The 57,671-nt window shown below is 70.0% G+C and carries 41 protein-coding genes (1 of these 41 running past the window's edge); 17 read left to right on the top strand and 24 right to left on the bottom strand.

The window, feature by feature from the left end; translation table 11 throughout:
• The 4 genes from ACFQ4H_RS23875 to ACFQ4H_RS23860 form a co-directional block, all read right to left on the bottom strand.
• Positions 1 to 1,567, bottom strand: the 5' portion of a protein-coding gene (locus ACFQ4H_RS23875; RefSeq protein WP_377574271.1) for an ABC transporter ATP-binding protein. It extends 377 nt beyond the left edge of the window; only the first 1,567 of its 1,944 coding nucleotides appear in the window; it begins with the start codon at positions 1,565 to 1,567; its stop codon lies beyond the left edge, outside the window.
• A 246-nt stretch (positions 1,568 to 1,813) separates the two neighbouring features.
• A complete protein-coding gene (locus ACFQ4H_RS23870) occupies positions 1,814 to 2,578 on the bottom strand; it encodes an enoyl-CoA hydratase/isomerase family protein (RefSeq protein WP_377574238.1) in 765 nt (254 codons plus the stop codon).
• 46 nt (positions 2,579 to 2,624) lie between these two features.
• Positions 2,625 to 2,852, bottom strand: a complete 228-nt coding sequence (locus tag ACFQ4H_RS23865) for a helix-turn-helix domain-containing protein (protein WP_007462679.1) — start codon at positions 2,850 to 2,852, stop codon at positions 2,625 to 2,627.
• A gap of 215 nt (positions 2,853 to 3,067) precedes the next feature.
• Positions 3,068 to 4,672 carry an ABC-F family ATP-binding cassette domain-containing protein gene (locus ACFQ4H_RS23860; protein WP_377574234.1) on the bottom strand — a complete coding sequence of 535 codons (1,605 nt, stop codon included), beginning with the start codon at positions 4,670 to 4,672 and terminating at the stop codon, positions 3,068 to 3,070.
• Between the two features lie 235 nt (positions 4,673 to 4,907).
• On the opposite strand from ACFQ4H_RS23860, the gene ACFQ4H_RS23855 reads away from it, so the two are divergent.
• Positions 4,908 to 6,935: a prolyl oligopeptidase family serine peptidase gene (locus ACFQ4H_RS23855; protein ID WP_377574232.1), complete on the top strand. Its 2,028-nt coding sequence runs from the start codon at positions 4,908 to 4,910 to the stop codon at positions 6,933 to 6,935.
• 87 nt (positions 6,936 to 7,022) lie between these two features.
• Here the strand turns inward: ACFQ4H_RS23855 and ACFQ4H_RS23850 are convergent, their stop codons facing one another.
• The 10 genes from ACFQ4H_RS23850 to ACFQ4H_RS23805 form a co-directional block, all read right to left on the bottom strand.
• Positions 7,023 to 7,721 (bottom strand): acVLRF1 family peptidyl-tRNA hydrolase, encoded by a 699-nt coding sequence (locus ACFQ4H_RS23850; protein WP_377574229.1) that lies wholly within the window; start codon positions 7,719 to 7,721, stop codon positions 7,023 to 7,025.
• A gap of 37 nt (positions 7,722 to 7,758) precedes the next feature.
• The gene (locus ACFQ4H_RS23845) at positions 7,759 to 8,388 is read right to left on the bottom strand and encodes a LysE family transporter (protein WP_377574226.1); all 630 of its coding nucleotides are present in this window, start codon (positions 8,386 to 8,388) and stop codon (positions 7,759 to 7,761) included.
• A gap of 342 nt (positions 8,389 to 8,730) precedes the next feature.
• Positions 8,731 to 9,129, bottom strand: a complete 399-nt coding sequence (locus ACFQ4H_RS23840; protein ID WP_377574223.1) for a metal-sulfur cluster assembly factor — start codon at positions 9,127 to 9,129, stop codon at positions 8,731 to 8,733.
• Entirely contained in the window at positions 9,126 to 9,602 is a 477-nt protein-coding gene (gene sufU / locus ACFQ4H_RS23835) for a Fe-S cluster assembly sulfur transfer protein SufU (protein ID WP_377574220.1), read from the bottom strand. The genes ACFQ4H_RS23840 and sufU overlap by 4 nt, the downstream gene beginning before the upstream one ends.
• Positions 9,602 to 10,906: a cysteine desulfurase gene (locus ACFQ4H_RS23830; protein WP_377574218.1), complete on the bottom strand. Its 1,305-nt coding sequence runs from the start codon at positions 10,904 to 10,906 to the stop codon at positions 9,602 to 9,604. Before ACFQ4H_RS23830 ends, sufU begins: the two co-directional genes overlap by 1 nt.
• 20 nt (positions 10,907 to 10,926) lie before the next feature.
• Complete coding sequence (gene sufC, locus ACFQ4H_RS23825; RefSeq protein WP_377574215.1) at positions 10,927 to 11,700, bottom strand: Fe-S cluster assembly ATPase SufC; 774 nt, start codon at positions 11,698 to 11,700, stop codon at positions 10,927 to 10,929.
• Positions 11,697 to 12,023, bottom strand: coding sequence for a non-heme iron oxygenase ferredoxin subunit (locus ACFQ4H_RS23820; protein ID WP_377574268.1), 327 nt, complete (start codon positions 12,021 to 12,023; stop codon positions 11,697 to 11,699). Before ACFQ4H_RS23820 ends, sufC begins: the two co-directional genes overlap by 4 nt.
• Before the next feature lie 26 nt (positions 12,024 to 12,049).
• Positions 12,050 to 13,195, bottom strand: coding sequence for a Fe-S cluster assembly protein SufD (sufD, locus tag ACFQ4H_RS23815; RefSeq protein WP_377574212.1), 1,146 nt, complete (start codon positions 13,193 to 13,195; stop codon positions 12,050 to 12,052).
• 49 nt (positions 13,196 to 13,244) lie between these two features.
• Positions 13,245 to 14,675 carry a Fe-S cluster assembly protein SufB gene (sufB, locus tag ACFQ4H_RS23810; RefSeq protein WP_377574209.1) on the bottom strand — a complete coding sequence of 477 codons (1,431 nt, stop codon included), beginning with the start codon at positions 14,673 to 14,675 and terminating at the stop codon, positions 13,245 to 13,247.
• Positions 14,672 to 15,439, bottom strand: coding sequence for a helix-turn-helix transcriptional regulator (locus ACFQ4H_RS23805; RefSeq protein ID WP_377574207.1), 768 nt, complete (start codon positions 15,437 to 15,439; stop codon positions 14,672 to 14,674). Before ACFQ4H_RS23805 ends, sufB begins: the two co-directional genes overlap by 4 nt.
• A 117-nt stretch (positions 15,440 to 15,556) precedes the next feature.
• Here ACFQ4H_RS23805 and ACFQ4H_RS23800 point away from each other — a divergent pair, with 117 nt between their 5' ends.
• The gene (locus ACFQ4H_RS23800; RefSeq protein WP_377574205.1) at positions 15,557 to 16,522 is read left to right on the top strand and encodes a COX15/CtaA family protein; all 966 of its coding nucleotides are present in this window, start codon (positions 15,557 to 15,559) and stop codon (positions 16,520 to 16,522) included.
• Between the two features lie 666 nt (positions 16,523 to 17,188).
• Here the strand turns inward: ACFQ4H_RS23800 and ACFQ4H_RS23795 are convergent.
• Both ACFQ4H_RS23795 and ACFQ4H_RS23790 read right to left on the bottom strand, forming a co-directional pair.
• Entirely contained in the window at positions 17,189 to 17,524 is a 336-nt protein-coding gene (locus tag ACFQ4H_RS23795; protein ID WP_377574203.1) for a hypothetical protein, read from the bottom strand.
• Positions 17,525 to 17,780: 256 nt separating this feature from the next.
• Positions 17,781 to 18,743 (bottom strand): heme o synthase, encoded by a 963-nt coding sequence (locus ACFQ4H_RS23790; protein WP_377574200.1) that lies wholly within the window; start codon positions 18,741 to 18,743, stop codon positions 17,781 to 17,783.
• 265 nt (positions 18,744 to 19,008) lie between these two features.
• Here ACFQ4H_RS23790 and tkt point away from each other — a divergent pair, with 265 nt between their 5' ends.
• The 6 genes from tkt (at position 19,009) to pgl (ending at position 27,527) form a co-directional block, all read left to right on the top strand.
• Complete coding sequence (gene tkt / locus ACFQ4H_RS23785; RefSeq protein ID WP_377574197.1) at positions 19,009 to 21,147, top strand: transketolase; 2,139 nt, start codon at positions 19,009 to 19,011, stop codon at positions 21,145 to 21,147.
• Positions 21,148 to 21,159: 12 nt separating this feature from the next.
• Complete coding sequence (tal, locus tag ACFQ4H_RS23780) at positions 21,160 to 22,338, top strand: transaldolase (protein WP_377574194.1); 1,179 nt, start codon at positions 21,160 to 21,162, stop codon at positions 22,336 to 22,338.
• Complete coding sequence (locus tag ACFQ4H_RS23775; RefSeq protein WP_377574192.1) at positions 22,335 to 23,996, top strand: glucose-6-phosphate isomerase; 1,662 nt, start codon at positions 22,335 to 22,337, stop codon at positions 23,994 to 23,996. Before tal ends, ACFQ4H_RS23775 begins: the two co-directional genes overlap by 4 nt.
• Positions 23,997 to 24,007: 11 nt before the next feature.
• Positions 24,008 to 25,543, top strand: a complete 1,536-nt coding sequence (zwf, locus tag ACFQ4H_RS23770) for a glucose-6-phosphate dehydrogenase (protein WP_377574189.1) — start codon at positions 24,008 to 24,010, stop codon at positions 25,541 to 25,543.
• 161 nt (positions 25,544 to 25,704) lie between these two features.
• Positions 25,705 to 26,760: a glucose-6-phosphate dehydrogenase assembly protein OpcA gene (locus ACFQ4H_RS23765; RefSeq protein ID WP_377574188.1), complete on the top strand. Its 1,056-nt coding sequence runs from the start codon at positions 25,705 to 25,707 to the stop codon at positions 26,758 to 26,760.
• Complete coding sequence (gene pgl, locus ACFQ4H_RS23760) at positions 26,757 to 27,527, top strand: 6-phosphogluconolactonase (RefSeq protein ID WP_377574185.1); 771 nt, start codon at positions 26,757 to 26,759, stop codon at positions 27,525 to 27,527. The genes ACFQ4H_RS23765 and pgl overlap by 4 nt, the downstream gene beginning before the upstream one ends.
• 45 nt (positions 27,528 to 27,572) lie before the next feature.
• Here the strand turns inward: pgl and ACFQ4H_RS23755 are convergent, their stop codons facing one another.
• From ACFQ4H_RS23755 to rapZ, 8 genes are all read right to left on the bottom strand, one after another.
• Positions 27,573 to 27,917: an RNA polymerase-binding protein RbpA gene (locus ACFQ4H_RS23755; RefSeq protein ID WP_377574182.1), complete on the bottom strand. Its 345-nt coding sequence runs from the start codon at positions 27,915 to 27,917 to the stop codon at positions 27,573 to 27,575.
• A 134-nt stretch (positions 27,918 to 28,051) separates the two neighbouring features.
• A complete protein-coding gene (secG, locus tag ACFQ4H_RS23750; protein WP_377574179.1) occupies positions 28,052 to 28,312 on the bottom strand; it encodes a preprotein translocase subunit SecG in 261 nt (86 codons plus the stop codon).
• 97 nt (positions 28,313 to 28,409) lie between these two features.
• Complete coding sequence (gene tpiA, locus ACFQ4H_RS23745; protein ID WP_377574177.1) at positions 28,410 to 29,201, bottom strand: triose-phosphate isomerase; 792 nt, start codon at positions 29,199 to 29,201, stop codon at positions 28,410 to 28,412.
• On the bottom strand, positions 29,201 to 30,400 hold the full coding sequence (locus tag ACFQ4H_RS23740) for a phosphoglycerate kinase (RefSeq protein ID WP_377574174.1): 1,200 nt from the start codon (positions 30,398 to 30,400) through the stop codon (positions 29,201 to 29,203). Before ACFQ4H_RS23740 ends, tpiA begins: the two co-directional genes overlap by 1 nt.
• Positions 30,397 to 31,401 (bottom strand): type I glyceraldehyde-3-phosphate dehydrogenase, encoded by a 1,005-nt coding sequence (gene gap, locus ACFQ4H_RS23735; protein WP_377574171.1) that lies wholly within the window; start codon positions 31,399 to 31,401, stop codon positions 30,397 to 30,399. The genes ACFQ4H_RS23740 and gap overlap by 4 nt, the downstream gene beginning before the upstream one ends.
• Before the next feature lie 286 nt (positions 31,402 to 31,687).
• Entirely contained in the window at positions 31,688 to 32,668 is a 981-nt protein-coding gene (gene whiA / locus ACFQ4H_RS23730) for a DNA-binding protein WhiA (protein WP_377574168.1), read from the bottom strand.
• 54 nt (positions 32,669 to 32,722) lie between these two features.
• The gene (locus ACFQ4H_RS23725) at positions 32,723 to 33,700 is read right to left on the bottom strand and encodes a gluconeogenesis factor YvcK family protein (RefSeq protein WP_377574165.1); all 978 of its coding nucleotides are present in this window, start codon (positions 33,698 to 33,700) and stop codon (positions 32,723 to 32,725) included.
• Positions 33,697 to 34,626 (bottom strand): RNase adapter RapZ, encoded by a 930-nt coding sequence (rapZ, locus tag ACFQ4H_RS23720; protein ID WP_377574162.1) that lies wholly within the window; start codon positions 34,624 to 34,626, stop codon positions 33,697 to 33,699. Before rapZ ends, ACFQ4H_RS23725 begins: the two co-directional genes overlap by 4 nt.
• A gap of 207 nt (positions 34,627 to 34,833) precedes the next feature.
• On the opposite strand from rapZ, the gene ACFQ4H_RS23715 reads away from it, so the two are divergent.
• The 9 genes from ACFQ4H_RS23715 to ACFQ4H_RS23675 all read left to right on the top strand — a co-directional run bounded on the left by ACFQ4H_RS23715 (position 34,834) and on the right by ACFQ4H_RS23675 (position 57,485).
• Positions 34,834 to 35,043: an MbtH family protein gene (locus ACFQ4H_RS23715; RefSeq protein ID WP_377574159.1), complete on the top strand. Its 210-nt coding sequence runs from the start codon at positions 34,834 to 34,836 to the stop codon at positions 35,041 to 35,043.
• Between the two features lie 503 nt (positions 35,044 to 35,546).
• Positions 35,547 to 41,645: an amino acid adenylation domain-containing protein gene (locus ACFQ4H_RS23710; protein WP_377574156.1), complete on the top strand. Its 6,099-nt coding sequence runs from the start codon at positions 35,547 to 35,549 to the stop codon at positions 41,643 to 41,645.
• The gene (locus tag ACFQ4H_RS23705; RefSeq protein WP_377574152.1) at positions 41,642 to 44,944 is read left to right on the top strand and encodes an amino acid adenylation domain-containing protein; all 3,303 of its coding nucleotides are present in this window, start codon (positions 41,642 to 41,644) and stop codon (positions 44,942 to 44,944) included. The genes ACFQ4H_RS23710 and ACFQ4H_RS23705 overlap by 4 nt, the downstream gene beginning before the upstream one ends.
• The gene (locus ACFQ4H_RS23700; protein ID WP_377574264.1) at positions 44,944 to 46,317 is read left to right on the top strand and encodes an FAD-dependent oxidoreductase; all 1,374 of its coding nucleotides are present in this window, start codon (positions 44,944 to 44,946) and stop codon (positions 46,315 to 46,317) included. Before ACFQ4H_RS23705 ends, ACFQ4H_RS23700 begins: the two co-directional genes overlap by 1 nt.
• A 5-nt stretch (positions 46,318 to 46,322) precedes the next feature.
• Positions 46,323 to 47,048 (top strand): DUF6875 domain-containing protein, encoded by a 726-nt coding sequence (locus ACFQ4H_RS23695; RefSeq protein WP_377574149.1) that lies wholly within the window; start codon positions 46,323 to 46,325, stop codon positions 47,046 to 47,048.
• The gene (locus tag ACFQ4H_RS23690) at positions 47,045 to 50,368 is read left to right on the top strand and encodes an amino acid adenylation domain-containing protein (protein ID WP_377574146.1); all 3,324 of its coding nucleotides are present in this window, start codon (positions 47,045 to 47,047) and stop codon (positions 50,366 to 50,368) included. Before ACFQ4H_RS23695 ends, ACFQ4H_RS23690 begins: the two co-directional genes overlap by 4 nt.
• A 72-nt stretch (positions 50,369 to 50,440) precedes the next feature.
• Positions 50,441 to 54,958 carry a non-ribosomal peptide synthetase gene (locus tag ACFQ4H_RS23685; RefSeq protein ID WP_377574262.1) on the top strand — a complete coding sequence of 1,506 codons (4,518 nt, stop codon included), beginning with the start codon at positions 50,441 to 50,443 and terminating at the stop codon, positions 54,956 to 54,958.
• Positions 54,951 to 56,384 (top strand): MFS transporter, encoded by a 1,434-nt coding sequence (locus tag ACFQ4H_RS23680; protein ID WP_377574143.1) that lies wholly within the window; start codon positions 54,951 to 54,953, stop codon positions 56,382 to 56,384. Before ACFQ4H_RS23685 ends, ACFQ4H_RS23680 begins: the two co-directional genes overlap by 8 nt.
• A 48-nt stretch (positions 56,385 to 56,432) precedes the next feature.
• Positions 56,433 to 57,485: a methyltransferase gene (locus tag ACFQ4H_RS23675; RefSeq protein ID WP_377574140.1), complete on the top strand. Its 1,053-nt coding sequence runs from the start codon at positions 56,433 to 56,435 to the stop codon at positions 57,483 to 57,485.
• Positions 57,486 to 57,671 lie beyond the last annotated feature (186 nt).

The following is a 57,671-nucleotide window of genomic DNA, read 5'->3' as shown; positions in this document are numbered from 1 at the left end:
CGCCACCCGAGAAGCGGTAGCCGCGCTCCCCGACCATCGTGTCGAGACCGTCGGGCAGTGCCCGGACCAGGTCCTCGACCTGCGCCCCGCGCAGTGCCGCCCACAACTCGTCGTCGGTGGCGTCCGGCTTGGCGTAGCGGAGGTTGTCGGCGATGGTCTCGTGGAACAGGTGCGAGTCCTGGGTCACCACGCCGATCTCGTCACGTAGCGACTCCAGCGTCGCGTCCCGTACGTCGACCCCGCCGACGCGTACCTCCCCCTCGGTCACGTCGTAGACCCGCGACAGCAGCATCGACGTGGTCGACTTGCCGGCGCCGGACGGCCCGACCAGGGCGACCATCTGCCCGGGCTCGACGGTGAAGGACACCCCGCGCAGCACCGGGTCGGAGACGGTACGGTCCAGCGTCGCGACGTCCTCCAGGGAGGCCAGCGACACCTCGTCGGCGGTCGGGTAGCGGAACTGCACGTCGCGGAACTCCAGTCGGCCGCTGCCCCGGGGGATGGCCACCGCATCCGACTTCTCCGCGATCGAGGGAGCAAGGTCGAGCACCTCGAAGACCCGGTCGAAGGAGACCAGGGCGCTCATCACGTCGACCCGGACGTTGGACAACGCGGTGAGCGGACCGTAGAGCCGGGTGAGCAGCAGGGCGAGGGTGACCACCGTGCCGGCACTGACCGTGTCGTTGACCGCCAGCCAGCCACCGAGCCCGTAGGTGAGTGCCTGGGCCAGCGACGCCACCAGCATCATCGCCACGAAGAAGGTACGCGAGTACATCGCGGACTGGATGCCGATGTCCCGGACCCGTTCGGCCCGCCCGGCGAACCGTCGCGCCTCGACCTCGGGTCGGCCGAAGAGCTTCACCAGCAGCGCGCCGGAGACCCCGAAGCGTTCGGTCATCGTGGCGTTCATCTTGGCGTCGAGGTCGTACGACTCACGGGTGATCGCCGCCAGCCGCCGCCCGACCCGCCGGGCCGGAATGATGAAGATCGGCAGCAGGACCAGTGACAGCGCGGTGATCTGCCAGGACAGGGTGAACATGACGGCGGCGGTGAGCACCAGTTGGATGACGTTGCTGACCACACCGGAGAGCGTCGAGGTGAAGGCCCGCTGTGCCCCCATCACGTCGTTGTTGAGCCGGCTGACCAGCGCACCGGTCTGGGTACGGGTGAAGAACTGCAACGGCATCCGCTGCACGTGGTCGTAGACCCGGGTGCGCAGGTCGAGGATGATGCCCTCGCCGATCCGGGCCGAGTACCAACGTTGGGCCAGGGACAGCAGGGCGTCGACGACGGCGAGACCGGCGATGAACAGCGCCAGCCGTACGACGATGCTGCCGGCCTCCGGGCCGCCCCCGCTGATGGCGTTGATGACGTCTCCGGCCAGCACCGGGGTGGCGACGCCGATGACGGCGGCCAGCACCACGGTGATCAGGAAGACGACGATGTCGCGCCGATAGGGGCGGGCGAACGCGACGATGCGCCGACTGGTGCCCCGGGTCAACCGGTGCGCCGTGACCTCGTCCTGGCTGCGCATCGAACGCAGCATGCTCCAGCCACTACCGCCCATCGGGTGGGACACCCGTCACCTCCATGTCGTTGTCTCCGCCGAGTCGGGAAGCGGATCACGGGTCTGCGACCCGCCGGCCCAGTCTTCCCGACGACTACGACAACCTGACAGGTAACCGGTTTGTTCCCGACCGGTCCTTACTATCCGAGTATCCGGCGCACACTGACGGCCGACGCGGACCAGCGTCCCCGTACCACCGTCGCCCGGAGGCCGGACCCGGCGGACCGACCGGTGCGAACCGGTGAACTACTCGCCGCGACCGGCGAGATCCCGCAGGCGACGGGTCTGCGCCTCCCGCTCCGCCCGCTGCTGCTCTGCCGGGGACCGGCCAGCGGCACCCGCCAGCAGCACCTTGATCTCGACGACCGCATCCCGGTTGCCGGCCAGGATCGCCGCGGTCAGGTCGTTCACCGCGACATCCAGGTCGTCCGGCGGTACGACCACGGTCGCCAGGCCGAGCCGCTGTGCCTCGGCCGCGTCCAGCCGCCGTCCGGTAACGCAGATCTCCAACGCCCGGGCATAGCCGACCAGGTCGACCAGTCGCTTGGTGCCCGCCAGGTCCGGTACCAGGCCGAGCGTCACCTCGGCCATCGACAGTTTCGCGTCGTCGGCCAGCACCCGCAGGTCGCAGGCCAGCGCCAACTGGAACCCGGCCCCGATCGCGTGGCCGCGTACGGCTGCGATGGAGACGATGTCCGGTCGGTGCAGCCAGGTGAAGGCGGCCTGGAACTCGGCGATGCGCTCGGCGCACTCGTCGGGCGGGAGTGCGGTCAGCCCGGCGAACGAGTCCTCACCCGTCCCACCGGCAACCGACAGGTCCAGCCCGGCCGAGAACGACCGGCCCGCCCCGCGTACCACGACAACCCGCACGCTGCCGGGCAGGTCACGGGAGAACGTACGCAGTGCCCGCCACATGGCAGGGGTCTGCGCATTGAGCACGTCGGGCCGGCACAACGTGACAATCGCTACCGGCCCGTCGCATTCCAGCCGAACCTCGTCGTCTGCGGTCACGGTGTGTACCGTAAACGATCGAGGACGGACCAGGTTGATGTGCGGGTCACGCCTTCTTGCGACGGCGAGCGCCGCCGCGCTGGCGCAGCTGTACGCCGGACTCAGTGAGCACCCGGTGGATGAACCCGTAGGAACGGCCGGTCGAGGCCGCCAGGGCGCGAATGCTCTCGCCGGAGGTGTACCGCTTGACCAGGTCCTTGGCGAGCGTCTGGCGCTCGGCTCCGACGATCCGGCGACCCTTCTCAGTGCTGGTGGCTGTGCCGGTGGCTGCCATGTTGATTCCTCACGTCCCAGACTGTGCGGTTCGATACGGTCCCACCTATTAGACCGCCTCGAACGATCATGCGCTAGATATCAACTCTTCGCCAACCGACACGCACAACAGTGTCAGTTTCCCGATAACGTGATTGCGCAAATAGTTGAGGAGTGTCCGGGTCTTTGGAATCCCCGGAGCTGGTCGCACCTGCTCTGGTACGGCGAGACGACCACTCAGGCCAGCTCGACCAACTCCAACAGGTCGTCACTCCAGGCATCCTCGTCACCATCGGGCAGCAGGATCGCCCGGTCCGGCTTGAGTGCCATGACCGCGCCCGGATCATGGGTGACCAGCACGATCGCCCCGGGATAACGGGCGATCGCGTCGAGGACCTGTTCGCGGCTGACCGGGTCCAGGTTGTTCGTGGGCTCATCGAGCAACAGCACATTCGCGCCGGAACAGACCAGCGTGGCCAGCGCCAACCGGGTCTTTTCCCCGCCGGAGAGCACACCGGCCGGCTTGTCGACGTCGTCGCCGGAAAAGAGAAACGCTCCCAAAATCTTACGAAGATCAGTGTCCGACTGTTCAAATGCCGCACTACGCATGTGGTCGAGCACACTGCGGTCCACGTCGAGCGTTTCGTGTTCCTGGGCGTAGTAGCCCAGCCGAAGCCCGTGTCCGGGGTGGACCTCGCCGGTGTCCGACGGCAACAACCCGCCGAGAATTCGCAGCAGCGTGGTCTTTCCGGCACCGTTGAGCCCGAGGATGGCCACCCGCGATCCCCGGTCGACGGCGACGTTCACGTCGGTGAAGATCTCCAGCGAGCCGTACGACTTGGACAGCCCGGTCGCGGTGAGCGGGGTCTTGCCGCAGGGTGCCGGACTGGGGAAGCGCACCTTGGCCACGCGGTCGGCGACCCGTACCTCCTCCAACCCGGAGAGCAGCCGCTCGGCCCGACGCGCCATGTTCTGCGCCGCGACCGTCTTGGTCGCCTTGGCCCGCATCTTGTCCGCCTGCGCCATCAGCGCGCCGGCCTTCTTCTCCGCGTTGGCCCGTTCCCGGCGACGCCGCCGCTCGTCGGTCTCCCGCTGTTCGAGGTACGCCTTCCAGCCGAGGTTGTAGCCGTCCACCACGGAACGGGTGGCGTCGAGGAACCACACCTTGTTGACGACCGCCTCCAGCAGGCTCGCGTCGTGACTGATCACGATCAGGCCGCCCTTGTGTCCGCTGAGGAAGCCACGCAACCAGGTGATCGAGTCGGCGTCGAGGTGGTTGGTCGGCTCGTCCAGCAGCAGGATGCCGCCGCCGTTCTCACCGGCGTCCCGGAACAGGATCCGGGCCAGCTCGACCCGGCGACGCTGACCGCCGGAGAGCGTGCCGATGGTCTGGGCCAGCACCCGGTCGGGCAGCCCCAGGTTGGCGCAGATCCGGGCCGCCTCCGCCTCGGCGGCGTACCCACCGAGGGCGGCGAACTGGTCCTCGAGCGCACCGTACCGGCGGACCAGGCGCTCGTCCCCACCATCGGCGAGCCGATGCTCGAGTTCCTTCATCTGGGCCATGAGCGTGTCCAGACCACGGGCGGAGAGCACCCGGTCGCGGGCGGTGACTTCGAGGTCGCCCGTACGTGGGTCCTGGGGGAGGTAGCCCACCGCGCCCCGGCGGTCGATCTGACCGGCGTAGGGCTGCCCCTCGCCGGCCAGCACCTTGAGTGTCGTGGTCTTGCCCGCACCGTTACGGCCGACCAGGCCGATCCGGTCGCCGGGTTGGACCCGCAGGGTGGTGTCCGAGAGCAGGATCCGGGCGCCGGCGCGCAGTTCCAGGCCGGTGGCAGTGATCATATCGAGGGACTCGCTTCCGGGATCGAAGGCTGATTCAGGGCACGCGGATCCGCCGACGGGGTTTCACCTGCCGTCGGCACGGGGCGGTTCAGCCTTCGCAAAGCAGCACGGGTCCGAGTGTACCCGCCGCCGTACGATCGCCTCCGCCGGTTTCCCAAGCAAGATCGTTAAATCATGAGTCGGCATCATGACCGGTACCGCGATCATGCGGCAACTGGTTGGCAGAGTTGCCGACATGACCGAAACAACCAGTCATGTCGACCGATTCCTCTGGTTGGAGGACCTCGGCGGTGAACGGCCTGCGGCCTGGGTCCGGGAACAGAACGCCCAAACCATCACAACGCTGACCGGCAACGCATCATTCCCCGGGTTGCGGACCGAGCTCCGGCAGGTCCTCGACGCCGACGATCGGATACCACTGCCCCACTTCCGTGGCGAACACCTCTACGACTTCTGGCAGGACGAGGCACACCCCCGGGGCGTATGGCGGCGTACGACGCTGGAGCAGTACCGCCGGCCGAAGCCGGACTGGCAGGTGCTCCTCGACGTCGACGCGCTGGCCGCCGAGGAGGCGGAGAACTGGGTCTGGAAGGGCCCGACCGTCCTGCGGCCAGGCTATCGGCGCTGCCTGGTCAGTCTCTCCCGGGGCGGCTCCGACGCGATCGTGGTACGGGAGTTCGACCTACAGGACCGGGTCTTCGTCGAGGACGGCTTCCACCTGCCCGAGGCCAAGAGCAGCGTCGGTTGGATCGACCTCGACCACATCTATGTGGCCACCGACTTCGGGCCGGGGACGCTGACCGACTCCGGCTATCCCCGGATCGTCAAACAGTGGCGCCGTGGGACACCACTGGCGGAGGCGGTCACGGTCTACCAGGGGCACCACGAGGACATCGGCGTCGGCGCCCTGCGCGACCCGACCGCCGGCTTCGAGCGTGACCTGGTGATCCGTGGGTTGGACTTCTACCGCAACGAGACTTACCTTCGCACCGAAGGCGGTGACCTGATCCGCATCGAGGTGCCGGACGACGCGCAGATCGACATCCACCGCGAATGGCTGCTCATCCGGCTGCGCTCGGCGTGGACCGTCGGCCCGACGACCTACCCGGCCGGAGCCGCCCTGATCACCCGGTTCGACGAGTTCCTGGCCGGCGGACGGGAGCTGACCGTGCTCTTCGAACCCGACCCGGGCACCGCGCTGAACCACCACTACTGGACCCGTAACCACCTGGTCCTCGCCATGCTGTCGGACGTACGCAGCCGACTCGAGGTGCTCACCCCGACGGAGACGGGGTGGCACCGTAGCCCGCTGGCCGGAGGCTCGGAGTTCGACCACACCGAGATCATCTCCACCAATCCCGACCACACCGACGAGTACCTGCTGTCCTGCGGCGGCTTCATCCGTCCCACCACGCTGCACTACGGCCGGATCGGCGACGGGTTCGAGCCCGTCAAGCAGGAGCCGGAACTGTTCGCCACGACCGGGCTGTCGGTCCGGCAGTTCTTCGCCACCTCGGCGGACGGCACGCAGGTGCCGTACTTCGTCGTGGGACCGTCGGACGGTTCCGCCGGGCCGACCCTGCTCAGCGGATACGGCGGTTTCGAACTGTCGAGGACCCCCAGCTACAACGGGGTCATCGGCCGTGGCTGGCTGGCCCGGGGCGGTACGTACGTGGTGGCCAACATCCGGGGCGGGGGTGAGTACGGCCCGGCGTGGCACCGCTGCGCGATCCGGGAGAACCGGCCCCGGGCGTACGAGGACTTCGCGGCGGTCGCCGCCGACCTGGTGCAGCGGGGCATCACCGTACCGTCCCGGCTCGGGATCGAGGGCGGCAGCAACGGCGGACTGCTGATGGGGGTGATGCTGACCCGCTACCCGCACCTGTTCGGGGCGGTGGTCGCGCGGGTCCCGCTGCTGGACATGCGGCGCTATCACAAGCTGCTGGCCGGTGCGTCCTGGATGGCGGAGTACGGCGACCCGGACGACGAGGCGGACTGGGCCTACCTGCGCGAGTATTCGCCGTACCACAACGTCAGCGAGACCACGACATACCCGCCGGCACTGTTCGTCACCTCCACCCGGGACGACCGCGTGCATCCCGGGCATGCCCGGAAGATGGTGGCCCGACTACGCGAGGCGGGACACGACGTGTCCTACTACGAGAACGTCGAGGGCGGGCACGGAGCAGCGTCCGACAATGCCCAGCTGGCCTTCATGTGGGCGCTGATCCTGGAGTTCCTCTGGCCCCGGCTGCGTGGCTAGTCACGACACCGGCGAGCCCGGCAGCGGACGGCTTGGCGTTGGCCGACCGACGCTGAGCTGTCGCGGCCGGGCAGCGGCGGGCCCGACTCAGAGCGGGCTCTCCCCCGGGCCGGGAGCAGCAGCGGCGACATCCGGCCCGGGCAGCGGGTCACGCACCAGGATCCGGACCGCTCGGGCAGCACCGATGGCGTCGACCAGGACCGCGTGCCGGGGCTCGGGCACGTCCAGCAACCGGTCCGACCGGAGCGCGGCCAGCGCGGCCAGCCGCCGGTCGGCGAGGATCGTGTCGATCGCCCGGCGGTCCCCGCCGGGCACCAGCGCGGCCAGCGTGTCGACCGCTGGCAACAGCAGTCGGACGGCCAACTCCCCCGCGTCGGCCATCGCCGCCCTGGCCTGGTTGTCCCGTCGGCGGGCGAACCGCTGCTGGGACCAGCCGCCCGCCGCAGTCCGTCCCTGCACGTATCGGGTGTCCACCTTGGATACCACCAGGCGTTCGCCGTCGGCGATCCCCACCGCCACCGCCCCCTTGCGGGCCAGCAGCAGGCCCAGCCGACGGGGAGCCGTTACGGCGGCGAGAAAGCCGTCCAGCTCCGTCGCGGCCGGCACGCCCGGCGGGGCGTGCAGTTCGGCGCGGGCACCGTCGGGGGCGTCCAGCAGGACACCGTACGGCTGAATGGTGGTCCGGGACGGGCCGTGCCGGGCGGTGAAACCGTCGATCCACCGGGCCAGACGGGCCGGGGCGACCTCGACCCACCGGCCACCGCCGGCGGCGGGTCTGCTGCGCATGCCCGCAACGGTACGCCACGGGCCGAGCGGTCGGACGTCACCGGGGCAGCAGCATGCCGACCACCAACGCCACGATCAGCACGCTCGACCCGAGTGCGGTGAACAGTTGGCCACGAGCGCCGGTCAGCAGCCGCCCGACGAGTGAACCGCCGGTGGCCACCAGCAGTTGCCAGCTCGCGGAGGCGACGAGGGCGGCTACGGCGAAGACCATCGCCTCGACGAAGGTCATCCCGTCGGCCGTCTGCCGGCCGAGGACAAGCGCCGCGAAGTAGACCACCGTCATCGGGTTGAGCATCGTCAACGCCAGCAGTCCGGCGTACGCCCGGCCCGGGGTGGCCAGCCCCCGACCGCTCCGGGCGGCCGGTGCGGGGTTGCCGTACCGCCGGATCGCGGCGACCGCGGTGTGCCCGGCCAGCGCGACGAGGATCGCCGCCGCGACCCACCGCAGCGGCCCCGCGACCGGCTCGATCAGACCGGCCAGCGCAGCCCCGCCCAGTACCGCGACGACGGCGTAGATACCGTCAGCGGTCGCCACACCCATCGCCGCGGCGACGCCCACCCGCAGTGAGGTACGGGCCGCCAGCCCCATGACGAGGATCGCGATGGCACCGACGGGCACGGCGACGCCGTAGCCGGCCAACAGCCCGGCCAGCAGAGCGTCGATCATGTACGTGGCGTGGGGGTCGACGCCGCCGGTCGGCCGGCCTGCTGTCGCCCGGCGACGGTGGCCGGGACAACCAGGACGGCGGACTGCGACGTCGACTTGATCACGGGTTCATCGTGGGCACCCGGAGCCCGCTGGGCAACCGATATACCGAGGCCGTCACGACACCGGCATCGACCATGCCGCCACGGACGCCGGAACGTGTCCGGTCCTTCCGGGACCCACCCGGCACGATCGGCACCGACTCAACACAATCAGGACCCATCCCGGCACGATCGGGACCGACTCAACACGATCGGGACCCGGCACCGATGACAGCCGGTGCCGGGTCCCGATCGACGACGGTCAGACGTTGAAGCCGAGCGCCCGGAGCTGGTCGCGCCCCTCGTCGGTGATCTTGTCCGGGCCCCATGGCGGCAGCCACACCCAGTTGATCCGCATGTCGCTCACCAGCCCGCCACCGGGACCGGTGGTCAGCGCCTGGCGGGCCTGGTCCTCGATGACGTCGGTCAACGGGCAGGCTGCCGAGGTCAGCGTCATGTCCAGGGTCGCGACGTTGTCGTCGTCCACGTGCACCCCGTAGACCAGACCGAGGTCGACGACGTTGATGCCCAACTCGGGGTCGACGACGTCCTTCATCGCCTCTTCGATGTCGGCGATGGCAGCCTTGGTGGTGGCCGTCCCGGGGCCCGACTCGGCCGGAGCTACCGGCTCTGCCACGGCTGCGGTCTCTTCGGAACTCATGGTGTCTTCACCTCCGGGCTCACGCCCACCCCGGCGCGTGCCGCAGCGTCCTTGAACGCCATCCACGGCAGCAACGCACACTTCACGCGGGCTGGGTAACGGGCGACGCCGGCAAACGCCACCCCGTCCCCCAGCACATCCTCGTCCGGGGTCACCTGACCCCGGCCGGACAACAGCTCGACGAATGCCTGGTGCACCGCAGACGCCTCGTCCGCTCCCCGGCCCTGGAGCAGTTCGTGCAGCACGCTGGCCGATGCCTGGCTGATCGAGCAGCCCGCGCCGTCGTACGAGATGTCAGCCAGCACGCCGTCAGCCGTGGCGACCCGTACGGTCACCTCGTCACCGCAGGTCGGATTGACATGGTGCGCCTCGGCGACCCGGTACGCGTCACCGGCGGGCTCCCGCAGTCCGCGCCCGTGCGGATTCTTGTAGTGGTCCAGGATGATCTCCTGGTAGAGCTGGTCGATCTGCATCAGCCGAACACCTTCCGCGCCTGTTCAAGGCTACGCACCAGCGCGTCGATCTCACCCGTGGTGGTGTACAGGTAGAACGAGGCGCGGGTCGTCGCCGGTACGCCGTAGCGCACGCAGACCGGCCGGGCACAGTGGTGGCCGACCCGCACCTGCACACCCTCGGCGTCGAGGATCTGGCCCACGTCGTGCGGGTGGACCCCGTCGAGCGCGAACGAGATCGTGCCGCCCCGACCGATCGGTACGACCGGACCGAAGATCCGCAACCCGGGGACCGTGGCCAGAGCATCCAACGCGTAGGCCGTGATCTCCTTCTCGTGCCACTGCACGGCCCGCATCCCGATCCCGGTCAGGTAGTCGACGGCCGCACCGAGCCCGACCGCCTCGGCGATCGGCGGGGTACCCGCCTCGAACCGGGCCGGCGGCGGCGCGAAGGTCGACCCCTGCATCGTCACGGTCTCGATCATCGAACCACCGCCGAGCACCGGCGGCATGGCCGCCAGCAGCTCGGTCCGCCCCCAGAGCACGCCGATCCCGGTCGGCCCGCACATCTTGTGTCCGGTGAAGGCGATGAAGTCGGCGTCCAGGTCCACCACGTCGACCGGCTGGTGGGGCACCGACTGCGAGCAGTCGAGCATCAGCAGCGCGCCGACCTGGCGGACCCGCTCGGTGATCCGCGCGGTGGCGTTGATGGTGCCGAGGATATTGGACATGTGCACGATCGAGACGATCTTCGTCCGCTCGGTGACCAGTTCCTCGAGGTTCGACTCGTCGAGTCGACCCCCCTCGGTCACGCTGAACCAGCGCAGCGTGGCGCCGGTGCGCTGGCACAGCAACTGCCAGGGCACGATGTTCGAGTGGTGCTCCATCTCGGAGATGACCACCTCGTCGCCCGGCCCCAGCCGGAACCGCGGGTCTGCGGCCGGGTCGAGGGAGGCGTTGGAGAAGGCGTACGCCACCAGGTTGATCGCCTCGGTGGAGTTCTTGGTAAACACCACCTCGTCCGGGCTGGACGCGTTGATGAAGGCGGCCACCTTCGCCCGCGCGCCCTCGTACGCCTCGGTCGCCTCGGTGCCCAGCGTGTGCACCGAGCGGGAGACGTTGCCGTTGTGCCGCTCGTTGTGTTCCCGCACGGCGTCGATCACCTGCCGCGGCTTCTGCGAGGTGTTGGCGCTGTCCAGGTAGACCATCGGATGCCCGTTGATCATCCGGTCCAGGATCGGGAAGTCGGCGCGCACCTTCGCGACGTCGTACCGGGGCACGTCGTCGTACTGCGGCATCCCCTGCGGGATTGCGATGATGCTCATCTCCGGCGGCACCCTTCTACTCAGGCTCGCGCCGCACCGGCTCCGGCCACGTACCGCTCGTAGCCCTCGGCCTCCAACTTGTCGGCCAACTCCGGCCCGCCCTGCTCGACGATCCGCCCGGCCACGAAGACGTGTACGAAGTCGGGCTTGATGTAGCGCAGGATCCGGGTGTAGTGGGTGATCAGCAGCAGGCCGGTCTGCCCGGTTTCGCCGACCCGGTTGACCCCTTCGCTGACCACCCGCAGGGCGTCGACGTCCAGGCCGGAATCGGTCTCGTCGAGGATCGCAATCTTCGGCTTGAGCAGTTCGAGCTGCACGATCTCGTGCCGCTTCTTCTCACCGCCGGAGAAGCCCTCGTTGACGTTGCGCTGGGCGAACGCCGGGTCCATCTGCAGCCGCTCCATCGCGCCGCGCAGCTCACCGGCCCAGGTCCGCAGCTTCGGTGCCTCACCGTCGATCGCGGTCTTCGCGGTACGCAGGAAGTTGGCCACCGAGACACCCGGCACCTCGACCGGGTACTGCATCGCCAGGAAGAGCCCGGCGCGGGCCCGCTCGTCCACGGACATGGCCAGCACGTCCTCGCCGTCGAGGGTCACCGAACCACCGGTGATCTCGTACTTCGGGTGGCCGGCGATCGAGTAGGCCAGCGTCGACTTGCCCGACCCGTTGGGGCCCATGATGGCGTGGGTCTCGCCCGCCCGTACGGTCAGGTCGACCCCGGCCAGGATCGGCTTCAGCTCGCCGTCGGGCAGCTTGACCGACACCTGCAGGTCACGGATCTCCAGAACACTCACGGGGTAACTCCATTACTTGGCGTAAGGCTGAGATAGATGTCGCCGTCGCGGATCTCGACGGGGTAGACAGGGACGGGTTCGGTGGCGGGCAGCCCGGTCGGCTCACCGGTACGCAGGTCGAAGCGGGAGCCGTGCAGCCAGCACTCGAGCGTGCAACCGTCGACCTCGCCCTCGGAGAGCGCGACGGCGGCATGCGAACACTGGTCGTAGATCGCGTAGACGCTGCCGTCCTCGGCATGCACCACCGCGATCTGGGTGCCTTCGACGTCGGCGCTGATCACGCTGCCCTTGGGCACGTCCTCGACCGAGCAGATCCGGATCATCGGGGAAGCCGCACCGAGGTCGCTCATCAGGCACCGGCCTTGGACAGCCGGGCCTCGATGGTCTCGCCGAGCCGGTCACGCAGTTCCTCGACCGGGATCTTGTTGACCAACTCGGCGAAGAAGCCCCGGACCACCAGCTTGCGGGCCTCGGCCTCCGGGATACCCCGGGCCATCAGGTAGAACAGCTGCTCGTCGTCGAACCGGCCGGTCGCGCTGGCGTGGCCGGCCCCGGCCACCTCACCGGTCTCGATCTCCAGGTTCGGTACGGAGTCCGCCCGGGCCCCGTCGCTGAGCAACAGGTTCCGGTTGATCTCGTACGTGTCGGTGCCGGTCGCGGCGGCCCGGATCAACACGTCACCCACCCAGACGGTGTGCGCGCTGTCGCCCTGCAACGCCCCCCGGTAGCCGACGTAGCTGCGGCAGTCGGGAACGGTGTGGTCGACGAGTTGCCGGTGCTCCAGGTGCTGCCCGGCGTCGGCGAAGTAGAGCCCGTAGAGCTCGGCCTCGCCGCCCCGACCGGTGTAGTCGACGCTGGTGAACTGGCGTACCAGGTCGCCACCGAGGGTGACCTGCACGTGCGTGACCTTGGCGTCCCGGCCGAGCCGGATCCGCAGGTGCTGGGCCTGGACCGCATCCGACGCCCAGTCCGCGACGGTGACCAGGGTCAGCTTCGCCCCTTCGGCCACCTCGACCTCGACGTTGTCGGCCAGCGTGACCGATCCGGTCTGCTCCAGCACCAGGGTCACCTCGGCGAACCGGCCCACCTCCACGAAGGTGTGCCCGAACGAGGCACCATCGGCACCGAGCCCGACCAGCCGGATCGTCACCGGCTCGGCCGGCCGGGTCTCCGGCGCGACCGCGATGACGACCGCCTCGCCCGCCTCACCGTGGGCCAGTGCGCTGATCCGGTCGAACGGGGTCAGCACGCTGCCGATCCGCGGGTCGCCCTCGTGCACCCCGCTGAACGTGACGCCGTCCGGCAGCGCGTCGAACTCGTAGCGCAGCTTGCCGGCGGTCGCGACGAACTTGCCGTCGGCCAGCCCACGCAGCCGTTTCAGCGGGGTGAAACGCCAGTCCTCCTCCAGCCCGGTGAGAGCCGGGAAGTCGGCGACATCGTACGAGCGCAGCACCTCTGACTTGGTCGTGGGCGGCGCGAAAGCCTGCGTAGTCATCTCATCCTTGCGTTCGTCTCGCGGACTCTCCGAGCGGGTACGGGCGGCGTCAGCCGACCGCGCCCTCCATCTGGAGCTCGATCAGGCGGTTGAGCTCCAGGGCGTACTCCATCGGCAGTTCCTTGGCGATCGGCTCGATGAAGCCACGCACGATCATCGCCATCGCCTCGTCCTCGCTCAGGCCCCGGCTCATCAGGTAGAAGAGCTGGTCCTCGCTGACCTTGGAGACGGTCGCCTCGTGCCCCATCGCCACGTCGTCCTCGCGGATGTCGACGTACGGGTAGGTGTCCGAGCGGGAGATGGTGTCGACCAGCAGCGCGTCGCACTTGACCGTGCTCTTGCTGTGGTGCGAGCCCTCCAGCACCTGCACCAGACCCCGGTACGACGTACGCCCACCACCCCGGGCGATCGACTTGGACACGATGGTCGAGGAGGTGTGCGGCGCGGCGTGCACCATCTTGGCGCCGGCGTCCTGGTGCTGTCCCTCACCGGCCATGGCCACCGAGAGCACCTCGCCCTTGGCGTGCTCACCGGTCATGTAGACGGCGGGGTACTTCATGGTCACCTTGGAGCCGATGTTGCCGTCGACCCACTCCATGGTGGCGCCCTCGTGGCAGACGGCGCGCTTGGTGACCAGGTTGTAGACGTTGTTCGACCAGTTCTGGATGGTCGTGTAGCGGCACCGGGCGTTCTTCTTGACGATGATCTCGACGACCGCGCTGTGCAGCGAGTCGGAGGAGTAGATCGGAGCGGTGCAACCCTCGACGTAGTGCACGTACGCACCCTCGTCGACGATGATCAGGGTCCGCTCGAACTGGCCCATGTTCTCGGTGTTGATCCGGAAGTAGGCCTGTAGCGGGATCTCCACGTGCACGCCCTTCGGCACGTAGATGAACGAGCCGCCGGACCACACCGAGGTGTTCAGCGCGGCGAACTTGTTGTCGCCGACCGGGATCACCGTGCCGAAGTACTCCTTGAAGAGGTCCTCGTGCTCCTTGAGCGCGGTGTCGGTGTCGAGGAAGACGACGCCCTGCTCCTCGAGGTCCTCACGGATCTTGTGGTAGACGACCTCGGACTCGTACTGCGCCGCGACACCGGCGACCAGCCGCTGCTTCTCCGCCTCGGGGATGCCCAGCTTGTCGTAGGTCCGCTTGATGTCCTCGGGCAGGTCCTCCCAGCTGGCGGCCTGCTTCTCGGTGGACCGGACGAAGTACTTGATGTTGTCGAAGTCGATCCCGGTGAGGTCCGCGCCCCAGGCCGGCATCGGCTTACGCCCGAAGAGCCGCAGCCCCTTCAGGCGCAGGTCGAGCATCCAGGCCGGCTCGCTCTTCTTGGCGGAGATGTCCCGCACTACGGCCTCGTTCAGACCGCGCTGGGCCGCCGCACCGGCCACGTCGGAATCGGCCCAGCCGTATTCGTAGCGGCCCAGAGCGGCGAGCTGCTCCTCCTGGGACATGGGCGGGACGATCTGCTCGGTCATCTATCTGTCCTCACAGTGGTGACTGTCTTACCGGTCTGAGCACGCCCGGATTGAGCTGGAATGTGCGTGGTGCACACCCCGTCGCCGTGCGCGATGGTGGCCAGGCGCTGCACATGGGTGCCGATCAGGCGGGAGATGACCTCGGTCTCGGCCTCGCACAGCTGGGGAAACTCGGCGGCCACCTGCGCCACCGGGCAATGGTGCTGGCACAGTTGGCCACCCGAGGCGATCGTGGACGCGTTGGCAGCGTAGCCCTCGGCGGTCAGGGTGGCGGCGAGTGCCTCCGCCCGGGCCAGGGGCTCGTCGGCTGCGTCGGCCAGGGCGGCCTGGCAGCGCGCCTCCAGTGCCGCCACCTGCTCGGCGGCGAAGGCCGCCACGGCCTGCGCACCCCCCTGCTGGGCGATCCAGCGCAGGGCGGCGGTAGCCAGGCCGTCGTAGGTGTGGGTGCCACAGCGTCCCCGCGCCGCGTCGGTGAGCAGGAAGACCCTGGCGGGTCGTCCCCGCGTACGACGACCGCGCACCGACTGCTCACGGGAGATCACGTCTCCGTCGGCCAGCATCGCGTCAAGGTGCCGACGGATCGCGGCCGAGCTGAGGCCCAGCTCCGCGCCGAGCTGTGCGGCCGTGGCCGCGCCGTGCTCCAGCAGCAGTTGGGTCACCCGGTCGCGGGTGCGAAGATCGGCCCCGGTGGCAGCGGGTACGGCGGCACCGACGGCCTGGTCGGCCGCCGACTCACGCTCGGAGAGCACCGCCGGGTTTTTCACAACGCCAACGTTACGTATTTGGGTGGGCACCCGCAAATCCATCCCCTGGTGATCCACACCACCGGGGGACGGACTCCACCCGCAGTGACAAAAACTACAACGCGTAGGATTCGCGACGTGAATCAATTCGGCGAGATTCTAGGCAGGCCACGCCTGCTGAGCCGCCTCGCACTGGCCTCGATCATCGCCAACGTCGGTATCGTCGTCACCGGCGGCGCCGTACGACTCACCGGGTCAGGGCTGGGCTGCCCCACGTGGCCCCGCTGCACCGAGGACTCCTACGTCACCACGCCCGAAATGGGCATCTATGGGGTGATTGAGTTCGGCAACCGGCTGTTGACCTTCGCAGTCGGGCTGATCGCGCTCCTCGGGGTGCTCTCCGCGCTGGCCCAGCGCCCCCGGCGCAAGTCACTCGTTCATCTCTCGATCGCCGTGTTCCTGGGCATCCCGGCGCAGGCCGTCATCGGCGGGTTCACCGTGCTCAGCAACCTCAACCCCTGGGTGGTCGGGCTGCACTTCCTCGCCTCGATAGCGGTCATCGCCGCGGGTTACGCCTTCTGGCGCGAGACGACCGACACCGGCACCGCGGCCCCGCCGGCCGTGCCCGCCCCGCTGCGTACGCTGGCCTGGCTCACCACCGTGGTCAGCGCGGCCGTGCTGGTGGTCGGCACCTGGGTCACCGGAAGCGGGCCACACGCCGGCGACCAGAACGCCAAACGCATCGACATCGACCCCGAGTCGCTCTCGCAGGCACACGTCGACCTGGTCTTCCTGCTGCTCGGCCTCTCGATAGCGCTGTGGTTCGCGTTCCGTGCGGTCGGTGCCGAGCGGGCGGCGCGGGCCGCCCTGGTGCTGATCGCAGTCGAGCTCGGCCAGGGCCTCATCGGCTTCGTCCAGTACTTCACCCACCTGCCCGGCATCCTGGTGGGCCTGCACATGTTCGGCTCCTGCCTGGTCTGGCTGGCCACCCTCGCGGTGCTCTGGGCCGCCGCGATCCGCCGGCCAGCGGCCGCCGCTTCCCCGGCCCCGACCGCCACCTCGCCCGCCGACTCCGATCAGCAAACCCCACTGGCCGTACGCTGACCCGAACCCCTCGGCCAGACCTCGGCCCGTGACTTCCGTGTTGGAGTCACGGGCCGAGTGCCGTCCGGCCCGGTCCGTGGACGCGCTGGTGAACCCTGCGTTCTCGTGCAGCGTTCGTTTACGGCCGGCTCTCTCGTCGCCTGTCGAGCTGGTAGCGCCAACGACTCGCCCGGTGGTGGCGCACCAACTGCTGACACCCCGAAGGGCTGAGCGGTCTCCGAAATACCGAACGGGTCGCCGAAGGCTAAGCAGCTCCGAACACTGAACGGGTCTCCGATGGGCTGGGCGGTCTCCGACCGCACGGGGCGACGGTCCTCCCGCCTCGTTTGCGGGGTGACGATCAGCCCGCCTCGTTTGCGGGCTGACGATCAGCCCGCCCCGTCTGCGCCAGCAGCTCGACAGGCTCCTCGGCCACTGTCCGGATACGGCACCCCGTCCCGGTGCCGGTCGCGAAATGGGTGCGCCGCCCGCCCAATGGTGGTGGAAAAAGAGTGGCGGGAGGAGAGGATCCCCAGGCCGCCCAGATCACCGGCTCGGCGGCTGCTCCCAGGTCCATCAACGGAGCCAGCAACAACCGTTCGTCGTCATCCAGCTCAGGCAGCGCGGCACAGGTGACCAGCGCGATGCTGGCCGGTCACACAGCACCGCCTGGCTGTCGGACGGCATTCAGCGGGCCAGCGTCCGCCGGGCCATCGAGCGCCACAGGTCGTTGCTCGGGCGCATCTGATCCATCAGCTCGCGCTCCCACTCGTTCTCCACGTCCACCCCTGCTCGGACGCAGGCCAGCCGTGCCACGTCGGTGCCCTCTGCGAACTGGTCCGCCCAGGCGCCGTCCCCTCCCACCAGGACGATCCGGGCACCCCGCTTGCCGACGTACTCGATGACCGCCTTTGCGCCGCCGTGCCCGGCGGCGAATGCCCGAATGCCGGCAACCAGGCCGCTCGGAGACTGGGTCACGACGGCCTGATCGGCCGTCAGCGTCGTATCGGAACCATCTGCCATAGCGCGAAGCGTAAGCAGAGCTCCGTTCGCGTGCGTCCCAGCTCCCGATTATTTGTGACGCCTATTACCTCGTCACTGCCCAGGTCAGGGCGGGAATTTTGGGTGGTTTATCCCGCTTTATCCCGATATAGCAGCCCGGCGAAGCGGGGCAAAGGCCTTCTGGGGGCAACTAAATCGGCTCATGGTGAAATATTTGTTGTTTTTATGACAAAGCAGACAAACAAGACATTTCACCGCGAACAATTGCGAAATATACTCAGATCAACGCATCGAGTGCAACTGCTGCAAACAGGATGGTGAGGTAGGTCGTCGACCAGTGGAACAGGCGCATCGGTTTGATCGCCTCTCCCCGACTGGATCGACGCGCCAACCGGTGGGCCTCCAGCAGGAAGACCGCCCCCACCACCACTGCGGTGATCCCGTAGATCGGGCTCATCCCCAGCGGCCACACGACCAGTGACGACAGCACAGTCAACCAGGTGTAGACGAGGATCTCCAGGTTGACCCGCCGGACCGAGGCCACCACGGGCAGCATCGGGATCCCGGCGCGGGCGTAGTCGACCTTGTACTTGATCGCCAGGGCGTAGAAGTGCGGCAACTGCCAGAAGAAGACCACCGCGAACAGTGCCCACGCCGCCGGCGGCAGCGACCCGGTGACCGCGGCCCAACCGATCAGCACCGGCGCCGCCCCACAGATGCCACCCCAGAAGGTGTTCTGTGCGGTGGTGCGCTTGAGCCACAACGTGTAGACGAGGTCGTAGTAGGCGATCGACGCAACGGTCAGGACGGTGGCCAACCAGTTGGTGAAGGTCGCCATCAGCGTCACCGACACCGCCGCCAGCACCAGCCCGAAGATCAGCGCGTTACGCGGAGCCACCACATGGGTCGGCAACGGCCGCCGCTTGGTCCGCCGCATCAACAGGTCGATGTCCCGGTCGATGTAGCAGTTCAGCGCACTGGCCCCGCCGGCGGCCAACGCGCCACCGACCAGCACGACGAGCGTCAGCCACAGCGACGGCAGCCCCTGCGCAGCCAGCATCATCGCCGGCACGGTCGTGACCAGCAGCAACTCCACGATCCGGGGCTTGGTGAGCGAAACATAGGCCCGGATCACCGCCCCGGCACCGCCGCTCTGTCGACCCCGGGTGCCGACTGCCACCTCGGTGGCGTTCGGGGCACTAGGGCCGGTGGCGACAGGAGGCTCGGTGATCATGCTCACGAACTGCCAACCTTCCAGCGTCGGCGCGGGAGTTTCGGATCAGCGGCGACCGGTCCCGATCTGCACGCCGACCGACAGCCTACGCGGCGACATTTGCGCTGCCCGGGCGACCCGTCAACGGTGCCCGTCATCACACGTCCACGCCGATCCGGTCGCTCTTCGCAACGCTGCCTAGACGGCATACACGATCCGCGGGCGTACGTTTAGGGACGATCGCTAGGGTCAACAGTGAGGGTTCCGCCCACTGCCAAGGAGCACAGAGAACGTGGCTGCCAACAGTCCCACGCAAGACCCATTGAACTGGTCCGATCTCGACCGCCGCGCCGTAGACACCGCCCGTGTCCTGGCCATCGACGCCGTGGAGAAGTCCGGCAACGGTCACCCCGGTACGGCGATGAGCCTGGCACCCGCCGCCTACCTGCTGTTCAACAAGGTCATGCGGCACGACCCGTCCGCCCCTGACTGGACCGGCCGGGACCGGTTCGTGCTCTCCGCCGGCCACACCAGTCTCACCCTCTACGTCCAGCTCTTCCTCGCCGGCTACGGACTCGGCATCGAGGACCTACGGTCGCTGCGCCAGTGGGGTTCGCTGACCCCGGGCCACCCCGAGCACGGACACACGGCCGGTGTGGAGACCACCACCGGGCCACTGGGCCAGGGTGTGGGCAACGCCGTCGGCATGGCGATGGCCGCCCGTCGTGAGCGGGGACTGCTCGACCCGGACGCCAAGCCCGGCACCTCCGTCTTCGACCACCACATCTGGTGCATCGCCTCGGACGGGGACATCGAGGAGGGCATCAGCCACGAGGCCAGTTCGCTGGCCGGACACCAGAAGCTCGGCAACCTGACCCTCATCTACGACGACAACGAGATCTCCATCGAGGACGACACCCGCATCGCCAAGAGCGAGGACGTGGCCGCCCGCTACGCCGCGTACGGGTGGCACGTACAGACCGTCGACTGGCGGGCCGGTGACCCGGACGACGGGCACTACAAGGAGGACCTACAGGCGCTGTACGCCGCGCTGATGGCCGCGAAGGCCGAGACCGAGCGGCCCTCGTTCATTGCCCTGCGTACCATCATCGGCTGGCCCGCCCCGACGAAGCAGAACACCGGAAAGATCCACGGCTCCGCGCTCGGTGCCGACGAGGTGGCCGCCACCAAGGAACTGCTCGGCTTCGACCCCGCGCAGCACTTCGCGGTGGACGACGAGGTGCTGGCCCACGCCCGCGAGGTGCTCCAGCGGGGCCGGCAGGCACGCGCGGAATGGGATCAGGCGTACCAGGCCTGGGCGCTGGCCTTCCCGGAGCGCAAGGCGCTGCACGACCGGCTGGCCGCTCGTGCGCTGCCGGCGGGCTGGACCGAGGCGCTGCCGACCTGGCCGGCGGACGCCAAGCCGATCGCCACCCGGGCCGCCTCCGGCAAGGTGCTCAACGCCCTCGCCCCGGTGCTGCCCGAACTGTGGGGCGGCTCGGCCGACCTGGCCGAGAGCAACAACACGACCATGGAGGGCGAGCCCTCGTTCGTGCCCAGTGAGTACGCCACCAAGGCGTTCCCCGGCCACGAGTACGGTCGCACGCTGCACTTCGGCATCCGCGAGCACGCCATGGGCGCGATCCTCAACGGCATCGCCCTGCACGGCGGCACCCGGCCGTACGGCGGCACCTTCCTGGTCTTCAGCGACTACATGCGTCCGGCGGTCCGGCTGGCCGCGCTGATGAAGCTCCCGGTGACCTACGTCTGGACGCACGACTCGATCGGCCTCGGCGAGGACGGCCCGACCCACCAGCCGGTCGAGCACCTGACCTCGCTGCGGGCCATCCCCGGCCTGGACGTGGTACGCCCGGCCGACGCCAACGAGACCGCCATCGCCTGGCGGGAGACGCTGCTGCACACCGACCGGCCCACCGCGCTGGCCCTGACCCGACAGAACCTGCCGGTGCTGGACCGGGGCACGCTGGCCCCGGCCGACGGTACGGCCAAGGGTGGCTACGTGCTGGCCGAGGCCTCCGACGCCCAGCCGCAGGTGATCCTCATCGGCACCGGCTCCGAGGTGCAGCTCTGCCTCACCGCCCGGGAGCGGCTGGAGGCCGAGGGCACGCCCACCCGGGTGGTCTCGATGCCCTGCCAGGAGTGGTTCCGGGCGCAGGACGAGGCGTACCGCGAGTCGGTGCTGCCACGTGGCGTACGGGCCCGGGTCAGCGTCGAGGCCGGGATCGCGATGTCCTGGCGGGACCTGGTCGGTGACTGCGGCGAGAGCGTGAGCCTGGAGCACTACGGTGCCAGCGCGCCGTACAGCGTCCTCTACGAGCAGTTCGGATTCACTCCCGACCGGGTCGTGGCCGCCGCCCACGCGTCGCTCACCCGGGTCGGTCAGATCACCGGCACCACCACCGGCAACTGAGGGAGCGAGGGAATGACTGACAGGTTGGGTGAGCTGACCGCCGCGGGTGTCGCGGTCTGGCTCGATGATCTTTCCCGGGTACGGCTCAGCTCCGGCGGGCTCGACCAGCTACGTCGCGAGAAGCACATGGTCGGGGTGACCACCAACCCGACCATCTTCGCGAAGGCGCTCAGCGACGCTGACGAGTACAACTGGCAACTGCGCGACCTGGCCCGACGCGGCGTGACCGTCGAGGAGGCGGTCCGGATGCTCACCACGTACGACGTGCGCTGGGCATGCGACGTGATGCGTCCCGCGTACGACAACTCCGGCGGTGTCGACGGTCGGGTCTCGATCGAGGTGGACCCCCGGCTGGCGTACGAGACCGAGCAGACCGTGGCCGAGGCCAAGGCCCTGTGGTGGCTGGTCGACCGGCCCAATCTCTACATCAAGATTCCGGCGACCGAGGCCGGGCTGCCGGCCATCACCGCGACGCTGGCCGAGGGGATCAGCGTCAACGTGACCTTGATCTTCGGGCTGGACCGCTACACGCAGGTGATGGAGGCGTTCCTGGCCGGGCTGGAGCAGGCCCGGGCCAACGGGCACGACCTCAGCCGGATCGGGTCGGTGGCGTCGTTCTTCGTCTCCCGGGTCGACACCGAGGTCGACGCCCGGCTGGAGAAGATCGGTACGACCGAGGCCAGGGCGCTGCGGGGCAAGGCGGCGATCGCCAACGCCCGGCTGGCCTACGAGCGCTACTCCGAGGTGTTCTCCTCGGACCGGTGGCAGGCGCTGGCCGACGCCGGCGCCCACCCGCAACGCCCACTGTGGGCGTCGACCTCGACCAAGAACCCCGACTACCGGGACGTGGTCTACGTCGAGGAACTGGTCGCGCCGGGCACCGTCAACACCATGCCGGAGCCGGTCATCCACGCGTACGCCGAGCACGGCGAGACCCGGGGTGACACCGTCAGCGGCAACTACGACGACGCCCGTAAGGTCCTGGCCGACCTGATCGCCCAGGGCATCGACTTCGACGATGTGATCAATACCCTGGAGCGGGAGGGCGTGGAGAAGTTCGCCACCAGCTGGCAGGAACTGCTCGTTGGCGTCCGCAAGTCCCTCGAAGCGGCAACGCACGGTGAAAACAGGCCCAACACGGCCGCCCAGGAGTCGGCTCGGGCTGCACAAGCGGCGGGAGGAAACGCGTGAGCAGGGCAACGAGCGACCTGTTGGACGGCCCGGTCGAGGCATCGGCCGGGTTGGCCGTGTACGGCGCGGAGGCGGTGGACCGCTCCGCCGCGGCCTCCACCCGGGCGGCCCTGGTGGCCGACAACGCGCCCGGGCGGCTGGCGGACAAGGACCCGACCCTGTGGGGGCCGGACGCGCAGGAGGAGGCGAAGATCCGGCTCGGCTGGGTAGACACCTTCCGGCGCAGCCGGGAACTGCTCCCCCAACTCGCCGAACTGAAGGCCGAGTTGGGTGACCTCGACCATGTGGTGCTGGCCGGGATGGGGGGCTCCTCGCTGGCCCCCGAGGTCATCGCATGCACCATGGGCCGGCCGCTTACCGTGCTCGACACCACCGACCCCGGTCAGGTCCGGGCCGCGATCACCGACCGGCTCGACCGTACCGTCGTGGTGGTCGCCAGCAAGTCCGGCTCCACAGTGGAGACCGACAGCCACCGGCGCGCCTACTGGCAGGCGTTCCTCGACGCCGGTCTGACCGAGGCGGAGGCGGGGCGGCGGTTCGTCATCGTCACCGACCCTGGCTCCCCCCTGGCGGCGACCGCCGCCGACATGGGAGCGTTCGTGGTGCTGGCCGACCCGGAGGTGGGCGGCAGGTACTCCGCGCTGACCGCGTTCGGCCTGGTTCCGGCGGCCCTGGCCGGTGTGGACGTGGCCGCTCTCCTCGACGAGGCCGAGGCCCTGGCGGAGTCGCTGCCCCGGGACGGGGACAACCCCGCACTGGCGCTCGGCGCGGCGCTCGGTGCCGCAGCCACCACCGGCCGGGACAAGGTGGCGCTGGTCTCCGACGGCAGCGGCATCGAGGGCCTCGGGGACTGGATCGAGCAGCTGATCGCCGAATCGACCGGCAAGAACGGCATCGGCATCCTGCCGGTGGTGGTCGAAGGGCCGGACAGCCCCGGGGCGACCGGCGAGGACGTGTTGACCGTGACCTACGGCGGTGCGCTGGCGGCCGGGGCGGTTCCCGGCGGTGGGGTGAACCCGGACCTGGCCGTCAACGGCCCGCTGGGCGCGCACTTCCTCGCCTGGGAGTACGCCACGGCCATCTCCGGCGTCGTACTCGGCATCGACCCGTTCGACCAGCCCAACGTCACGGAGTCGAAGGAGAACACCAACCGGCTGCTGGGATCGGGCCTGCCGGTCGAGGCACCGGCGTTCACCGAGGACGGCATCGAGGTGCACGCCCCCGCCGGCGCACCGGGTGACCTGGCCGGCGTGCTGCGCTGGCTGGTCGACGGACTCGGCGACGACGGCTACCTTGCGGTCATGGCCTATCTGGATCGGTTCGCCGACTCAGCGGCGGCGAAGGTCCGTCCGCTGCTGGCTTCGGCCGGCGGTCGACCGGTCACCTTCGGTTGGGGACCGCGCTTCCTGCACTCCACCGGCCAGTACCACAAGGGCGGTCCGCAGGTCGGCTCATACCTGCAGATCACCGGCGCGGTCAGCGACGACCTGCCGGTGCCGGGCAAGGCGTACACGTTCGGGGAGTTGCAGGCGGCGCAGGCGGCCGGTGACCGGCAGGCCCTGGCCGAACGGCTGCGCCCGGTGGTACGGCTGCACCTGACCGACCGGGCGGCCGGGCTGGCCCAACTGCTCGACACGATCCGCAACCTGCGGCCCTGACAACGAGCGCGATGAGTGAGCGAGGAGACAGCGTGAACCCGCTGCGCGACCCGCAGGATCGGCGGCTGCCGCGCATTCCCGAACCATGTGCCCTGGTGATCTTCGGGGTGACCGGTGACCTGGCCCGCAAGAAGCTACTGCCGGCCGTGTACGACCTGGCCAACCGAGGCCTGCTCCCACCGGGGTTCGTGGTGCTCGGTTTTGCCCGCCGGGACTGGGGGGACGGCGACTTCGAGTCGCTGGCCTACGAGGCAGCCCGTAAGAACGCCCGTACCCCGTGGCGGGAGGAGGTCTGGGCCCGGCTGGCCGGCAACATCAAGTTCGTCGGCGGTTCGTTCGACGACGACGAGGCCTTCGACCAGCTGGCCTCCATGCTCGACGAGTTGCGCGCAACCCACGGCATCGCCGGAAACGCCGCCTTCTACTTCTCCATCCCCCCGGCGGCGTTTCCGGTGGTGCTCAAACAACTCGCCCGTACGGGCATGGCGGACAACGCCAAATCCGGCGGGTGGCGTCGGGTGGTGGTGGAGAAGCCGTTCGGTTTCGACCTGCCGTCGGCGAAGGCCCTCAACGAACTGGTCGACGACGTGTTCACCCGCGACGACGTCTTCCGGATCGACCACTATCTGGGCAAGGAAACCGTCCAGAACATCATGGCCCTGCGGTTCGCCAACAACCTGTTCGAGCCGCTGTGGAACACCAAGTACGTCGACTCGGTACAGATCACCATGGCCGAGGACGTGGGCATCGGCTCCCGGGCCGGCTTCTACGACTCGGCCGGTGCGGCACGCGACGTACTCCAGAACCACCTGCTGCAACTGCTGGCCCTGGTGGCGATGGAGGAGCCGACCAGCTTCGACGCCACCGAAATCCGGACCGAGAAGCTGAAGGTGCTGCGGGCCATCACCATTCCCCGGGACGTGGCCACCGGCACCGTACGCGGGCAGTACCTGCCCGGGTGGGTGGCCGGGGAGCGGGCCGTCGGCTACCTGGAGGAGCAGGGTGTGCCGCCCGACTCGACCACCGAGACGTACGTCGCGGTCCGGCTCGGCATCCAGAACCGGCGCTGGGCCGGGGTGCCGTTCTACATCCGCGCCGGTAAGCGGCTCCCGCGTCGGGTCACCGAGGTTGCCGTCATGTTCAAGCGGGCCCCGCATCTGCCGTTCAACCAGGCCGATGTGGAGATGCTCGGAAACAACCAGCTCGTCATCCGGGTCCAGCCCGACGAGGGCGTGGTCCTGAAGTTCGGCTCCAAGGTGCCGGGCACCGCCATGGAGGTCCGCGACATCGCCATGGACTTCCAGTACGGCGAGGCCTTCACCGAGGCGAGCCCGGAGGCGTACGAGCGGCTCGTGCTGGACGTGCTCATCGGTGACCGGACGCTGTTCCCCGACGCGGCCGAGGTCGAGCAGAGCTGGCAGGTGATCGACCCGCTCGAGGCGGCGTGGCAGGACACGACGCCCGACCCGTACCGGGCGGGCGAGTGGGGTCCCCGGTCGGCCGACGAGATGCTGGCCCGCGAGGGGCGGGCATGGCGGCGCGCGTGAGCGAGCGAACCAGCAGGCTCAGCAAACACTCACGGTGCCGCCGAGCACAGCGAGGTGCACCGTGAGCGAGCGAAGCGAGCGAACCAGCAGGCTCAGCAAACACTCACGGTGCCGCCGAGCACAGCGAGGTGCACCGTGAGCGAGCGAACCAGGAGGGTCCGTTGATCGGGCTGTGGGACACCACCGGCAACGAGGTGGTCAAGGCGCTGGCCGCCGAGCGACGGAGCGCCGGTGGGGTGGCCAGCGGAATGGCCCTCACGCTCATCGTGGTGGCCGACGAGAAGCACGTCCGGGAGGCCGAGGCCGCGGCGACCATAGCCGCTGCGGCCCACCCGTGCCGGCTGCTGGTCGTCGTACGCTCCGATGTGGAGCGGGACCGCGACCGGCTGGACGCCGAGATCGTGGTCGGCGGCCGGCTCGGCCCCTGCGAGGCGGTGGTGATGCGGATGTACGGCCGGCTCGCCCTGCATGCCGAGTCGGTGGTCATGCCGCTACTCGTACCCGACGTGCCCGTGGTGACCTGGTGGCACGGCGAACCGCCGGACGAGATCGCCACCGACTTCCTCGGGGTCGTCGCCGACCGGCGGATCACCGACGCCGCACAGGCGGCCAACCCGATCGAGGCACTGCGGCTGCGGGCCGCCGACTACGCACCGGGCGACACGGATCTCTCCTGGACCCGGATCACCCTCTGGCGCACCCTGGTCGCCGGCGCATTCGACACCGTGCAGGCACAGATCACCGAGGCCACCCTGGTCGCACCCAGGTCGGATCCGACGGCGGCGTTGATGTCCGGCTGGCTGACCGCCCGACTCGGGATCCGGCCGGTCTGGCAGGAGGCCGACCAGTTCCAACGGATGCGGTCGGTGGAACTGCGCTCCGCCGACGGGGACCAGCTGGTGTTGACCCGGGAGGACAGCACAGCCATCTTCCAGCGCACCGGGCAGAACGATCGGCAACTTCCGCTGGTTCGCCGGCCGCTCGGGGAGGAGTTGGCCGAGGAACTGCGACGTCTCGACGCTGACCAGATCTACGCGGAGGCACTGGCCGCCATGGCCGACACCCCCGGCCTCCAGCACCGCCCGGATCGTCGGGTGCACATCTGGAAGGATCCGGCGACCGCACACCGGGCGGAGGCGGGCATCAGCACACACGCCACGACGAACAAGTCGGGCGCCGGCACCTCGTACAACCTGTCCAGGGGCGGTGGCGCATGAGCGAGACGAGTGTGGTCGTACACGCCGATCCCGGTGTGCTCGCCCAGGCGGTCGCCGCCCGGCTGATCGTCCGGTTGATCGACGCCCAGGCCGAACGTGGGCATGCGGGGGTCGTACTGACCGGGGGACGGGTCGCCTCGGCCGTGTACCGCGCCATCGGGGAGCTGCCGGCCCGGGATGCGGTCGACTGGTCCCGGGTCGACGTGTGGTGGGGTGACGAGCGGTTCCTGCCGGCTGGTCACCCCGATCGAAACGAGACCCAGGCCCGTGAGGCGCTGCTCGACGTACTGCCGCTGGACCCGGCCCGGGTGCATCCGATGCCGGCGGCCGACGGTCCGGACGGCAACGACCCGGAGGCGGCGGCGGCCCAGTACGCCGCCACCCTGGCCACCGCGGCCCGGCCCGGTACGGCCGCACTCCCCCACTTCGACGTGCTACTGCTCGGGGTGGGCGAGGACGGGCATGTCGCATCCGTCTTCCCGGAGCACCCGGTGGCCTACGAGACCCGCCCGGTGAGCGCGGTGCGGGGCAGCCCGAAACCGCCGCCGATCCGGATCACGCTGACCCTGCCGGCGGTCAACACGGCCGACGAGGTCTGGCTCGTGGCGGCCGGGGCCGACAAGTCCAGGGCGGTGGGGATGGCGCTGGCCGGCGCCGGGCCGGTGCAGTTGCCGGCCGCCGGGGTCAGCGGCGTGGGCCGTACGCTCTGGTTGCTGGACCGGGCGGCGGCGGTCGACGTCAAGCCGACCTTCCGTAGCCTGCGCTGACTCCCGGCGGCTACGACGACGACAGGTCGACGCCGAGGCGGACGCTCACTGCCCGCCTCGGCGTTGCCGTAACGCGGCCAACGCCTCGGCGAGGATCGCCTCTCCGTCGGCGTCGCTGCGCCGCTCCTTCAGGTAGTCCAGGTGGGACTTGTAGGGCGTGCTGCGGGCCGGGACGGGCGGGTTGTCCGGGTCCAGGCCGGCTGGCTCGCCGCAGCGCGGACAGTCCCAGTTCTCCGGTGGCTGCGCCTCGGCCGCCAGCAGGATCTCGAGTTTGTGTCGCCTGGCGCACCAGTAGGTGACCGGACGACGGGGCGCTGGTTCACTCTTCTCCGGGAGCCGCGGTGGACCGGAGCCCACTCGACTGCCCCGGATGGCGCTGCCGTTCGACACGGCTGCTCGCTCCTGTCGTCGACTCGGATACCGCCATCGGCGATGGCGGAACGACACGGCGCAGCCCCGGAAACGACTGCGCGCGGCCCGCAGTAACGGGCCGCGCGCAGATTGTACGCCTTGTGGAGTGTTTGTCAGACCCCGCTGGCGGTCGCCAGCTTGAGCCAGAGACCCAGCCCGACAATGCAGGCAAACCAGACGATACCCACCAGAACGGTGTAGCGGTCCAGGTTCTTCTCCGCCACCGACGAACCGGCGAGGCTGGAGCTGACCCCACCGCCGAACATGCTCGACAAGCCGCCGCCCTTACCGCGATGCAGCAGGATCAGCATGGTGAGCAGCACGCTCGTGATGATCAGCAACACGACCAGCGTGTAAGCGAACCAGATCGGCATAGTAGGGGTCAGTCCTCTCGTCACGATCCTCGCCCGGCTGTCGACCGGACGCATCGGCACCGACCGGCGGGCGGGGCCCGTCAAGAATAGCGAGCACTCAGCGCGCGATGTGCTCCGGGAACCGACAGATTTGCACGAACTCCTCGGCGTCCAGGCTCGCCCCGCCGATCAGCGCACCGTCGACGTCCGGCTTGGCCATGATGCCGGCGATGTTCGCCGCCTTCACCGAGCCGCCGTACAGGATCCGGACCCGCTCCGCGGTGCCCTGGCCGTACGTCTCGACGAGCCGCTGGCGGAGCGCGCCACAGACCTCCTGCGCGTCCTCCGGCGTGGCCGTCTTCCCGGTGCCGATCGCCCAGACCGGCTCGTAGGCGACCACGACCTTCTCGACCTGCTCCGGGGTGAGCCCCTTCAGCGCGGCGTCGAGCTGGTCACAGCAGTGCGCCACGTGACCGAGCTGTTCACGCACCTCGAGCCCCTCCCCGACGCAGAGGATCGGGCTGAGGTCGTTGGCCAGCGCCGCCGCTACCTTGGCGTTGACCAGCGCGTCGTCCTCGTAGTAGTAGGCCCGACGCTCGGAGTGGCCGACCACGACGTACTGGCAGCCGAGCTTGGCCAGCATCGGACCGGAGATCTCCCCGGTGTAGGCCCCGCTCTGGTACGGCGACAGGTTCTGCGCGCCGTACCCGATCAGCAGCTTCTCCCCGTCGACCAGCGTCTGCACGCTACGCAGGTCCGTGAACGGCGGTAGTACGACCGCCTCCACGTCGGTGAGCTGCTGGTCGTTGAGGCTGAACGCCAGCTTCTGGACCAGCGCGATGGCTTCCAGGTGGTTGAGGTTCATCTTCCAGTTGCCGGCCATCAGCGGCCGACGCACGGGGGCAGCCATCACTTCTCCAGAGCGGCGATGCCGGGGAGGGTCTTGCCCTCCAGGTATTCCAGCGAGGCTCCCCCGCCGGTCGAGATGTGCCCGAACGACGACTCGTCCAGGCCCAGGGCGCGTACGGCTGCGGCGGAGTCCCCGCCACCGACCACGGTGAACCCGTCAACGGCGGTGATCGCCTCGGCCACCCCCCGGGTGCCGGCCGCGAACGCCGCCATCTCGAACACACCCATCGGGCCGTTCCAGAAGACCGTACGCGCTCCGGCGATCACCTCGGCGAAGGCCACCACACTGCGCGGCCCGATGTCCAGGCCGAGCCGGGTCTGCGGGATGTTGTCGGCGGGGACCACCTCATGCGCGGCGTCCGGCGCGAAGGCGGTGGCCGCCACCACGTCGACCGGCAGCAGGATCCGCCCGTCGGCCCGGGCCAGCAGGTCCCGGCAGGTGCCGATCATCTCGTCCTCGAGCAGCGAGGTGCCGACCTCGTGGCCCTGCGCCTTGAGGAAGGTGAAGCACATCCCGCCGCCGATCAGCAGCCGGTCGACCTTCGGCAGGAGCGCCTCGATCACCGCCAGCTTGTCGGAGACCTTCGAACCGCCGAGCACCACGACATACGGCCGCTCCGGCTCACCGGTCAGCTTGGACAGCACCTCGACCTCGCGGAGCACCAGCCGCCCCGCGAAGTGCGGCAACCGCGCCGGCACGTCGTAGACGCTGGCGTGCTTGCGGTGCACCGCGCCGAAGGCATCGTCCACGTACGCCTGCGCGAAGGCCGCCAACTGGTCGGCGAAGGCCTCCCGCTCGGCAGCGTCCTTGCTGGTCTCCCCCGGGTTGAACCGGAGGTTCTCCAGCAGGGCGACCTGCCCGGCGGCCAGCCCGTCGACCACGGCGCGGGCCGACTCACCGACGGTGTCCGAGGCGAACGAGACCGACGCGTCGATCAGCTCGCCGAGCCGGGCGGCGACCGGCGCGAGGGTGTACTTGGGGTCGGGCGCGCCCTTCGGGCGGCCGAGGTGGGAGACGACGATGACCGCCGCACCCGCCTCACGCAGTGCGGTCAACGTGGGCAGGACCGCGCGGATCCGCCCGTCGTCGGTGATTGCTCCGGACCCCTTGTCGATGGGCACGTTCAGGTCGGCGCGCACCAGCACGCGCCGACCTGAAACTCCCTCGGCAAGGAGGTCGTCGAGGGTGCGGATGCTCACAGCGAGCTGCCGACCAGCTTGACGAGGTCGACGAGGCGGTTCGAGTAGCCCCACTCGTTGTCGTACCAGCCGACGACCTTGACCTGGTTGCCGAGCACCTTGGTCAGCGGTGCGTCGAAGATGCAGGACGCCGGGTCAGTGACGATGTCGGCGGAGACGATCGGGTCCTCGTTGTAGGTCAGGATGCCCTTCAGCGGCCCCTCGGCGGCAGCCTTCATCGCGGCGTTGACCTCGTCCACGGTGGTCTCCCGGCCGAGTTCGACGGTCAGGTCGGTTGCCGAGCCGGTCGGGATCGGCACCCGCAGCGCGTAGCCGTCGAGCTTGCCCTTGAGGCCCGGCAGCACCAGACCGATCGCCTTGGCGGCACCGGTCGAGGTCGGCACGATGTTCAGCGCGGCAGCCCGGGCGCGACGCAGGTCCTTGTGCGGCGCGTCCTGCAGGTTCTGGTCCTGGGTGTAGGCGTGGATCGTGGTCATCAGACCACGCTCGACACCGAACGTGTCCTGCAGGACCTTCGCCATCGGCGCGAGGCAGTTGGTGGTGCAGGAGGCGTTCGAGATGATGGTGTGCTTCGCGGGGTCGTACTCCTCGTGGTTGACGCCCATCACGACCGTGACGTCCTCGTTCTTGGCGGGCGCCGAGATGATGACCTTCTTCGCGCCGGCGTCGACGTGTGCCTTCGCCTTGGTCGCGTCGGTGAAGAAACCGGTCGACTCGATGACCACGTCCACGCCCAGGTCGCCCCAGGGCAGCTTGGCCGGGTCCTTCTCGGCGTACGCCTTGATGGTCCTACCACCCACGGTGATCTCGTCGGCGGTCGCCTTGACCTCCTCCGGCAGCCGGCCCAGGATGCTGTCGTACTTGACGAGGTGGGCGAGGGTCGCGTTGTCGGTCAGGTCGTTGACGCCGACCACCTCGACGTCAGCGCCGGACGCCAGTACTGCCCGGAAGAAGTTACGGCCGATCCGGCCGAAGCCGTTGATGCCAACCCGGATGGTCACAGGTCCCATCTCCTCGCGTTTTCTGGTCCGTCGGCGTAAGCCGCTGGCCGACGGAAGTGGGTGCGTCGACCGTTGGAGCCGGCCGATGCCAATTCATCTCGGCCACCCCGCTGCGGTCCGGAGACCTGACCGCCCGAGGCGGTGAGTGCGGCGAGGAGGCCTGTTGCCGGCCCCGTCGCCGTACGCCTGCGACCCTATCGGAGCGAACGACGCCGCGCTGCGTCGGGGCGTAATCCCGTTGGTCGGATTCACCCGTCCGGCACCGACACCGGCAGCGATCCCCTGGTCAGACCGCCAGCATGTCCGGGGTGACCGCCGCTTCCGTGTCCGGGATCCCCAGGTCACGGGCCCGCTTGTCGGCCAGGGCCAGCAGCCGCCGGATCCGTCCGGCGATGGCGTCCTTGGTCAACGGTGGGTCAGCCAGCGCACCCAACTCCTCGAGTGACGCCTGCCGGTGCTTGAGTCGTAGCTGTCCGGCCGAGGTGAGGTGGTTGGGCGCGTCCTCGGCGAGGATCTCCAGTGCCCGGGTGACCCGGGCGGCGGCGGCCACCGCGGCCCGGGCCGAACGCCGCAGGTTGGCATCGTCGAAGTTGGCCAGTCGGTTGGCGGTCGCCCGTACCTCCCGGCGCACCCGCCGTTCCTCCCAGGCCAGCACACTGGAGTGTGCGCCGATCCGGGTGAGCAGGGCGGCGATCGCGTCACCGTCCTTCACGACCACCCGGTCGACCCCGCGTACCTCACGGAACTTCGCCGTGATGCCGGTCCGCCGGGCCGCGCCGACCAGCGCCAGCGCCGACTCCGGCCCGGGGCAGGTGATCTCCAGGGCGCAGGACCGACCCGGTTCGGTCAACGAACCATGTGCCATGAACGCGCCCCGCCAGGCCGCCACCGCGCAGCAGACGTTCGCCGCGACGACATGGGGTGGCAAGCCCCGCACCGGTCGACCCCGTACGTCGAGCAGCCCGGTCTGGCGGGCCAGCGCCTCGCCGTCCTTGACCACCCGCACGATGTAGTGGCTGCCCTTGCGCAGCCCGCCCGGGGCCAGCACATGGATCTCGCTCGGGTAGCCGTACACCTCGGCGATCTCCCGGCGTAGCCGGCGGGCGACCGCCCCGGTGTCCAACTCCGCCTCCACCACGACCCGTCCGGAGACGATGTGCAGGCCGCCGGAGAACCGCAGCAGGGCGGCCATCTCCGCCCGGCGGCAGCAGGGCTTGGGCACGTCAACCCGGCTCAGCTCGTCCTTGACCGCAGCCGTCATCGCCATTCTGTCGTCACCTCACGGGCCGGTTCCGGCATGCTGCCGGTATTTCGTACGTGCTTAACGATTGGCGCCCAGGACGGGCACCAGGGCGGCCCCCAGGGCGACAGGATCATGCCGGGGGGTGCCGTCCAGAACGGCCACCGGGGCGAGTACCAGACGAGCACCCAGCGATTCTGCCGCACGCTCGACTGGTTCGGGTTCACCGACCGCTTTCCCATCCCCCAATACCAGATCAATCTTCAGCTCGGGCAAATACCACCGCAACGCCGCAAGGTGGTCGGCGACCGACAGACCGAGGGTCTCCTTCTCCGCGGCAAGGTTCAGCGTGACCAGCCGCCGAGCCGGGCTGGACACGATCGCCTCCGCGAGTTCAGGCACCAGTAGATGCGGAATGACGCTGGTGTACCAACTCCCCGGACCGAAGATCAGCCAGTCAGCCTCGCCGACCGCCGTCACCGCTTCCGGACACGCCGACGGGTCGACCGGCACCAACCGTAACGATTCGACCTGCCCACTCGTTACGGCCACCTGGTGCTGACCTCGAACGACCCGTACCTCGTCCGGGCGGTCCGGCAGGACACCGCGTACCCGGGCCTCGATCCCGACCGGTTCGCAGGACATCGGCAGGACCCGGCCGACCGCGCCGAGCATGGCGGCGGCATGGTCGAGTGCGGCCACCGGGTCGCCCAGCAGCTCCATCAGTCCGCACAACAGCAGGTTGCCGACGGCATGCCCGGCCAGGGAGTCGGCCCCCGCCCCGCCGGGGCGACCGGCGGAGAACCGGTGCTGCAGGAGGTTGGCGCTCAGCCTCGTCGCCGGGTGGTCGCCGGCCAGTGCCACCAGCGCCTGCCGCAGGTCACCCGGGGGCAGCGCGTCCCGTTCGGCCCGCAGTCGCCCACTCGATCCACCGTCGTCACCGACGGTCACCACGGCGGTGATGTCCAGGTCGAGCTCCGGCGCACAGTGCCGCAACGCCCGCAGCGACGCGGAGAGTCCGTGTCCGCCGCCGAAGGCGACCACCTTTGTCCTCGTCATTCGCGTCCCAGGTCACGGTGCTGAGCGTTGGCTGAGAGCCGCACCTGGCGCAGCCGGGCGGCGAGTTCCTCCGCGATCGCCACGCTGCGGTGTTTCCCTCCGGTGCAGCCGACCGCGACGGTCAGGTAGCGCTTACCCTCCCGTTCGAAACCGGGCGCCGTGGCATTTATCAGACGGGCGTACGTCTCCACGAACGTCACCGCGCCATGCTGACCGAGCACGTACCGGCTGACCTCCTCCTCGCGGCCGGTGTGCTCGCGCAACTCGGGCACCCAGTACGGATTTGGCAGAAATCTAGCATCAAGCACGAAATCCGCATCGGGTGGTAGGCCGTACTTGAACCCGAAGGACAGCACGGTCACCTTGATCCGACGCGCGTCCTCGCCGCCGAACAACTCCTCCACCCGGCTACGCAGCTGGTTGACGTTGAGGTGGCTGGTATCGATGATCACATCCGCCTGCTCGCGGGCCTCCTCGAGCAGGCCCCGCTCCACCGCGATGCCGTCAGCCAGTCGACCGTCCCCCTGTAGGGGGTGCGAGCGCCGGACGCTCTCGAACCGGCGGATCAGGACCTCGTCGTCGGCATCCACGAAGACCACGCGGGGCTGGAAGCCGCGCTCCTTCAGCGCCCGGATCGCTCCGGCGAGATCGGTGGAGAACGCCCGACTCCGTACGTCGAGCACCATCGCGGTGTTCCGGGCCGCACCCCCGGCCTGGAAGGCCAACTCGGCCATGTCGAGCATGAGTGCCTGCGGCAGGTTGTCCACCACGTAGAAGTTGACGTTCTCCAGGGCACGTGCCACGGTGCTGCGGCCTCCGCCGGAGACCCCGGTGACCACGACGAGGGTCGTGTCCGACCGGGCCGGCTCCTCCGCCGGCGACGGTTCGCTCCGTACCGCTCCGTGCCCGACGTGCGCCTCGCTCACGCTGTCACCCCGCCCCGGTCGACCGTCACCGAGATGGAACCGCTGAGCCTGGTGCCTCGATCGCCCGGTTTGCTCACCTGGTCCCCCAAAAATGCTCGTATCCACGACCGTCGCGTCCATCATTGACCACTCCACGCACACCAGATCGATGTGTATAGTCGGCACCCACCGTCGCAGGCAGCTGAGCCGCATGTGGAGTGTGCCCCTGTGGAAGACGCCGAGGACCAGCGTCACTTTCGCGTAGTTATCAATGATGAAGACCAGTATTCTATCTGGCCAGTCGACTCCGACCTGCCACCGGGTTGGCGGCCGGACGGAGTAGTGGGCGACCGGGCAACCTGCCTGGCCCACATCGACGAGGTTTGGACAGATCTACGGCCACGCAGCCTCCGCGATTCACTGGCTGCCCAGAGCTGACCGAGAAACAGAGAAACGGGCGTCTCGATTGTTCGAGACGCCCGTTTTGCCATGTCCACCGATAAATGGACAACGCCATGCGGAAAAGGGACACCCGGCATCAAGATTCTCGATAGAATAACCAGGCGGAGCCGCTCAATCTGACAAAGCAGTATTTGACCGTTTTTAGGGCTCCCCAAGCGTCCAACATCCAGAAAGTATGCGGCTAACGCAGGACACGGCCGATCAACGCCAGATAGGTGCCGCTTTGTCGTAGCTAAGGCGGTCAAATCGGATCGTATCGCGTAATCCAGTCCGCTCCTGTCGAAGAGCCAGCGACGACTGTTGACACGTGCCGAATGGCTCTCGTATTTTTTTGGGCACCCCCGTGCCCCCTTTTTCAAAATCCGTTCGCCGCACACCTGAGCGTCCGTTCGTCGCGCACCTGAGCGTCGTACGCCCAACACGCAAGGTGTATTTGCGGCGGCTTTCGTGCTGCACGTCGCCGAGGAGGAAAACTAACCGTGTGGTTGACGAGCAGTGGTGTTTCCTCGATTGACGCCGACCAAGCCGTCGTCGAGCCAGAGCAACCGGTCATCGACACCTACGATGCGCTGGCCGTACAGCAAGGCCTCCTTTTCCATAACCGCTACGAACCCGGGTCCGGCGTCGATATCCTGCAGGTCGTTATCGACTGGCCGGAGCCGCTGGACGTCGATGCCCTGTCGGCTGCCTGGCAGAACGCCGGCCGCCGGCACCCGGTGCTGCGTACCGCGTTCACCTGGCAGCACGGCGACACGACCCAGCGGGTCCTGCCTGAGGTGACCATCCCGGTGCACCGGCACGACTGGTCGGACGACGATGCAGACCAGCTGGCCGAGCGGCTGGACGGGTTCGTGACCGCCGACCGCGCACGCGAGTTCGATCCGTCGTCGGCACCCATGGTGCGGGTCAACGTCATCGAGCACGCGCCCGACCGGCACACCCTCGTGGTCACCCTCCACCATGCGGTGGTCGACGGGCGGGCCATGCACCTGCTGCTCAACGAGGTCTTCGACGACTACCGTGCGATCCGGCTGGGTGTCCCGTACACCCCACCCGAGCGACGCTCGTTCCGGGACTTCGTGGTCTGGTCGGGTCAGCGACCGCTGGCCGACGACCGGCGGTTCTGGCAGCGCCGGCTGACCGGACTCACCCTGCCCACCCCGCTCCCGCTGCGTCCCGCCACCGACCTGGCACCCCGTCGGCCGGACTCGGTCCGGGAGATCGACTTCACCCTCGGCCCGACCGAGAACGCCGCGCTGACCGCTGCCGCCCAGGCTGCCGGCGTACCGGTCAGCACACTGGTGAACGCCGCCTGGTCGGTCCTGCTGCACCGCTACAGCGGAGAACGTGACGTCGTGTTCGGCGCCACCCACAGCTGCCGCCAGGCAACCATCGAACGGGCTGACACGATCGTCGGCATCGTGATCAACACGGTGCCCATGCGGATCACCGTCGACCCTGGACGGACCGTACGGGACTGGCTGGTGGACGTACGGGCGCAGAGCCTGGCGGTGCGCGACCACCAACTCGCGCCGCTGCCCGCCATCGGGCAGTGGACCGACCCACCATCCACCGGTCCGCTCTTCGAGAGCCTGCTGGTGTACGAGCACCGCGACCTGCAGGCCGCACTCGCCGCCACGGTCGACGACTGGGCCGACCGCGCCACCCGGGTACTCCGACACCCCGGCGCACCGGTGACCCTCTGCGTGTACGGCGAACCGACCCTGCACGTGCTGCTCTACCACGACCGGCGTCGACTTCCCGACGAGGCCGCTGATCGTCTGCTGCGCCACCTGATCACCTGCCTGACCGGGATGGCGGCCGGGCTGGACGCACCGGTCTCCGCCCTGCCGCTGCTGGACGCCGGCGAGATCGGACAGCTCACCGGTGAATGGGCCGGGCAGCACCACTCTCCCTATCCGTCCGACGCCACCATCCCCGAACTCTTCGCCGCCCAGGTCCGACGACGCCCGGACGCCGTGGCGGTCACCGGGCCCGACGGGACACTGACCTACGCGCAACTCGACGCCCGCTCCAACCAACTCGCCCACCTGCTCGTCGGACGTGGGGTCCGACCGGACAGCCCGGTCGCGGTCGCCCTGCCCCGGTCGACCCGGCTGGTGACCGCCCTGCTGGCCGTACTCAAGGCGGGCGCGGCCTACCTACCGCTCGATCCGGCCGCGCCACCGGCCCGGATCCGGGAACTGCTGGCGGCCAGCGGCGACCCGCTGGCCATCACCGACGACGGAGCCGGAGCCGAGCTGCCGCACGGGCACCCGACCGTGCAGCTCGACCGGATCGAGCTGGGTGGGCTGCCGGACACCGCGCCGGAGCTGACCGTACGGCCGGGGAACCTGGCCTACCTCAGTCACACCTCCGGATCGACCGGCGCCCCGAAGGGGGTCGCCGTACCGCACCGGGCCGTGGTCCGCCTGATCCACGAGCCCGGCTACCTGCGCCTCGGTCCCGACGAGACGGTCCTGCACCTCGCGCCGGTCGCATTCGACGCCTCCACGCTGGAACTCTGGGGCAGCCTGCTCAACGGTGCCCGGCTGGTCGTGGCCCCACCCGGCCCGCTCGGCCCGGCCGAGATCGCCAAGCTGCTCCGGGCCGAGCAGGTGAGCGTGCTCTGGCTGACCGCCGGTCTGTTCCATCAGATCGTCGAGCAGGATCCCGACTGCCTGGCCGGAGTCTCCCAACTGCTGGCCGGCGGCGACGTACTCGACCCCGGCGCGGTGCGAACGGCGCTACGGGTCCGCCCGGGCCAGCCGGTGATCAACGGGTACGGGCCGACGGAGAACACCACCTTCACCTGCTGCCACCGGATGACCGATCCGGACGGGGTCACCGACCCGGTGCCGATCGGACGGCCGGTTCCGCGCAGCACGGTGTACCTCCTCGACGCACAACTGCGCCCGGTGCCGGTGGGTGTCCCCGGTGAGCTGTACACCGGCGGTGACGGCCTCGCCCGGGGCTATCTCAACCAGCCGGGACTGACCGCGGACCGGTTCCTGCCCGACCCGTTCGCCCCCACCCCGGGCAGCCGGATGTACCGCACCGGTGACCGGGCCCGCTGGCGGGACGACGGAACCCTGGAGTTCCTCGGCCGGATCGACCGACAGGTCAAGATCCGGGGATTCCGGGTCGAGCCGGCCGAGGTCGAGGCGCTGCTGCGTACCCACCCGCAGGTCGGTGAGGTGGCCGTCGTCGTCGACGGTGACGGTGAGCACAGGCGGCTGCTGGCCTACGTGACCCCGGCCGCCCCGGCCGGTGACACAGCCACCGCGGCAGGTGAAACAGCCGCCGCGGCAGGTGAAACAGCCGCCCCGACAGGTGACCCGGCCACCCCGGCAGCGAATCCGGCACTCGATCAGGCCGCGCTCGAGGCCCATGCGGCCGACCACCTGCCGCCGTATCTGCGCCCGGCCGCGTACGTCGTGCTGCCGGAGCTTCCACTGAACCGCAACGGCAAGGTCGACCGGGCGGCGCTGCCGACACCGGCACCGCCGACACCGGTCACCTCGGCGGTCGCGCCACTGGACGGCCCCACCCAGCATCAACTGGCGGCGATGTGGAGTGGGCTGCTCAACGTCACCGTGAACAGCGCGGACGCCGACTTCTTCGCCCTCGGCGGCAACTCCCTGCTGGCCACCCGCCTGGCCTTCCTGGCCGCCGAGCGGTTCGGGATCGAACTGCCCATCCGGACCATGTACGACGTGCACCAACTGGCCGGGCTGGCCGCCGAGATCGACCGCCGCCGGCAGACGGCGACGGTCCCCGCCACCCGGATCACCGCCCGCGACCGCTCCGCCTACCGGCAGAACGGCCCGGCCGGTGCCGCCGGCCAGGCTGCCCCGGGGCCGAGCACCGACACCGAGCCGACCCACCTCGTCCGGCCCCTACCCGGGCCCTGGGCGATGTGGCGCTGGATCGGCCTGCGGGGCGCCGGGTTCCCGGTCGAACCACTGACCCAACTGGGTGACGCCGACCATCTGGTGGCCACGGACGCCGTACTGGTTAGCGAGGACCGGTTGGTCGCGGCCCGCCGGGAGCTGCTCGACCGGCTGTACGAGGCGCGCCGGGCCGGACCTGCGGAGCAACGGTCCCGGTGGAACCGGGCCGACCGTCAGGTACGGCAGGGCGGGCTGCCCGACGCGTTCCCGGAGCCCGTCGACGCGGCCCTGGGCAAGGCGCTGGCCAAGGCCCGTGACGAACTCGCCGCCGCGCTCGACCAGCTCCGCGCCGACCGGGCCACCTTCGCCGGCTCCCAGGAGCGGGCCACCATCCGACGGTCGACCGCCCTGCGGGCCGCCGCCGCCAACCCGCTGTTCCGGGAGGCCGTCACCTGGCAGAACCGGCACGCCCTGCGGACCGGTGTCGACGCGCTGCTGGCCCACGATCCGGCGAACACCGCCGGACGGGGCTCGAAACATCGCCAACACGAGGCGCTGGTCGCAAGCTACCTACAGCGCTACTGCGCCAAGAACGACACGATCGGCTTCTTCGGTCCGGTCGGCTGGGCCACGGTCGGCGAGCAGGACGTTCCACTGTCGATCCGACACGGAGCCACGCCGCTGGCCACCCGTACCGTCTATTTCGAGAGCTGGGCGATGGTCGGGCTGGCCGAGGCGCTGGCCCGGCAGGACCCACGGCTACGTCCCTGGCTGGTCCCCCGCCGGCTGCCCTTCCTCTCCGTCATCGACGACCAACTGTTGCTCCCGCTGTCGCCGCCCACCACGCTGCCCCGGGCCGTGGCCAGGCTGCTGACCGCCTGCGACGGCACCCGGCCGGCCGGCGAGATCGCAGCCGAGCTGGTGGCCGACCCGACGGTCGAGGTGACGTCCGCCGAAGAGGTCTACCGGATGCTGGCGGAGCTGCGGGACGCCCGGCGGGTCAGCTGGTCGCTGGAGATCCCCAAGGAGGACCTCTTCCCCGAACGGGCGCTGCGCGACCGGCTCGCCACCATCACCGATCCCGCCGTCAGTGGCCCAGCCCTGGCCGCCCTCGACAAGCTGGAGCAGGCCCGGGACGCGGTCGCCGCGGCAGCCGGCGACGCCGATCGGCTCGGTGCTGCACTGGCGAACCTGGAACAGACCTTCACCGAGCTGACCGGCGAGGCCCCGACCCGGCGGGCCGGTCAGGTCTACGCCGGTCGGACCCTGGTCTACGAGGACTGCCGCTCCAGCACCGAGGTCAGTCTCTCCCGCGAGTTGACCGCCACGCTCTGGCCAGCCCTGAACCTGCTGCTGGACAGCGCCCGCTGGTTCACCTTCGCCGGGGCTGCCCTGTTCCGTCGGGCCTGCGTCGAACGCTACAAGGAACTGGTCGAACGGACCGGCCAGACCTCGGTGCCGTTCACCGACTTCTGGCTCTGGGCCAACGACCTGCTCTTCGACCTACCCGAGAAGATGATCGCCCCGGTGGTACGCGGGCTGCGGGACCGCTGGGCCAGCATCCTGCCGGAGCTGGCCGGTCAACGGCGGGTCCAGGTGGACTCGGCGTCCATCGCCAGCCGGGCGGCCACCGCGTTCGCCGCCCCACGCCCGGGCTGGATGGGTGCCTACCAGCACAGTCCGGACGTCATGCTCGTCGCCGACGGCGCTGGAGCGGTCGCCCGGGGCGACTTCCAGTGGGTGATCGGTGAGGTCCACCCGGGCGTCAACACGCTGCGCTCGGCCCTGTTCGTGGCCCAGCATCCGACGCCGGAGAAACTGGTGGCGGCGATGGCGTCGGACCTGCCCGGACCCCGGGTGGCGCTGGCGGCGACCGGCGAGGAGGGCGGTGCCCCGACCCGGATCACCGACAAGTTGATCACCGAGCGGGACCTGCGGCTGATGTTCGGCCACGACAGCTACGGACTCGACCCACGCACCGCCGCCGCGGTGGCCGACTGCGTACTGGAACCGAGGGACGGAACGCTCGTGGTCCGTACCCGCGACGGCCGGTACACGATGACCCTGGCCGAGATGATCGGCGAGACGCTCATGCTGCAACTGCTACAGCGTTTCGACATCCTGCCCCCGGGCGACCACCAGCCCCGGATCACCGTGGACCGGGTCACCATCGCCCGGGAGAGCTGGCGGTTCAGGCCGACCGAGTTGGACTTCGCCCGTACCGCCGACGAGGGGGAACGGTTCCAGCAGGTACGCCGGTGGCAGACCTCGTTGGGCCTGCCCCGGTACGTCTTCGTCAAGACACCGGTGGAGAAGAAGCCGTTCTTCCTCGACTTCGCGAGTCTCGCCGCCGTCGACTGGTTCGCCCGTGCGGTACGGCGAACCGTGGACAGCGGGGACGAAGCGGCGACGCTACGGCTCACCGAGATGCTGCCCTCCCCCGAGCAGCTCTGGCTGACCGACGCCAACGGTGGGCGGCGTACCGCCGAGTTCCGCCTCGTCGCCGTGGACACCAAGACCCCCGTGGACACCAAGACCCCCGTGGACACCAGGAACCCCGGGTCCACAGACACCCCGACCGCCGCAACCCCCCGAACCCCGGTCGACACCCCGACCGCCGCAACCCCCCGAAGCGCCGTGGACACCCCGACCACCACGGACACCCGAAGCAAGGAGCCGTCGTGAGCGGTGACACCTGGGTCCTGCCCACATCCTCGACGCAGCGTCGACTGTGGCTGCTCGACCAACTGACGCCGGGCTCGGCTGAGTACAACATCGGCTGGTCGGTCCGGCTGACCGGCCCGTTGCAGCTCGACGCGCTCGAATCCGCGCTGAGCTGGTTGATCGAACGACATGAGGCGCTGCGTACCACCTTCACGGCCGTCGACGGTGAGCCCAGGCAGGAGGTGCGGGCCCCCTGGCCGGTACGGCTACCGGTCACCGACCTGACCGACGTGGCCGTACCATCCGGGCAGCAACGGCTGGCAGAGCTGGTCGAGGAAGCCGGCCGCACACCGTTCGACCTGACCAGCGGGCCACTCGTCCGGCTGCGGCTGATCCGCCAGGCACCCGAGCAACATCTGCTGATCATCGTGGCGCACCACATCGTCACCGACGGCTGGTCGTTCGGGACGATCTTCAGCGAGCTGGCGCATGCCTACCAGGCCACGGTCGCCGGCACCGGGCCGACGCTCCCCCCACCCCCCATCCAGTACGCGGACTTCGCGGTCTGGCAGGACGAACAGGCCGACAGCGGGGCGTTCACCGAGGACCTGGAGTTCTGGCGTACGGAGCTGACCGGTGCCCCGACCCTGCTCGACCTGCCCGCCGACCGGCCCCGGCCAGCGGAGCAGACACCGGCCGGCGGGCTGACCACCTTCGACCTGCCCGACGAGCTGACGGCCCGGGTCGGGGCCCTGGCCCGGACCGCCGACACCACCATGTTCGCGGTGTTGCTCGGGGCGTTCCAGACGCTGCTGCACCGGCTCAGCGGACAGGACGATCTGTTGGTCGGCGTGCCGGTGTCGGGGCGTACCCGGCCGGAGACCCAGCAGGTGATCGGCTTCTTCGCCAACACGTTGGCCCTGCGTGCCCGGTTCGACGACGGCACCACGTACGCCGACGTGCTGCGGGCGGCACGGGCCTCGGCGTTGGCCGCCCAGTCCCGCCAGGACGTACCGTTCGAGCGGGTGGTGGACCTGTTGGCCCCGGCCCGGAGCCTGGCCTACTCCCCCGTGGTGCAGGTGCTGTTCGCGTTGGAGGAACCGCCGGCCCCGGTCACGGCGGCGGGACTGCGAATCGCGCCGGAGCTGCACGAGAACGGCACGGTCAAGTTCGACCTGACCCTCACCGTCGAACAGCGGCCGGACGGTCTACGCGGCCGGTTGACCTACCGTACCGACCTGTTCGACGCCGACCGGATCCGCCGGCTGGCCGACCAGTACCTTGCCCTGCTCGACGGTGCGACGACGGCACCGGACACCCCGGTGGCCGAACTGCCGCTGCTCACCGACGCACAACGGCGGGAGATCGTCGACCGGTGGCGGACGGATGCACCGGCCCTGCCGCCGTACGACTCCGTGTCGGCGCTACTGGCACACCGCTGGCCGGCCGAACCGGACGCGGTGGCCGTAGCGACCTCCGGCGGTGAGACGTCGACCTACCGCCAGCTCGACGCCGCCAGCAACCGGCTGGCCCAACTGCTGCGGACCCATGGCGTACGCCCCGACGTACCGGTCGGGCTGTGCCTGTCCCGGGGCACCGGCATGGTCACCGCCATCCTGGCGGTCTGGAAGGCCGGCGGCGGTTACCTGCCGCTGGACCCGGAGCTACCGAGCGCCCGGCTGGCCGCCATGACCGCTGAGGTCGCCCCACCGGTGCTGATCACCGACCGGGCCAGCAGCGGCCGTACCGGCGACTGCTGGCCGGCCGGCACCCGGGTCGTCAACCTCGACGACGCCGCCGACGCCGCCACCCTGACCGGTCTGCCGGAGACCGCCCCGGACCACGACGGGCACCCTTCCAGCCTGGCCTACCTGCTCTACACCTCGGGCTCCACCGGCACCCCGAAGGCGGTGGCTGTCACCCACGGTTCGGTGGTCAACCTCCTCGTCTCCGCCGACCGGCTGCTCTGTCTCACCTCCGCCGACCGGTTCGCCGCGATCACCACACCCGCGTTCGACATCTCCGTGGTCGAACTGGTCCTGCCCGTGCTGGCCGGCGCGCGGGTGGAGCTGATCGACGCGCAGACCGCGATGGACGCCGCCGCACTGCGTACCGAACTGGCCACCCGGCAGATCACCGCGGCCCAGGCCACCCCGGCCAGCTGGCGGATGCTGGTGGCCGCCGGTGGTGTTCCGGCCGGGGTCCGGACCCGGATCAGCGGCGGTGAGGCGCTGCCCCGGGACCTCGCCGACGCGCTGCGCTCCGACGACGCCCAGGTCATCAACGGCTACGGCCCGTCGGAAACCACCATCTACTCGACCATCGGTGCGGTAGCCGCACAGGGCCCGGTCGACCTCGGCGCCGCAGTGGACAACACCGGGATCTACCTGCTCGATCCGGCCGGCAACCCGGTCGGTACGGGGGCGGTCGGCGAGATCCACATCGGTGGGCTGGGCGTCGCCCGGGGCTACCACGGCCGCCCCGGACCGACCGCGGACCGGTTCCGGCCCGACCCGTACTCGGGGCAGCCGGGGGCCCGGCTCTACGCCACCGGCGACCTCGCCCGCTGTCTGCCCAACGGCCGGCTTGAATACCTCGGCCGGGCCGACCACCAGATCAAGCTACGCGGATACCGGATCGAACCGGGCGAGATCGAGACCGCGCTACGGGAGCAGCCGGGGGTCCGCGAGGCGGTGGTGACCACCTGGCGGGCGAGCGCCGACGACGTCCGACTGGTCGGTTACGTCGTACCGACGGAATCGGGTACGCAGGCGGCGCAACTGTGGCCACCGCTGCGTACGGCACTGGCCCGTCGGCTGCCCGAATACATGTTGCCGGCCACCGTGGTGGTGCTCGACGAACTGCCCCGGACCGGCTCCGGCAAGATCGACCGCAGGGCGCTGCCCGAACCGGACTGGCGTGACCCGGGCACCGGGTACGCCGCCGCCCGCAACCCGGTCGAGGAACGACTGACCGCGCTCTGGAGCGAGGTGCTCGGGCACACCGGGATCGGGGTGCACGACAACTTCTTCGCACTGGGTGGACACTCGCTCACCGCCACCCGGCTGATCGCACGGATCCGCACCGCATTCGGCGTCGACCTGCCGCTGCGCATGCTCTTCGCCGCACCGACCATCGCCGAACTGGGTGAGCTGGTCGGTGCCCCGACAACCGGGCAGCTCCGGCCCGACGAGCCGACCCTCGACCGGGTCGCCTCCGGCCGGCCGGCCCCGGAAGACCTGCTCGCCTCGCTCGACGACCTTTCCGACCAGGAAATCGACGAGCTGCTCAACACCCTGATCGCCGAGGAGGGCGCATGATGGACGGGCACAGCCCGACCAACCGCCGGGACCGAGCCGTAATCATCGGCGCCGGCCTGGCCGGTTCACTCGCCGCCGTATACCTGGCCCGACGCGGCTACGCGGTGGACGTGTACGAGCGGCGTGAGGATCCCCGACTGGCCCCGGCCGGGATCGCCGGCCGCAGTATCAATCTCGGCCTGTCCGCGCGGGGCATGCGTGCCCTGCACGACGTGGGCCTGCTCAACGACGTACTCAAGCGCAGCGTGCCGATGCAGGGCCGGGTCGTACACAGTCCGGACGGCAGCGTCGGTTTCCAGCCGTACGGTGTGCGCGACCACCAGATCCTGCACTCGGTCCTGCGCGACGAGCTGATTGCCGTACTGGTCGACGCGGCCGACGCCCAACCGGAGGTCCGGTTCCACTTCGGCTGGCGGATGCACCGCCTCGACCGCGACCGTCCCGCGGTGACCGTGGTGTCCGAGCAGGACGGTGAATCCCTGGACGTGACGGCCGACCTGGTCGTCGGTGCCGACGGGGCGTTCTCCACCGTGCGCCAACAGATGCAGCACGGCCTACGGGCCAACCACTCCCAGGAGTTCCTGGACTGGGGCTACAAGGAGCTGACGATCCCGGTCGGCCCGGACGGCCAGCCCCGGGTACGCCTGGAGGCGCTGCACGTCTGGCCGGGCGAACACGGCCTGATGGTCGCCCACCCCAACCTGGACGGCTCACTGACCTGCACGCTCTTCATGCCCTACGAGGGGGAGTCGAGCCTCGCCACCCTCACCTCGGCAGAGGCGATCCGAGCCTTCTTCCGGCACAACTTCCCCGACGCGGAGGAGTTGATGCCCCACCTGGTCGAGGAGATCCTGTCGCACCCCACCGGCCATCTGGTGACCGTACGGACCTCGCCGTGGCACCACGCCGACCGGGTGGTGCTGATCGGCGACGCCTGTCACGCCGTGTACCCGTTCTACGGGCAGGGCATGAACTCCTCCTTTGAGGACTGCCTGGTGCTCGACCGGTGCCTGGACGAGCACCGGGACCGGGGTGCGGCCCTGGCCGCGTTCCAGGCGGCCCGCAAACCCCACACCGACGTGCTGGCCGACCTCTCCACCGAGAACTTCATCGAGCTGCGCGACCGGGTGCACCGGCCGGGCTACGTGGTCCGGGCCGCAGCCGACCGGCTGCTCAACCGGTTGCTGCCGGAGCACTGGACCCCGCTCTACACCATGGTGGCCCACACCACGACCCCGTACGCCGAGGCGTTGGCGCGTTCACATCGCCAGGACCGGATAGTGCGCTGGGCGGCGGCCGGTGGGCTGGCTGCCGGTGCCGCGCTGGTCTACCTGTCGGCTCGTACGGCGCTGCGCGCCGCCCGGGGACGGTGATCGACATGCTCACCCATCCGGAGAACCCGGCTCATGTGCTGGTGGAAGAAGCCGACCTGGCCGCCGACCCGGTGGACCCGTCGCTGACCGACGTCGCCGACCGCCTACGCGAGGTGTTCCGCTGGGCACGGGAGTACCTCTGCCGCCCCCACCACGAACTGGGACGCAAGGGTCCGGTGTGTCCGTACGCCCAGGCCTCGCTGGACCGACGGACGTTCCTGTTGGCGGTGCACCGTGGCGAGGTGATCGACCCGGAGACGCTGGACGCCCTGCTGCTGACCTACCGTGACTGGTTCCGTGAACTGCCCCCGGTCAGCGGACCGGCGGCCCAGTTCAAGACCGTCCTGCTCACCCTGCCGGACCTCACCCCGGACACGGCCAACGCGATCGTGGACGCCGCCCAGGCCCGCCTGAAACCGCAGTACGTCGCCGAGGGACTCATGCTCGGTGAGTTCCACGACGGCCCGCCCGACAAGGGTGGGCTGTGGAACGAGGACTTCCGCCCGCTGCGCAGCCCGGTGCCGCTGCTGGCGGTACGCCACATGGTCTCCTCGGACTTCCCGTTCCTCGCCGACGAGGCCGCATCGGTCGCCACCTACCTGCGGTTGTTCGGCGGGAACGTTCCGGCTGCCCTGCGTGGCCGGGTCGAAGCCGCCGCCCGCGAGTTCGGCCTCGACGACGCCGTCCCCGTACCGGCCGTACCACGTGTCGCCCGACAGGAAACGTCATGACCGGCCCCGACCCGACCCAGGCCACGCCCGACCGGCGGGCGATGCTGGCCCGGCTGCTCACCAGACGTGCGAAGGCACCGCGGACCTACCCGCTCTCCTTCGGACAGGTCCGGCTGTGGTTCCTGGACCAGTTCCAGCCGGGTGACCCGATCTACAACATCCCGATGGCCTTCCGGGTTCGTGGTGTGCTGGAACTGGAGGTGCTGCGGGCCGCCCTGGGGATGATCGTCAGCCGGCACGGGGCGCTGCGGACCACGTTCGTCGACTCCGGTGGCGAGCCGGTCCAGCTGGTCCGCCCGGTCGAGGACTTCAAGCTGGAGGTCGTCGACCTGAGCGCGACGCCAGCCGACCGTCGCGAGGACGAGGCTGTCCGGCTGGTGTGGGAAGCGGCCCGGGAGCCGTTCGACCTGAGCGCCGGCCCGCTGTTCCGCGCAACGGTGGTCCGGGTCGCCGACGACGACCACTACCTGTCGATGTGCCTGCACCACATCATCTCCGACGCATGGTCGCTGGGCGTCCTGTTCCGGGAGCTGACCGTGGCGTACGGTGCCCTGGCGGAGGGCCGGACACCGGAGCTGCCGGCGCTCCCGGCCCAGTACGGCGACTTCGCCGTGTGGCAACGGGAGCGGCTGGGCGGTGACACCCTGCGCCGGCAGCTGGACTACTGGCTCGACCATCTGCGGGGCGCTCCCGCCCTGCTCACCCTGCCCACCGACCGTCCCCGGCCGGCCACCCAGTCCTACCAGGGTGCGGTGCACTACTTCGACCTGCCCGCTCCGCTGGCCCGTCGGGTCCACCAGTTCAACCAGGACACCGGGGTCACGATGTTCATGACCCTGTTGGCTGGCTTCACCGCGCTGCTGTCGCGCTACAGCGGGCAGGACGACGTGGTGGTGGGCAGCCCGGTGGCCGGTCGGAACCACGCCGACCTGGAACCGCTGATCGGCTTCTTCGTCAACACCCTGGCCCTTCGGGTCTCCCTGGACGGGCTGCCGACCTTCCGGGACCTGGTCGACCGGGCCCGGGAGGCGACCCTGGGCGGCCTGGCCAACGGTGAGGTGCCGTTCGAGAAGTTGGTGGAGGAGCTGCAACCGGAACGCAGCCTGGGCCACGCCCCGATCTTCCAGGCCCAGCTCATCCTGCAGAACGCCCCCACCGGCGACCTGAACCTGCCCGGCGCCGCACTCACCTCGTTGGCGGTGGACAGCGGTACGGCCAAGTTCGACCTGACCCTGGTCGGTGAGCTGACCTCGGCCGGCGGCGTGCGGTTGGCGGTGGAGTACGACACCGCCCTGTTCGAAGCGGAGACCGTCGCACGGTTCGGTCGTCACCTGACCGCCCTGTTGGACGCCGCGGTCACCGACCCGGACCGTCGGGTGGCCGAGATCCCCCTGCTGAGCGGGGTGGAGCGCTGGCGCTCGGTGGTGGACTGGAACGACACCGGCCGGGATCTGCCACCGGTGGCCTCGGTGCTCGAACTACTACCGGCGGGGTCCGACCCGACGGCCGGCAGCGGGCCGGCGGCCGTCACCGGCCCCGACGGTACGGCCGACCTGGCCACGCTGACCGCGCGGAGCAGCCAACTGGCGCACCTGCTGCGCTCCCGGGGCGTCCGACCGGACACCCCGGTCGCCCTCTGTCTGGATCGCGGCGTCGGTCTGGTCGTCGGTGTGCTCGGCACCTGGCGGGCCGGAGCCGGCTACCTGCCGCTGGACCCGGCCCTGCCCGAGGAGCGGCTGCGCTACATGTTGGCCGACTCCGGCACCCGGGTGCTGGTCACCCAGCGCTCGGTCCGGGACCGGCTGGGTGGCCTGCTCGACGCCGTACCCGTGGTGGTCTGCCTGGACGACGACGGTGCCGAGTTGGCCGCCGCTCCGGTCGAGCCACCCGCCGTGTCGATCCACCCGGAGTCGCTGGCCTACCTGATCTACACCTCGGGTTCGACCGGACGGCCCAAGGGGGTGGTGGTGCCACACCGCTGCCTGGTCAACCTGGTCGCCTCGTTCCACGACGATCTCGGGTTGGCCTCCGACGACCGGTTCGCGGCGGTCACCACGCTCTCCTTCGACATCTCCGTACTCGAGCTGCTGGTGCCGCTGGTCAGCGGTACCCCGCTGACGATCGTGGCGACCGACGAGGTCGGTGACGGTGCCCTGCTACGGCAACGGCTGATCGACGACGGCATCACCGCGATGCAGGCCACCCCGGCCACCTGGCGGCTGCTGCTGGCCTCCGGCGGGGTGCCGGCGGGTCTACGGGTACGGATGTGCGGCGGCGAGGCACTCGCCCGGGACCTGGCCGACGCCCTGATCAGCGACGGCTCGACCCTGTGGAACTGCTACGGCCCGACCGAGACGACCGTGTGGTCGGCGGCCACGCCGGTGCTCCCCGCACCGGCCCCGATCGACCTGGGCGAACCCATCGCCAACACCGAGCTGTACGTGCTGGACCGGGCCGGTCAGCCGGTACCGGTGGGTGTGGTGGGTGAGGTGCACATCGGTGGGCTCGGCGTCGTCCGGGGCTACCACGGTCGCCCCGGCCTGACCGCGTCCCGGTTCCTGCCGGACCCGTTCACCGGACGGCCGGGGGCCCGGCTGTATGCCACCGGTGACCTGGCCCGGCAGCGGGCCGACGGACGGCTGGAGTTCCTCGGCCGGACCGACCACCAGGTCAAGGTACGCGGCTTCCGCATCGAGCTGGGCGAGATCGAGGAACTGCTCCGCGGACACGAACTGGTCGCCGACGCGGTGGTCAGCACGTGGACGGCCGGATCGGACGACGTCCGGCTGGTCGCGTACGTGGTGCCGGTGTCGGACGACGGGACCACCGGTGACCTGTGGGGTCTGCTACGTCCCTGGCTGGCCACCCGACTGCCGGGCTACATGGTGCCGGCGACCCTGGTCACGCTCGCCGCGCTGCCGGTCAACGCCAACGGCAAGACCGACCGGGGGGCGCTGCCGGCACCGGACTGGCGGGACGGCATCGGCACGGAACGGATCGCACCACGCAACGCGGTGGAACACGTCCTGGCCGACATCTGGCAGGAGGTACTGGGCGTCGACTCGGTCGGTGCGTACGACGACTTCTTCCATCTGGGTGGTCACTCGCTGCTGGCCACCCAGGCGTTGAGCCGCATCGGTACGACGTTCGAGATGAGCCTGCCGATCCGGGTGCTGTTCGAGGCACCGACCGTCGCCGCCATGGCGGAGGCACTGACCGCCCGCGAGCCCGCCCCGGGACATGTGGCGGGCGTCGCCGAACTGCGACAGGACCTGGCGGGCATGTCGACTGAGCAGCTACGTGCCCTGTTGGGCGAGTAGCCGTACCCGAGAACGAAAGGGAACACATTCGTGACGGGCTCGATCGAGGTGGGCGCTGCCGACCGCGAGCGGATGATCCGGGAACTGCTACGACGTCGCGGGGTGCCATCGGCGCAACAGCCGACCGGCATTCCCCGGCGGGTGCCGGGCAGCCGGATACCACTGTCCCCGCTACAGGAGGGAATGTGGTTCCTCGACCGGCTGGATCCGGGCAGCTCAGCCTATGTGATGGCCAACCACGCCTGGCTGTACGGCACACTCGACCCGGTCGCGCTGCAATCGTCGATCAACGCGGTGGTGGCCCGGCACGAGGCGCTGCGCACCACGTTCGTGGCCGACGACGGCCGGCCGGAACAGTCGGTGCTGGCCGTGGACGATCCACTGGCCCGGGTCGAGGTCTCCCTCGTCGACCTGGCCGGGCAGGCCACCGCAGGTGTCGACCCTGAGGCTTCGGCGCTGGCGCTGGCCAGGACGATGGGAGAGACCGGTTTCGACCTGGAGCGGGCACCACTGCTCCGGGTTTCGCTGGCCCGGCTCGGAGCCGACAAACATCTGTTGTCGCTGGCCGTACACCACATCATCGCCGACGAGCGGTCGGTGAGCATCGTCCTGAACGAGATCCTCACCGGATACCAGCACATCGTCGGCGGTGGTCCGGCGGTGGCTCCACCGCCGGTGCAGTATCCCGACTACGTGGTGTGGCAGCGGACGGCGTTCGACGACGGGGCGGCCGACCGGCAACGCGGGTTCTGGGCCGGGCAACTCGCCGGTGCGTCGGGCGTGCTCGACCTGCCCACCGACCGGCCCCGACCGCCGGTACAGACGTTCGCCGGCTCGACCGCCCAGTTCTCGATCGGCGACGAGCTGACCACCGCCCTCGACGAACTCGCCCAGCGGACCCGGTGTACCCGGTTCATGATCGTCCTGGCCGCCTTCCAGGTGGTGCTCAGCCGCTGGACCGGCCAGGACGACATCTGCGTCGGATCACCGGTCTCGACCCGGTCCCGGCCCGAACTCCAGTCGGTCGTCGGGCTGATGGTGAACAGCCTCCCGCTGCGTACCGATCTGTCCGGTGATCCCACGCTGGCCGAGGTGCTGGACCGGGTCAAGGGCGTCTGCCTCGACTCGCTCGAGCACGCCGACCTGCCCCTGGACCAGATGGTGCAGCAGGCCGACCTGGTCCGCGACCCGAGCCGCAACCCGCTGTTCCAGACGATGTGTGTCGTCAACCCGGCCGGGGGCACCCGGGAGTGGTCGAGCGGGCTGACGACCCGCCCGGTCGGTATCGCCCGGGAAACCTCCCGGCTGGATCTCACCCTGGTCGTCTTCGAGTCCGCCCCGGCCCTGACCGCCGTGGTGGACTACAACACCGACCTGTTCGACCGGTCCACCATCGGTCGCTTCTTCGACCGGTTCACCCTGGTCCTCCAGGCGCTCACCACCGCCCCCGGGCAGCGCCTGTCCGAGCTGGACCTGCTGGGTACGGCCGGACGGCGGGAGCTGGCCGACTGGAACGCCACCGCACGGGACTACCCGGTCGTCGACACGTTACACGAGCTGGTCCGGGCCCGGGCTATCGCCGACCCCGACGCGCCCGCCGTCATCGATGGCGAGGAGGTGCTGTCGTACGGCGAACTGGACCGGCGGGCCGAGGCGCTGGCGCGTCGGCTGCTGGCTGCCGGGGTGGGCCCGGACGTTCCCGTCGGCCTGGCCGTACCGGCCGGTCCGGCCGCGATCGTCGGCATCCTCGGGGTGCTCAGGGCCGGCGGGGCATACCTGCCGTTGGACCCGACCCACCCACCGGCCCGACTACTGTCCCTGCTGCACGATGCCGCGGCCCCGGTCACCCTCGTCGCGGCTGCGGAGGCGGACCGGTTCGCCGACTACCCGGGCACCCTGCTGGTGGTCGACCGGACGACCCCGCCCGAGTCGGCCGACGAGCATCCGGGACGGGCAGCGGCAGGTCACCCGGACCAGTTGGCGTACGTCATCTACACCTCCGGGTCGACCGGCACCCCGAAGGGGGTGATGGTCAGTCACCGGACCGCCGTCAACCTCGCGCTGGCCTTCGCCGACCTGCACGGCATCGGCCCCGGGGACCGGTTGCTGATGCTGCCCCCGCTCAGCTTCGACGCCTCCGTCGGTGACATCTTCCCGGCGCTGGCCAGCGGCGCGGCGCTGGTGGTGCACCGACGTCCGGCCGAGTTGACCGGGCCGGGTCTGCTGGCGCTCTGCGCCGAGCGACAGATCACCCTGGTGGACGCGCCGGCCGCGTTGTGGATCCGCTGGGTGGCCGACCTGGTCGACGCGCCACCCCCGCCGGAAAGTCCGCTACGGGTCATGATGATCGGCGGGGAGGCCGCCCCGACCTCGGCCGTACGGGACTGGGCCCGGATCACCGGGGGTCGGGTACGGGTGTTCAACCACTACGGCCCCACCGAGGCGACGGTCTGTGCCACGACCTTCGCCACGCTCGACGCCACGGAACTACCCGGCGTGACCCACCTGCCCATCGGGCGGCCCGTACCCAACGTGCGGGTCCACCTGCTCGACGGGAAGCTGCGTCCGGTTCCGGTGGGGGTCGGCGGTGAGGTCTACATCGGCGGCACCGCGCCGGCCCGGGGCTATCTGAACTCCCCCGGCCTGACCGCGCAACGGTTCGTGCCCGACCCGTTCGGTCCGCCCGGAGCACGGCTCTACCGCACCGGCGACCTGGCCCGGCACCGCCCCGACGGAACCCTGGAGTTCCTCGGCCGTACCGACCGGCAGGTGAAGATCCGTGGACACCGGATCGAGGTGGGCGAGGTCGAGGCCGCCTGCGCCGCGCAGCCGGGGGTGGCCCAGGCCGCGGTGGTCGTACGCGACGACGGGCACGGCCCCCGCCTGGTCGCCTATCTCGTACCGGCTGGCGCTGAGCCGCCCAGCGTGGCGGTGATCCGGTCCGGGCTGCGTCAGCGGCTGCCCGACTATCTGGTGCCCAGCGGGTTCGCTGTCCTGCCCGAGTTGCCGCTCAACTCGCACGGCAAGCTCGACCAGGCGGCCCTGCCCCCACCCGAGGACGGTCGAGGCGACCATCAGCCGCCGAGCACCGACACCGAACGCGCACTCGCCGCCATCTGGGCGAAGTTGCTCAGCTCCGGCCGACCCGGGGCCGACGGGTCCGACGACCGCCGGGTCGAGTCGATCGGGGTCCGGGACAGTTTCTTCGACCTCGGCGGCCACTCCCTGCTGGCCGGGCCGCTGGCTGCCCGGATCACCGCCACGCTCGGCGTCGGTGTGCCGCTGCGGGACCTGCTCGAAGCGGCGGACCTGGCCGGCATGGCCGCCCTGATCGACGCGGCAGCCTCCGGGCCGGCCCGTACCGGAGCCGGCCGCACGGCACCGTCGACGATCCGCGCCGACGCCGAACTGCCCGACGATGTCTGCGCCGACCTGCCGGCACAGCCCCCCGCCCGGGCACCGGAGGCGGTGCTGATCACCGGGGCCACCGGCTTCCTCGGTGCCCATCTGCTGGCTGACTGGCTCGACAACAGCACGGCCGAGCTGCACTGCCTGGTCCGCGCCGGCACCCCCGACGCCGCCGCCGTCCGGGTCCGGGAGAACCTGATCCGGTACGGACTGTGGCGTGACGGGTACGCCGACCGGCTGGTCGGAATACCGGGCGACCTCGGCGAGCCGTTGCTGGGCCTGAGCCGCCGCGACTTCGACGCCCTGGCCGACACGGTCGACACCGTGCTGCACAACGGCGGGCTGGTCAACTTCCTCTACTCGTACGAGCGGCTGCGTCCGGCCAACGTCTCCGGCACGCTCGAGGTGCTCCGGCTGGCCGGATCCGGTCGGCCCAGCGCCCTGCACCTGGTGTCCACCCTCGGCGTCTTCCTCACGCCCGACCGCCGCAACGGGGTGGTACGCGAGAGCGACCGTCCCGACGACTGCACCGGCCTCGGTGACGGCTACAACGCCACCAAGTGGGCCTCGGACGCCCTGGTCCGCGCGGCCCGGGAACGCGGTCTGCCGGTCAGCATCTACCGGCCGGCCCGGATCACCGGGCACGCCGGCACCGGGGTGGGCAACGCCGACGACTACTTCAGCCGGCTACTCAAGACGTTCGTCCAACTCGGCGCGGCCCCCGACATCCGGGATGACCCCGCCGACCTGGCACCGGTCGACTACGTCGCCGCCGGGATCGGGCACCTGTCCCGGGAACCCGACCGGTGGGGGCAGGACTTCCACTTCTACAACAACGCGACCATCTCCTTCCCCGACCTGGCCGGGGCGCTGACCGACTACGGCTACCCGGTGACGCTGCTGCCGTACGACCGTTGGCGGGCCGCCCTGCTGGACCGGCCCGACGTGGCGCTGGCACCGTTCACCCCGCTGTTCGGCGCAGGCGTGCCGGAGCGTACCCAGCCGTACTTCGACTGTTCGGCGACCGAAGCGGCGCTGTCGTCGGCGGGCATCATCTGCCCGCCGGCGGACACGGCGCTGGTCCACTCCTACCTGGCGTGGTACGTACGCGCCGGTTTCCTCGAACCTCCGGTCCGGACCGTGGCCGGCACCATCGACGCTACGGGGAGAACTGATGACTGACCGGGTCAACATACGCCTGCTGTTCACCGTCTGGCTCGGCCAACTGGTCTCCCTGATCGGTTCCAGCCTGACCGGCTTTGTGCTCGGGGTCTGGGTCTACCAGAAGACCGGGTCGGTCACCCAGTTCTCGTTGATCTTCCTGGCCAACACGCTGCCGGCTGTGTTGATCGCACCGCTGGCCGGGGTGTTCGCGGACCGCTGGGACCGCCGACGGCTGATGCTGCTCAGCGACCTCGGCGCGGCGATCGGCACCGCCGCGCTCGCCCTGCTGGTGGCCGGCGACAACCTCGCCGTCTGGCACATCTACCTGGCCACCGCTTTGAGCGCATCGTGCTCGACCGTGCACCAGGTCAGCTACCAGTCGATGACCCCGGCGCTGGTGGGCAAACAGCACCTGGCCCGGTTCAACGGACTGATGCAGGTCTCCCGGGCGGTACAGATCGCCGCTCCCCTGCTGGCCGGAACGCTGGTGGTCACCATCGGCGTCGGCGGGGTGATGGTGGTCGACCTGGCCACCTTCACCGTCGCGTCACTGACGCTACTGCTGGTACGCCTACCCGCCGAGGTGACCCGGCCGGCCGGTGCCCGGCAACGTCAGCCGGTGCTCCGGCAGGCCACCGCCGGATGGCACTACCTGCGTCGACAGCGTGGTCTGTTCAACCTGATGGTGCTCTTCGGCGCGTACAACTTCCTGTTCGGCATCGCCGGTGTCCTGGTACAGCCGTTGATCCTGTCGTTCTCCTCGGCGGACACGCTGGGTGTGCTGATGTTCGCCGGAGGTGCCGGGCTGTTCGCCGGCAGCATGGTAATGGGTGCCTGGGGCGGTCCGGCCCGGAAGGTGCACGCGATCTTCCTTGGCCTGGCGCTCGGCGGCGTCGCACTGGTGCTCCACTCACTGGCACCGTCGCCGTGGCTGATCGGTGTGGTCGCACCGCTGTTCCTTTTCACCCTGCCGGTCGTCAACAGTTCGGCGATGACCCTGGTCCAGACGAAGACCGACCCGACGGTGCTGGGACGGGTACTGGCCGCGGCCCGGGTGATCGGTGATTCGAGCATTCCGCTGGCCTACCTGCTGGCTGGCCCGCTGGCCGACGGCGTCTTCGAGCCCCTGATGCAACCGGACGGGGCGTTGGCTGGCAGTGTCGGCCGGGTCATCGGCACCGGGGACGGGCGGGGTACCGCCCTGGTCTTCGCCCTGACCGGCACCCTGATGGTGCTGATCGTGGCGTTCGGCTGGACGCGTCGGCCGCTGCGTCAGGTCGACCTGTTGCCGGACGCCCTACCGGCGGCACCGGCCACCCCCTCTCCCGGGTCCGCATCCGAGTCCCCGGACGACAGGACCGCCGACACGGGGGGCGACTCCTCGGGGGACAAGGGCGTCGACTCCCAGGGGGACAAACCTGCCGCCGAGCCGGTACACGGCTGATCGTTCCAACCGCTGCTTCCCGTCGTACCGATAGAAGAGGAGACGCCCATGCCGGTGCCGTTGCCGCCCGAAGAGGCGCGACAGTTCATCGACACCGACCAGGCTCCCGCCGCACACCTGGACATGCTGAACGCGTTGTCCTTCCGTACCGCTGTCGCGGGGCTCCGGCTCGGCGTCTTCGAGGCGCTGGCCACCGGTCCGCTGTCGGTGTCGGCGCTGGCGGAACGGACCGGCACCGATCCGACCGGCCTGCGGCTGTTGGCCGACGCCCTGGTCGGCTTCAACTACCTGACCAGGACCGGTGCCGAGTACGCCAACAGCGCCAACACCGCACGTTGGCTGCTGCGCGATGCGCCGGGCAGTTTCGTGCCGGTCCTGTCCTTCTGGGGCACCGTCGTCACCGAACTCTGGGGGGACCTGGAGACATCGGTACGGCAGGGCGGTCCGACCGTCGACTTCTATGCCTGGCTGGAGAAGCGGCCCGACACCCTCGCCGACTTCCAGACGATGCTGCGTCGTCTCTCCGGCTGGCTGGCCGAGGAGATCGTGTCCCTGGTGCCGGCACCGGGCTCGGAGGGAAGGCTGCTCGACCTCGGCGGTGGGCACGGCGGCTACACGATCGCCTTCTGCAACGCGTATCCGCAACTGCGTGGCACCGTCGTCGACCTGCCCGGTGCCCTGGCCCAGGGCGAGGCCGCCGTCACCGAGGCGGGCCTCGACGACCGGATCGAGCTACGACCGGGAGACCTACTCACCGCAGATCTCGAAACCGGGTACGACCTGGTACTGCTGTTCAACATCGTGCACGGGTACGACGAGCGGCAGTTGGCCGGCCTGCTGGATCGCGTGGCCGGTGCGTTGCGTCCCGGTGGCCGGGTCGCCCTGCTCGAGCCACTGGCGGAGGTGCCGCAGCGGCCACCGGGCGTGGCCGACTCGTTCGTCCGCGCGTTCAGCCTCAACCTGTTCCACACCCAGGGCGGCCGGGCCTACCGGTTCGAAGATCTGGCGAAACTCCTGGCCGCCGCCGGGTTCACCGACCCGGAGCAGCACCTGCTGACCCGCTCCGACGCGGACCACCTGGTGCTGGCCACCCGGGTGTGAGAGGTCGACTGCCACCGTCATCCCGGTGATGGCCTGTCGGCGTACCGTTCGGAAGACAGCAAACGGCCGGTGGCCGGGGCCCTGACTTGAGGGTCCCGGCCACCGGCCGTTCACGTCACTTCGTATGTCAGCTGTTGGCCGGTCGGGCCGGGTCAGCTGTTGTTCCAGTGCTCGGCCACCAGATCA

It is taken from the genome of Micromonospora sonneratiae (genome assembly GCF_042679305.1).
GTDB lineage: Bacteria > Actinomycetota > Actinomycetes > Mycobacteriales > Micromonosporaceae > Micromonospora_H > Micromonospora_H sonneratiae.
The sequence above is the reverse complement of the archived record's forward strand: the minus strand, read 5'-3'. Positions and strand labels throughout refer to the sequence as shown.

Excerpts from the sequence above, each read along its gene's own strand:
- ACFQ4H_RS23865 (WP_007462679.1), bottom strand. The coding sequence starts at position 2,852 with ATGGCAGCCACCGGCACAGCCACCAGCACTGAGAAGGGTCGCCGGATC.
- ACFQ4H_RS23860 (WP_377574234.1), bottom strand. The coding sequence starts at position 4,672 with ATGATCACTGCCACCGGCCTGGAACTGCGCGCCGGCGCCCGGATCCTG.
- ACFQ4H_RS23855 (WP_377574232.1), top strand. The coding sequence starts at position 4,908 with ATGACCGAAACAACCAGTCATGTCGACCGATTCCTCTGGTTGGAGGAC.
- ACFQ4H_RS23850 (WP_377574229.1), bottom strand. The coding sequence starts at position 7,721 with ATGCGCAGCAGACCCGCCGCCGGCGGTGGCCGGTGGGTCGAGGTCGCC.
- ACFQ4H_RS23845 (WP_377574226.1), bottom strand. The coding sequence starts at position 8,388 with ATGATCGACGCTCTGCTGGCCGGGCTGTTGGCCGGCTACGGCGTCGCC.
- ACFQ4H_RS23840 (WP_377574223.1), bottom strand. The coding sequence starts at position 9,129 with ATGAGTTCCGAAGAGACCGCAGCCGTGGCAGAGCCGGTAGCTCCGGCC.
- sufU (WP_377574220.1), bottom strand. The coding sequence starts at position 9,602 with ATGCAGATCGACCAGCTCTACCAGGAGATCATCCTGGACCACTACAAG.
- ACFQ4H_RS23830 (WP_377574218.1), bottom strand. The coding sequence starts at position 10,906 with ATGAGCATCATCGCAATCCCGCAGGGGATGCCGCAGTACGACGACGTG.
- ACFQ4H_RS23820 (WP_377574268.1), bottom strand. The coding sequence starts at position 12,023 with ATGATCCGGATCTGCTCGGTCGAGGACGTGCCCAAGGGCAGCGTGATC.
- sufD (WP_377574212.1), bottom strand. The coding sequence starts at position 13,195 with ATGACTACGCAGGCTTTCGCGCCGCCCACGACCAAGTCAGAGGTGCTG.
- sufB (WP_377574209.1), bottom strand. The coding sequence starts at position 14,675 with ATGACCGAGCAGATCGTCCCGCCCATGTCCCAGGAGGAGCAGCTCGCC.
- ACFQ4H_RS23795 (WP_377574203.1), bottom strand. The coding sequence starts at position 17,524 with ATGGCAGATGGTTCCGATACGACGCTGACGGCCGATCAGGCCGTCGTG.
- tal (WP_377574194.1), top strand. The coding sequence starts at position 21,160 with ATGACTGACAGGTTGGGTGAGCTGACCGCCGCGGGTGTCGCGGTCTGG.
- zwf (WP_377574189.1), top strand. The coding sequence starts at position 24,008 with ATGAGTGAGCGAGGAGACAGCGTGAACCCGCTGCGCGACCCGCAGGAT.
- pgl (WP_377574185.1), top strand. The coding sequence starts at position 26,757 with ATGAGCGAGACGAGTGTGGTCGTACACGCCGATCCCGGTGTGCTCGCC.
- secG (WP_377574179.1), bottom strand. The coding sequence starts at position 28,312 with ATGCCGATCTGGTTCGCTTACACGCTGGTCGTGTTGCTGATCATCACG.
- tpiA (WP_377574177.1), bottom strand. The coding sequence starts at position 29,201 with ATGGCTGCCCCCGTGCGTCGGCCGCTGATGGCCGGCAACTGGAAGATG.
- whiA (WP_377574168.1), bottom strand. The coding sequence starts at position 32,668 with ATGGCGATGACGGCTGCGGTCAAGGACGAGCTGAGCCGGGTTGACGTG.
- ACFQ4H_RS23725 (WP_377574165.1), bottom strand. The coding sequence starts at position 33,700 with ATGACGAGGACAAAGGTGGTCGCCTTCGGCGGCGGACACGGACTCTCC.
- ACFQ4H_RS23700 (WP_377574264.1), top strand. The coding sequence starts at position 44,944 with ATGGACGGGCACAGCCCGACCAACCGCCGGGACCGAGCCGTAATCATC.
- ACFQ4H_RS23695 (WP_377574149.1), top strand. The coding sequence starts at position 46,323 with ATGCTCACCCATCCGGAGAACCCGGCTCATGTGCTGGTGGAAGAAGCC.
- ACFQ4H_RS23690 (WP_377574146.1), top strand. The coding sequence starts at position 47,045 with ATGACCGGCCCCGACCCGACCCAGGCCACGCCCGACCGGCGGGCGATG.
- ACFQ4H_RS23685 (WP_377574262.1), top strand. The coding sequence starts at position 50,441 with ATGATCCGGGAACTGCTACGACGTCGCGGGGTGCCATCGGCGCAACAG.
- ACFQ4H_RS23680 (WP_377574143.1), top strand. The coding sequence starts at position 54,951 with ATGACTGACCGGGTCAACATACGCCTGCTGTTCACCGTCTGGCTCGGC.
- ACFQ4H_RS23675 (WP_377574140.1), top strand. The coding sequence starts at position 56,433 with ATGCCGGTGCCGTTGCCGCCCGAAGAGGCGCGACAGTTCATCGACACC.